This is a genomic window from Bacillus badius NBRC 15713, assembly GCF_001591605.1.
Lineage (GTDB): Bacteria > Bacillota > Bacilli > Bacillales > Domibacillaceae > Pseudobacillus > Pseudobacillus badius.
Genome location: NZ_BCVF01000024.1, coordinates 1 through 56,669, shown reverse-complemented (window position 1 = coordinate 56,669; position 56,669 = coordinate 1). Strand labels below are relative to the sequence as shown.

Below are 56,669 nucleotides of genomic sequence, written 5' to 3'. Positions count from 1 at the left end.
CTTTTATAATCGTTCTGATAAAGTTCGATGAATTGTGTTCCAAATTGCTACCAGCCTTTCTATTTTTCCTATAGTTATTTCTCATTATAGTGAAATCAACCACATAAATCCATAATGAAAAGACGGGAGGGACCGCAGTAACATGTTATAATTGGGAAAAAGAATGAAGGAAGTGTAAGGATGCTCCAACAAGCGCGGCAATTATTACAATCATACTTTGGCTATTCTGCTTTTCGCAGCGGGCAGGAGCAGGCAATTAGCCAGGTGCTTGAAGGGGAGAATACCATTTGTGTCATGCCGACGGGCGGCGGAAAATCCATTTGTTATCAAATTCCGGCTCTTGTTCTCCCGGGGATGACCGTCGTTATTTCGCCATTGATTTCTCTTATGAAGGATCAAGTCGATACGCTGCTGGAAGCGGGCGTGCCGGCTGCTTATATTAATAGCTCACTTAGTGCTGTGGAAGTGCGAGAGACGATGGAAGCAGCGCGCCAGGGCGAATATAAGCTGCTTTATATTGCTCCTGAGCGGCTGGAGTCATCTGCTTTTATAGAAGAGCTGAAAGAAATGCCAATCCCGCTTGTAGCAGTAGATGAAGCGCACTGTATCTCGCAGTGGGGCCATGATTTTCGGCCAAGCTACCGGCAAATCCAGCGGTTTACAGAAAATCTGCCGCAGCACCCTGTTGTACTCGCTTTAACTGCTACGGCTACTCCGAAAGTGCGTGAAGATATTTGCCGGCTTCTAAAGATTGATGAATCGAATACAGTCATTACCGGATTTGAACGGGAAAATTTGTCTTTCTCTGTTGTTCAAGGACAAGACCGCTTCGCTTTTATTAAAGAGTATCTGGCGAAAAACGGAAAGGAAGCAGGGATTATTTATGCGGCGACAAGAAAAGCGGTGGACCAGCTATATGATAAGCTGAAGAGGAGCAATATGGCCGTTTCCCGGTATCATGCAGGCATGAGCGATGAAGAACGGGCCAGCGAGCAGGAGCGCTTTTTAACGGACCAATCGGCAGTGATGATCGCGACGAACGCTTTCGGGATGGGAATTGATAAGTCCAATATCCGCTATGTCGTTCACTATCAGCTTCCTAAAAATATGGAAAGCTATTATCAGGAAGCAGGAAGAGCGGGCAGGGACGGCTTAGCGAGCGAATGTATTCTTCTTTATTCGCCGCAGGATGTTCAGACACAGCGCTTTTTAATTGATCAGTCTCTTGAAAGAGAACGGATTCCCAGGGAGCTTGAAAAGCTGCAGCTGATGATTGACTACTGCCACACAGAAAGCTGTTTGCAAAGCTATATCATTAAATACTTCGGTGACGAGGCATTGGAACCATGCGGCCGCTGCAGCAATTGCACTGACTCCCGCGCTGTAGTGGATGTAACAAAGGAAGCGCAAATGGTGTTGTCATGCGTTATCCGAATGGGTCAGCGCTATGGAAAGTCGATTACTGCCCAGGTATTAACAGGGTCCAAAAATAAAAAGATTGCTGAGTTTGACTTTCATACGCTTTCAACCTATGGAATTATGAAGGAAAAAAGTGCGAAGGATGTGACGAACTTTATTGATTTTTTAATTTCACAGGAGCTGATTGGCGTTGGGCATGGCACATATCCGACCATTTTTGTGACGAGTAAAGGCAAAGAAGTATTGCTCGGGGAACAGCAGGTCGCCAGAAAAGAAGCGGTGCAAACAAAACAGATTGCTGCCGATGATCCGCTGTTTGAAGAGCTGCGCAGCTTAAGAAAAACCCTTGCGGATGAAGCTGGTGTTCCGCCGTTTGTGATTTTTTCAGACCGGACGCTGAAGGATATGTGCTTAAGGCTGCCGCAGACAGAGGAAGAGTTTCTTGCTGTGAGCGGTGTCGGAAGAAATAAGTTTGAGAAGTATGGAACAGCTTTCATTGAAACGATTGCGGCCTTTTGTGAGGAGCACCCGGAAAGGGAAAGAGACAGCATGACAGTGTTGGCTCCGGCGGTTCCAAAGAAAAAGGTGCTAGGGCAATCGCATTTAGAAACATACGAGCTGCATCAGCAGCAGTTAACTACTTTTGAGATCGCTGAAAAGCGGGAGCTTGCCGTTAGTACCATTGAAAATCATTTATTGCAGTGTGCTGAGGAAGGCAAAGACATAGAGCTGTCTTTAATTGTGCCTGAAAGCGATTGGCCGCTCTTGGAGGAAGCAATAGAAGAGGAAGGCAGAGAGCAGTTAAAGCCAATTAAAGAGCGGGTGCCAGAAAAGATTACGTACGGCATGATTAAGGCTTTCTTGACGATAGGCCTTCCGGAAAATGCCGGTGCTAAAGAGAAATAAGGAAAAGAACTGATGCGGAAAGCAGCTGTGCGGCTTCTCCTGCATCAGTTTTTTATTGCAGCTGACCGGCTAATAGTATAGGCATCTTAAAATCAAGATTGGTTAAAGGATAGGGGGATTGTTCTCCTGCTTTTGCTGCAGGAGAACGCTTTCCTCAGGAGCCGCTGCTCTTCACTGCGATTCAGACGTACACACAAAATTATAACAGTGCTTAAAATAATACAAAAAAAGGAATAATTGTTGCTGGTTTGGGAAACGTGTAAGTATAATCAGCGTTTAACTGGGAAAGGAGGAGAGAGAGTGAGCAGGCATCTGACCGCACTACTCATAAAATTTGCAGCGATCACAGCGATCCTGTATGTTGCTCTGGGAGTCATAATGGACACATCAGTAACGGAAATACTCTTGATGGGGGCCATATTAACGATCGTCTCGTATGTTCTTGGAGATTTGATGGTTTTACCGGCTGCTGGAAATTCAATTGCTGTTTTTAGTGATATCGTTCTGGCCGCTTTGCTGCTGTGGATCATGGGCAATGCAATGGACAACAGCGCGGGGACTTTTGTGAATGCCCTGGCAGTTTCAGTCTTTTTGGCAATCGGTGAATGGTTTTTTCACATTTACATGCGGGAGAGAGTACTGGATACATGGAGAAAAGATCCTGAAAATGTGTAAGACCACCAAAAGGGGGAGTGAGAGGTATTCCAACCCTTTTTTGAGGATTTCTGCTTTTTATGCATGGCGCTAGATCAGGACACATCGCACAAATATGTTTAGGTGATGTGTACTCTTCAAACAAGCATCATTGAACGGCTGTCTTCCCTTTGTGAATTCTGCTGATTAAAATGGAAGGCGCGAAGACTCCTGTGGAAAGCGAAGCGCCTGGCATGGACATCAAACAGCCTCCATCCGCAAGCAAACTAAAAAGGACGGCTGTTTTTTATTCAGCAGCTGTACGGCGGCATGATGATACCCTTTTCATTGAGCTGGTCTCAAGTTTGAACTTGTCCAATTTAAGACAAGCTGTTTTTCTGTTAAAGCAGTAAAATAACCTTAGTTTTTTATTCAAAGAAGAGGTTGACTAGTTTTGATATGTGTGATAATATTATAAATTCACTGGTTAAGTAACTTATGACGTTTATATAAATAAAATTGGCGTTCTGCTATGTTTAACAAGTAATACTTATTCACACTGGAGCGGCTTCGGAGCCGCAAGGACTTAAGAGAAGGCAGGGCTTAGGTCGTTTAGGTTTGCCATAAACGACGATGTAGAATATAACCGCGGCGGTTCATTTGGTGAAAAAAGCTTTCATCAGAAGCGTTGTGAGTTACGAATAGATGATTGGTAAGAGAAGAGGGTGACCCAACAGGCCGTAAAAAGCGGCTTTTGAGTCACCCTCTTTTTCTAAAACTGAAGAGCAGGCTGGTTATTTCTCTTTCGTGTTTTCAAAAAAAAGCCGCCCTGATAAGAGAGCGGCTTGCAGGGCGTTATGCATGTTCTGTTTGTCTTTTTCTTTTAGGAACAGGCAGTTTCAGCTTCACATTTTCATCTACAAGCTGATACATGGCTGTTCCAAGCTGTTTCATGGATTGCGGCGTTTTCTTGGCAGCCTCTACTGTAAACAGCATGGCCTCCTTTTTCTGGTCGATATCTTGTTTGATGTTTTCTTGTGTTGACTTGAGTTTGTCGGTTTCTGATTGAATGACCTGCTGTGTTGCTTTTAGCCGTTCAGATACTGCCTGTAAATGATCGATTTTCGGCTTCATTGATTTATACGTGCTAAATCCGGAAACGCCCAGGTAAATGAGTGCCCCGACAACGATCGCCAGGCTGGCCCATCCGATAATTGCCATCTATGTTCCTCCTTTTTATGCTGAGTATGTATGATAGACTCTACCCTTTATTGTAAACGATCTAACCGAAAAAAATCGGTAAAAAAGTTTAAAATATTTATTTTCCGCTGATTTTAAATGGTTTTGCTGAAGTATTTATTTAAGCCGTTATCAACGGCGATGCTGTCCTTTAATAGAGTTTTTGGGCAGCCTCCAAAAAACAACCTTCTTGAGTGTTGTTTTTTTCTCATATGCAGGGGGAAACTGAACATAGATAAGTAAAGGGAAAGAGAGGAGTTCATATGGAACAAAAATCACCATTTATGCCAGTAGACAAGTCTTTTTTTCAACAGCCGACATTGCAGCTGGCCGAGGCGCTGTTAGGCTGTTTATTAGTAAAGGAAACCGAGGAAGGAACAGCCGCAGGGTTTATTGTTGAAACAGAAGCTTACAGAGGACCGATGGACCGGGCCGCTCATAGCTTTAATAACCGCAGAACAAAGCGGACGGAAATTATGTTTCATGAGGCAGGGCGCGTCTATACATATGTCATGCATACCCACTGTCTTGTCAATGTCGTATCCGCCGAAATCGGCATTCCAGAAGCGGTGCTCATTCGAGCCGTCGAACCATACGAAGGCGTTGATTTGATGATCGAGAGAAGGGGAGGGACTTCTCTGAAAAACTTGACGAGCGGACCGGGGAAACTGACAAAAGCGCTTGGCATCACGATGGAGGATTACGGCCGCTGCTTTGACGAGCCGCCCCTTTATATTGTAAGAGGGTTCACGCCTAAAGATATTTCGGCCGGCCCGCGCATTGGCATAGATAATTCAGGAGAAGCAAAGGAATACCCATGGAGGTTCTGGGTAACCGGCAATGCTTTTGTATCGAGGTAGAAGGAACAAGCATGCTTGTTCCTTCTACCTTTGCTGAAGCTTTCGCCGCCGGCGGAGAATCAATTCTTCCATTGAGCCTGAACCAAGCAGTACGCCTGGAACAATGAAAAGCAAACCAATGAAATGAGCCGGCAAAAGCGCTTCTCCGAGAAACAATGCGGCGCCGATTAAGGAGAAGAAAGTATTTAAATTTAAAAAGATAGCTGTTTCCGCTGCTCCGATTTGTCCAATGGACCGATTGTAAAGCATGTGGCCAAGCGCTGTTGCCAGGACAGCGGAAAACAGGAAAGCCGCCCAAATAGCGGGTGTTCCGCCCGTTAAGCTTGCCAGCCCTCCCGGCTCCTTCTGCAGGCTGATAAGAAAGAGAAGAAGGGAGCCAATCAGCAGCATATAGCCTGTTAACAGCTTGGGGTCCAGCGATTCTGCTGCTTTTTTGATAATAATAAAACTTAATGCTTGAGACAAAATCGATAGAAAAACTTCGATATCTCCAATAGAGCCGTGATGGATGCCCCCGCTTCCTGCAAGAACGGTAAAGCTTACCCCAAAAGCGCCTAATAAAAAGCCGAGCAGCCGGGCTTTCGTCGGCCGCTGTTTTAATAAAACCATGGAAAAGATAGCCGTGAGCAGCGGACCAAGGCCAAGGATTAATCCTCCATTTGCCGCTGTTGTTTTGGACAGCCCTTCGGATAAATAATAATGGTGGCCGACTACACTCAAAAGCGCTCCGCCAATGATATAGAGCCATTCCTTGCCGCGGGGCATCCGTACTTTCCCTAGCAGTCCGAGCGTCAAGAAAACGGTGATTGCTGCTGTGAAAATTCTTAAAGCCGTAATGGTCACTGGCATGAAATGGCCAACCAGCAATTTAATAACGGATACGTTGATCCCCCAAATGAGCATAATCACTGTTAACGAAAGATAGATCCTTGGGCTGTTCATGGAAGGCCCCCTTTCCTGTCTGCACGTTTTAGTAGCTATTATAACAGGAAAAAAGGTAAATCCGCCGATAGGCCAGCGGATTTACCCAGGGAATTTTTCTTCGCTTGATGAATTATCTTTTGTGGCATGCTTATCTTTTTCTTCTTCTTGTTCCATTCGCAAGTCTTCTAATGGAAGCGAATCTACGGTTTGTTCGCTTTTAAATTTATCGTATAAGCTTTCTTTGTCTGTTTTCATTTGCTCAGGGTTGTCCATTCTCCCCTTCTGCAGCCGTTCTTTTTTTTCCTCAGCCATCCAATCACCTCCACTTGTGATTTATTGAATAATTACCCGCCTGTGAAGAAGAACTAAACATGCAAATAATTTTGCAAATAATTTTGTTTAGGTTTTAGTGAACGGGGAAAACAGGAGATGAACAATGAAAAACAAAGGAGCGGATACAATGATGAACCGTAGCGATGAAAAGAAAATTGTCGGAGTATATGATGATCATACTGAAGCGGTAGAAGCGATTGAAGAGCTTAAGCGTCAAGGGTACCGTTCAGATGAAATTTCCGTTATCAGCAAAGAGCGCGATGATATCGAATATGTGGAAGAAACTACAGATACAAAAGCCGAAGAGGGAGCAGCGACAGGAGCGGCGACAGGAGGCATACTAGGCGGATTAGCCGGAGTAGCTGCTGGTGCTGGAGCACTTGCCATTCCTGGGATTGGGCCGATCGTGGCTGCCGGACCAATCGTGGCAGGGTTAACTGGAGCGGCCGCTGGAGCCGGTGCTGGCGGATTAACAGGCGCATTGATCGGTCTCGGTATTCCTGAGGAAGATGCAGACCGTTATAACGAATATGTAAAAGAAGGCAAAATGCTTGTGTTAGTTGACCGCGACGCTGGGGTAATAGATCGCAGCCTTGACCGGAATAGAGGTTTGTAAAAGCACAAGGAAAAGACAAAGGGGGCTCGGAATAGCTTGATTCCGAGCCCCCTTTGGGTTGTTATGGAGTGCGGAGAACTTAAGAGAGCCTAACTCGTGATTGAAGCTGTTTTCTGAAGCGAAGGGGAAGGCTCGTCTTGGGAAAAACGAAGCGATGGGCATGGAAATCAACGATTCCGATTTGCACTGGAAATAAAAGGGGATGCATGCAAACTTTCATTTTCATCCAGTTTGTCTGCAGTTTAAAAGGACAAGCCGGTTAATCGGCTTGTCCTTTTATTAATTTCTTGATCGGTTTTCCATCCGTAAAGGCAGGAATTTCAAGTCCTGTCAGTTTGTAAACAGTCGGCGCGATATCAACAGTAGAGAGTGAAGTGTGTATTTTGCCGGAACGAATATCTTTTCCGTAAGCATAAAACACGGGAGCCAGTTCTTTTCTGGCAGGATCGCCTCCGTGGCTGCCGAGCTCTTCTGACGGTTCGATGGACTGTTCAGCGTCTTTGCCCATCAAGTAACCAGGAGCGGCGGCAACAACAACGTCCCCTGCATTGGGATGGTGAGTGCTTGCTGTTTGTTTGCGGTCCAATGCTTTTATTTCTTCGTAAGGATTTTCTTCTTTGGCTCGTAGTACTGCCAGGAAGCTTCCAGCTGTTTCTTTTGTTTCCGTCCACCCGTGGCTGCCGGCATACCACTCTTTCCAGTGGTGCTTTAGCAGCTCTCGCCGTGAAGCAAGCTTTCGTTCGTCTTTTATTTCTTGGAATGCGCGGATAATCTCGTCCTGGACGTTTTCATATTCTTTTGGATTCACAATCCCGTTCTTTTCCCTGCCTTTTAAATTAATATAGATATGAGCAATCGATCCGCTGGCCACCGCATATGCCCGTGACCGAGAAAGATCGACTGCTCCTTTTTCGTTTAATTGCAAAAGCCCGGCTTTTTTTAATTCATAATTTGGCGACAGCCGGGAATGAATCGGCTCCATTCCATGATCCGACACGATAAATAAGCGATCATTTGCAGACATGGCAGCCATTGTTTGTCCAATCACCTCATCGGCCTGCTTATACGCCGATCGAATGTAAGAGGCATATGTTTTTGACGTTTTCTGGTTATAACCGGGCTGCCGGGGGTCTGTTAGCAAAAAGGCGTGTTCTTCCAAATCAATATGAGGTTCATAAAACATAAGCAAATCTGGTTTATGCGCCTGTTGAATGAATAAAGAAGTTTTCAGCATCCAGTCAGAAAAATTCTTATTCATCTCTTCGTACTCCTTGCGTGAAATCCAGCCTTTTTGAAAGGCGGGCAAATCATCCTGATCAGGAAAGAAGCCGAAACGCTGAATGATTTCTTCTTTAAAGCCGTCCGGCCCTTTAATCAATCCGGTGGTAACGGCTGTTCGGTACAATTTGGCGGACTTCAGCGTTTTTCCGCTGTTTTTCACTTTAAAGATAAATCCAGCCGTATCAGCTCCGTTTATTTGCAAGGGCATTTTCCCCCACTGATTCAAGCCGGCGGCAGCTGGGGTATTGCTGAATGCCGGATTGTCAGATATGTAAAAGCGATCATAATCTTTTTTGTGATTATTTGAAGAGTCCACGGCTACAATATGTAAAACAGTATCTTTCTTTCCTTTTAACTTCAACTTGAGCTGTGCTTCCTGCGGTCTAGAAAAACTTTCAGGCATCGGCTGCCGCTGGGTGGCAGGCTGAAAATGCAAGGGCACATACGCGCTTTCAGCTAGAACATCACCGTAATAAATAGAATAGTCGGCTTCGTTTTCCTGTTCAGGATTAGAGCCGGGGAATCCGACAGCGGCTGTTGTTTTCCCTTGACGCTTCATTTCTTTCCATAAGGGAGGAACCTTGATTGTGGCACTGAAGGCATCCTTGGTATCCGTCAGCTTCCGGCCGCGATAATGAAATTCATTGCTGACAAAACCTGTTTTTTCAGGCTTGGCTCCTGTGGCAATCGAGGCATGGGAAGCGGCTGTCAAAGAAGGGGAGACGGTTGTGATATCCTCCGCATAAGCGCCTTTCTTTTTAAGCTTTTTTAAATGGCGCATAGTGCCGTCTTCTATATATTTTTCGGCAAAGTCATGTCGCATGCCATCAAAGGAGAGAATGATCATTGTGCCATTATCGGAAGAGGCGGCTGCATTTTGCGGAAACAGTGCAGCTGCTGTAAGCAGCAAGCCGGCCATGATTTTCCCGGGATGGCGAAGAGAGGTGAATACAGATGTTCGTTTGCAGTTCATTGTTTGTCTCCTTTAGCTGATAATCAAAAAAATGCTCTAACATTTCATTCCACTTTTTTTATCGTTCAAAACCTTGGGAAGGGATTGCGAAAACGGTGAAAGTTTTCCATAATGAAAGAACAATGATGCCGTCAGGAACGGCAGAAAACAAAGAGGAGTTTATATGACAACAAAATTTTCCGTTTTACATACAATGAAGCCATCTTTACAGGAAGCATGGGAGAAAGCCGGTTTTCAATCTCCAACACCGATTCAGGAAAAAGCAGTGCCGATCCTTCTAGAAGGAAAGGACTTAATCGCCGAATCCCCAACTGGAACAGGGAAAACCCTTGCCTATTTGCTGCCGTTGCTTGAAAAAGTCGACCCTGCCAAGAAAGCGGTGCAGGCGGTGATATTAGCTTCGTCCAGAGAGCTGGTTATGCAAATTTCCGAGGAAGTGCGCCAATGGGGAGGCGGCATAACAAGTGCGGCTTTTATTGGAGGAGCTAATCTGAAGCGACAGCTCGAAAAGCTTAAAAAACAGCCGCAGGTAGTGGCCGGCACCCCTGGGAAAATTCAGGAGCTTATTCAAATGAAAAAGCTGAAAATGCATGAGGTAAAGCTGATCATTCTTGATGAGGGAGACCAGCTTCTCGTTTCTGAGCATCTAAAAGGGCTGGAGGCGATTATTAAATCAACGATGAGGGATCGCCAGCTGGCGGTATTTTCTGCAACAATGCCTGATCAAACAGCAGCGCTTGCCAGAGAGTGGATGAAAGAACCGGCGGTGATCAAAGTGAGCAAGGAGGACCTGCCTGAATCACAGGTGGAGCATTTCTACTTTGTGTGTGACGGCCGTGAGAAAAACGTGATGGTTGAGCGGATTATGCGCGGATTTACACCCGAGCGGATGCTGGCTTTCGTAAAGGATATTGGAGAGGTGAATGTCTTTTCAGAAAAGCTGAATTACAAAGGGTTTGCTAACGGCATCCTTCATAGCGAGCTCAGTAAGCAGGAACGGGCAAACGCCCTTAAGAAGTTTCGGACAGGGGCCTTTCCTTTGCTGTTTGCAACGGATATTGCGGCCAGAGGACTCGACATTAAAGGATTAGGCCATGTGCTCCAGTTCGATTTGCCAAAAGATGCAACGCAGTATACACATAGAGCAGGGCGGACGGGCCGTTCCGGCCAAGCGGGCACCGTGATTACGCTTGTTACTCCAAGAGAGGAGCGGGACTTAAAGAGAATCGCGAGAGCATTAGGTATTAAACTTGAAAAGAAAGAATTTTTTAAAGGGCAGCCGGTCGATGCGAAAGAAACCGGGAAAAAGAAAAACTGAAGCTGATAAGTGCCTGTCAGCTTCAGTGAGTACTGCTATCTAAAGTTTTTTAAAAATCAATAACGTCTGATCGTCAGTCACTGGCCGGCCGCTATGATTCATTGCTTGGAACAGCCTTTTTGAAAGCTCCCGGGCTGGAAGTGTCCGATCTGAATTCAATAGCAGGCGGCGAAGCGCTTGATTATCATCCGGGGCAGCGGAGGAGCGGTTTTCTGTCAAGCCATCCGTATAAAGCAGCAGCAGATCCCCTGATTCTATATGAATGTGCTTTGTTTCGTACAAGGCACATTCCATGACGCCGAGAATAGGGTTATTAGTCGTTAACTCAAGAAATTCTCCGGTGCGTTCTCTGAACAATAGAGCGGGTTCGTGACCGGCGTTGCTATATGAAAAGGTGGATGTACGGATATCGTAATTGCCAAAAAACATCGTGACAAATGAAGAATCACTCATATATTTAAAAGCGAAGCGATTTAAGCTTTCCAGAACATGATGCGGTTCCTCGCGCAAATGGTTAAACTGCTCCATTGAGTAAGTCATCATGGCCATTTCGATGGCGGCAGGCACTCCTTTTCCGCATATGTCTGCTACGCCAAAGACGAGCTGGCTTCCTTGAAAGACGGCTTTATAAAAGTCACCGCTCAATTTTCGATAGGGCACGCTGATCCCGCCAAGATCTACGCCAGGAGGAATATGATTGAACTTCGGCAGCAGAGACTGCTGGACAGAGGCGGCAAGCTCCAATTCTACATCCACTGCTTGCTTCTCCAGCTCAAGCTTCTGGAGTTTTCGCGCTTCAGTTAAGTCGATGAATGTGGTAACAGTGCCGATGATTTCATCATCCTGCAGCAATGCACGGGCGTCTAATTCAACTGGGAACCCGGTTCCGTCCTTGCGCCAAAAAAAAGATTCTTGTTTGCGGTTGATGCCATCCAGACTGGTTTGGCGTATGGGGCACTCTTTGGGCGAATAAGGAAAGCCATTTTCTTTTTTATAATGAATGAGGTAGTGGAGTTTTCGGCCCATTACCTCTTTTTCTGTATAGCCTAACATCCGCAAGGCTGACTTATTGATAAATATGGTCCGGCCATCGCTGTCGAGCCCGTAAATGCCCTCGCCTACACTATCGAGCAGCAGCTGGTTTCTTCTGCTGAATTCTTCCACTTGTTTAAAGGGATGCTCGATATTGACTTTAAAAATAATATTTACCAGAAAAAAGTATCCAAGCACTTTGAATAAATGCCCGCCAAAGCTAAGATAGTCATATGGAGACTGATAAAGCGTCATTAGCCAGGAAGAAAAAATTAAAGAATAGGAAGACAGAATAATTAAAAGAAGCTCTATCTTTTTTTGTTTTCTATACACAATGGCGGACTTTACTAGCATGAGCAAGTGAATGGCGATGAAAAGATATTCTGCAGCATTTTTTACTTTTGTCGGATGCCCATATTGAACAAGGGCTGGCCAGCTGCCGGAATAGAGAATCACCATAATTGAAATTAAAACCGCAAGCAGCAGGGAACAGCCGTAAGTCAGCCAGCGCGTAGATCGCGGCGCTGTTCCTCTGTCAGTGGAAAACACAATGAAGGCGAGGGAAGCTGACTGAGCCAGCCGTCCCAATACCCAGAACCATATTGTCAAGGAACTTGCATCTGTTTCTATAAAGGTGACTGCTCCAGAAAATGTGAGAATATGCATGAGATCGAAAAAGGCAACAGCTACAAATGCACTGGAGAACAGCAGCCGGTTCATAGCTAAAGTATGGGTGAATGCCACCCAGCCGTTGCTTGCAATAATGGCTGAAACGGCAATACTGACGAACTCTAATACAAAATGAATCAGGGTAAAATTGTTTTTCAAGGGTCCATATGCTGAAGAAAACAGGCCGGAAAAGCTTATCAATGAAAGAAATACAGCAAAGGAAGACAACATATAAAGGTGCGCTTTTTTTTCGGTCTGCTGTATACGTTTTGGCATTAACGAACCCCCTTTTTCAATTGATTCATTAAATGAGCGGATGAATTTCTAGCCGCTGGCTGCTATCCTGTGAAAGGATTTGTCCGTATGTGAATCGCACAGGGTACTGAAAAAGGGGCCCGTCCCAAACAAACGTATGAAATTCGCCGTTTTCGCCAAGCGGACAAACCGTTTGTTGTTGAATGGCTTCTAAAAAATTCTGATCTAATTCTTTTCCAAGCCAAGAGTCATCCAGTACATCCTTGCGTATGCGGATAACAGCCGCTTTGTATCCTAATTCAATAAAAGCAGTTAACAATTTCACACTATCCTCAGGGCGGCACCAAAGAGGATAGAGAGCTTCTAAGCCAGCCGCAGCGGCAACCTCTTCCCCCCATTGCCGATGCCCTTCTAAATAAATGTCTCCGAAGGCTATGCCATCCAAGCCGTAACGGCTTTTAAGCTGGACTAAATCTTCGATGAATGTCTCAGTGTAAGCATTCAATGAACAACGAATAAAGTGGACAGGTATCGACAAAGAGTCACTTTGCTGTTCAATCATTTCTGTTTTTTCTCCATGAGCGAATGTCCGGTTTAATTCTTGAGGGACAGTGGTGACAAGGAGGGCCACTTCGTAGCCGGCAGCAACTAACCGTTCGAGAGCCATGCAGCTGTCTTTGCCTCCGCTCCAAGATAAAGCAATTCGTTTGGCCATTTTGGTACGCTCCTATATAAATAAGTTGTTTTTCTGATTTGCCGCATTTTTCTACTTATTGTACTGAAAGATGACAGCGAATACTGTCGAATCTTAGGATGGACAGGAAAATAAGCGTTTAGACACAGCTTTTTCAGCTGTAAAAAGCAACAGCGCCTCTGCCTCTGCTCTGGCGGAGACGCACAAGATTTAAAGGTATACAGACCACTTTTCTATGTTCAATTGACCGTTTTAAAACACCTTTGTCGTCCATGATTCACAGTTCCATACTTCTGTTGCCACTTGCTGGTAGAACTCTGGCTCATGGGAGATGAGTAAAATGCTTCCTTTGTACGCCTTCAAGGCGCGCAGCAATTCCGCTTTAGCATCTACATCCAAATGGTTAGTCGGTTCATCAAGAACAAGCAGATTGGTTTCTTTATTGATCAATTTACAAAGCCGTACTTTTGCTTTTTCACCGCCGCTTAAGACACTGACTTTGCTTTCTATATGTTTTGTTGTTAATCCGCACTTTGCTAAAGAGGCGCGAACTTCATACTGAGTGAAGGCTGGAAACTCACTCCATAATTCCTCGATGCAAGTCCGGTTGTTGTCAGATTTGATTTCTTGCTCGAAATAGCCGATTTGCAGGGACTCTCCTCGTTCCACTGTGCCCGATAGCGGTTGGATTTCACCAAGGATGCTGCGGAGCAGAGTGGTTTTCCCGATGCCGTTTGCTCCAGTTAAAGCGACCTTTTGACCTCGTTCCATGCGCAAGTTCAGCGGCTTGGACAGCGGTTCATTGTAACCGATAACGAGGTTGCTGGTTTCGAAGATTAACTTCCCGGATGTCCGGCCTTCTTTAAAATGGAACTCAGGTTTAGGGCGTTCTTGGGCCAGCTCGATAACCTCCATTTTGTCGAGTTTTTTCTGTCTCGACATCGCCATATTTCTTGTCGATACCCGTGCTTTGTTGCGGGCCACGAAGTCTTTCAGATCAGCAATTTCCTGCTGCTGCTTTTTATAGGCGGCTTCAAGCTGCTGTTTTTTCATTTCATATACTTTCATGAACTCATCGTAGGAGCCTGCATAACGATTTAATCCTTGATTTTCCATGTGATAGATTAAATTAATGACACTATTTAAAAAGGGAATGTCATGAGAAATAAGAATAAAGGCATTTTCGTATTCCTGCAGGTAGCGCTTCAGCCATTCAATATGCTGTTCATCCAAATAGTTTGTCGGCTCATCAAGAAGCAAGATATCCGGCTTTTCTAAAAGCAGCTTAGCCAGCAATATTTTCGTCCGCTGCCCGCCGCTTAAGTCGTGAACGTCACGATCAAGGCCGATCTCATCGAGTCCAAGTCCGCGCGCAATTTCTTCTACTTTAGCATCGATTACATAAAAGTCATTGTTCGTCAACAAATCTTGAATGGTTCCGGTTTCATCGAGAAGCTTCTCCAATTCTTCTGGAGAGGCTTCGCCCATTTTCGCGAACAAGTCATTCATTTCTGTTTCTAAATCAAACAAATATTGAAAAGCTGTTTTTAAAACATCACGAATCGTCATCCCGCGTTCAAGAATGGCATGCTGATCTAAATAGCCGACGCGAACATGCTTCGCCCAGGATATTTTGCCTTCGTCCGGCTGAAGCTGTCCGGTGATGATATTCATGAAGGTGGACTTGCCTTCTCCGTTCGCGCCGATCAGCCCGATATGTTCACCCTTCAGAAGACGGAAAGATACATTATCAAAAATGGCCCGGTCTCCGAAACCGTGGCTTAAATGCTCAACTGTTAAAATGCTCATGTTCAAAACCTCTCATCATAAAGTAACGTGCCTTTCTTCATTTTACTATGGGGACTTTAAAATGGAAACTGCCCCTTATTTTTATTAAAATGAAGGAGAGAGCGCTGTTTTCTGCGTATAGGTTCGTAAAAATGGTAAAAGAATAAAGGAAATGGAAACTGCTGGCCATTCTCTACATACGATTCTTTTTGTTACGAATGATTTCTAATGGGGTAAAAGGGAATTATAAACTTGCACGGGAGGTGAAAGAGGAAAGCCAAGAAAGGAATGGGGACCCGTTATCATCTTTCATTCTTTGCTTTCCTTGCCGTCTTTGATTATCGTCAATTTTTTGCTCATTGCCATATTAATTGGCTTCTCAGGCTTTTTCGTGTCTTCTGAGTTTGCTATTGTAAAGGTCAGAATGTCGCGGATCAATCAATTGATTGCTGAGGGAAATAAAAAGGCGACCGTTGCCAAAAAGGTCGTTACGAACATGGATGAATATTTATCAGCTTGCCAGCTCGGCATTACTATTACGTCCCTTGGACTTGGCTGGCTAGGGGAGCCGACAGTTGAGCACTTGCTGCATCCGCTCTTTGAAAAGCTGGATTTAGCCCCGTCTATAACGGGAGTGCTGTCCTTTGTCATTGCTTTTGCCTTTATCACTTTTCTTCATGTGGTGATTGGAGAATTAGCGCCAAAGACGCTGGCTATTCAAAAGGCGGAGTGGTTAACTTTAGCTTTTTCGCCAGCGCTTGTATTGTTTTACCGGGTGATGTACCCGTTTATTTGGGTATTGAACAGTTCAGCCCGCTTTTTCACCGGCCTGTTTGGACTGGAGCCGGCTTCTGAGCATGAGGTTGCCCATTCGGAAGAGGAGCTGCGCATTATTTTGTCAGAAAGCTATAAAAGCGGGGAAATTAATCAATCGGAATATAAGTATGTGGATAACATTTTTGAATTTGATGAAAGAATTGCCAAAGAGATTATGGTACCGCGCACAGAGATGGTGACGTTAAGTAAAGATTTAACATGGGCGGAAATCACCGATATCTTAAAAAGCGAGAAATACACACGTTATCCAGTAGACGATGGGGATAAAGATAATATCCTTGGCATGGTAAATATTAAAGAAATATTTTCTTATTTCTTAAGCAAGGACAATTACGATGAGCAGCCGCTGGAATGGTTTGTGAAACCAGTTATCAGCGTAATTGAAACGATACCGATTCACGACCTGCTGCTAAAAATGCAAAAAGAGCGGATTCATATGGCGATACTATTGGATGAATACGGCGGAACATCGGGTCTAGTGACAGTAGAAGATATTTTAGAGGAAATTGTCGGTGAAATTCGTGATGAATTTGATTCAGATGAGAAGCCGGAAATCCAAAAAATCGCCGCCGGGCAGTATATGCTGAGTGCGCGGGTATTAATTACAGAAGTGAATGACCTTCTTGGCATTCATTTAGAGGAAGAAGATGTAGATACGCTTGGCGGATGGTTTCTGACTCAAAAAATTGATGTGGCTCTCGGCGATGCGCTGGAACAGGACGGCTATCAATTTATTATCCGCGATGTGGACGGCCATCATATTCACATGATTGAGGCAAGAAAAGTAAAGAAAGAGAAAACAGCTTAGCTGTAAATGAACAGAAAACCCCGGCTCTCTCCATGAGCCGGGGTTTCTAATGGTTTATTATTGAGCAATGCGCTTAGAGCCTAGGTATCTTTTCTTATAATAGGAGTTGCTTACTTTATCAATGCGAACCCCTTTGGAGGCTGAGTGGATAAATTCGTTATCTCCTAAGTAAATGCCTACATGGGAAGCGCCTTTGCTATATGTACTGAAGAAAATTAAATCGCCTGGTTCCATGTCGCTTTTCTTGACAGCTGTGCCTTTTTGATACATTTGTGCAGCTGTTCTTGGCAAGGACAGGCCGACTTGCTTATGTGTGTATTGAATAAATCCGGAGCAATCAAACCCTTTTGGAGTCGTGCCGCCCCATTTATACGGTGTACCAATATGTTTTTTCGCTTCAGCAATGACAGAGTCTGCAGAATAAGCTGCGTCTGCTGAATGTAAAGGCATTAATAAACTGACACTTAAAATCAACGAACTTACTATTGCAGTTAACCATTTTTTCATCCGATTCACCCTGTTACCCTTCCGCTTCTAAATTGGATTTTTTGTAGCAATATGTTTATCTGAGGCTAATATACCAGAAAAATGAAGGGTGTGATGTTACACTTTATCGTGTAATATTACAATTGCATTACAAAAGCCGGATATTTCCCGGCTTTTGTAGGATGAATTTCTTTTAAATTGACAAAAATATCATGCTATTGCTCTTTGTTTCTACGTACCAATGTTTCTAAAATTGCATCTCCATTTTCAGCTACGCGGACAAGAGCAATGTTTTTCTCTTCCCAGTCTGCTCCAGTATTCTCAGGGATAAAGAAATGCTCAATGCCCAAGTTGAGATTGCCATAGCGGCTTTTCCCCCGAATAGTGACGGCTTTCTCATGAACAAGCGCCGGCTGTTCTTTCTCTGTAAAACGAACAGGCTGGTAAATCGCTATATCCGTTCCGTGATAAGGAACGCTTTCCGTCGTTTTCTGTAACTCGACGTAGAGCTTTCCTTCTGGAAGCTCCCGCCGTTGCTGCTCTTCTTGGTAAGCGCTGTGAATGGCGTAGTTCAGCTGAACATAATCACCTTGAAGCAGCGAACGAGGGTCCAGCGGCTCCAATTGAAGAGCGACAAGTTCTCCGTTTTGCAGCAGCTGCTCTTTTTGCCAGGAGACAATCCCAATAAAGGCCAGCTGGGCGGTTAAAAGAATGGCAATCGGCTTCCAGCTCCACTGCCTAATATTCCGCGCTGTCTCTGTATGTTTTCTGCCCCACCAGTAAAAGAGAAGGAAAAACAGAGCGCTGACAATGAAAAATGCGAGCGACTTGTGCAGCAATTTCCAAATAAACTCATAATATTTCCAGACAAGAAAAGCGGAAACAGCTATCCAGGTTGCCCATTTATAGAGCCTGGATTGGCTTTGGGGATATGCTAAATGGAAGTAAGCATACCCGGCAAAGATAAGATGAAACAAGATAGAGAGTACAACTAATTGCCCGTCTTCAGCTGTCAGTGAAAAGAAATAATAAAGGGACAGCAGATAGGCAAGCAAGCCGAGGCGCTGCCCAGGCCGTTTGGCAAAAAGAACAGCATTGAAGATCCCCAATAACAGAAACGCCAGCTTCATCCATTCTTCAGAAAGGCCCAGATCTGATAGAGAAGCTAGAGCAGCGCTGCTAAGTGCGCCATTAGCGGCTAAGTAATAGAGCAGCACATCCCGCAAGGAAGAAAATAAAATGCTCATGGCGAGGAAAAGCACGGCCATCAGCCAGAAAAACCAGGTTTCCCCCTGCCAGTAAGCAAAGAGAAACAAAAAGGCGATGCCGGTGACCTGTAAAGTAAGGCGCACAACGACCCATTCTTTTTTTGAGATAAAGAATCCGGAGACAGCCAAGGCGGCACCAAGGAAGAGAAAGCTATATTTTAATCCTTCCCCATCACTAAAGAGCAGGAATGCAAAGGAGCTAGTGGATAATATAGCGATAATCGTCCCTAAAAAAGAAAGAACGGCAACAAAGAACTTATATGTGTAACGGCTCCATTTTTTATCTTGTTCCTTCGCCGTTTTTGCCAGCTTTTGCAAAACATAGACACTGAATCCAAAGACAGCAATTAGGAGAAGAAAGCCAGTGAAAAAAACGGTTTCTCCGAACATCATAATGTAAATAAGAAAGGCATTATATACTACATAAAGCCCAAAGAAAAGCAAATGCACAGCCATAATAAACGGGTGGCTTTTCCGGTCGTTCATAAAGCTTTTCCAGAAGCGCACGATTAAAAAAATATACACTCCATGAAGAGCCAGGTATGCAACGGACGAAGGTTCAAAGTCGGAAAAAAGATGATAAAGAGAGTGCTTGACTAGTAAAAAAACAGAACAATACTGCGTCACAATAAGCGCGAGAAATCCGATTTTTTCAAGACGGGCTTTTTTCAGCAAATAAAAGAAAAGCAAATGAAGTACAATGAGCGCTCCATACAGAAAAGCTTCTTCGGCATCTGAATAATCGACCCACACGCCAACAGGATAAATTTTCAGCCAAATCGTCAGCTCCAGCAGCAGAAACGACAGCCAGAAAAAAGGCTGATAGTTGGTCAGCACGGCAAGCAAAATAACAGGTATAAGCCAAATCAAGAATAATACATACGAATCTGCATGGGAATTATACATTTGCCCAACGAGGGCGACACCTGCACCAAAGGCAATAGCTGAGGCCAGAAGCCACCAATTGCTTAGATAAGCAAAAGTAGCGCTCCTCTTATACATGAGTGAAATGATAAAGCAGGCAGCAATCATCAGCATACTCAGTCCGATTTTTACAGGACGATCGAGCAGCGGCCAGTTAGACGCGAAAAAGTAAATGACACCGGCAAGCAAAAAAACTAGTCCGAGAATGTAAGGGATGTCGCCGCGTTTTTGCAATAGCATAACGAACACTCCTTTCTGAGTAATAGATAAATATGCTAAAATACAATGTTTTTACCAAATATAAACGAAAAAAAGAAGGAAGTCACGAGCTTACTGAAAACAAGCAGCTGGTTTTATGCAAATTTGGCCGTGGCGGCCCAGTAGCTGGAATACGCCTGGAGTTAGAAACAGAGTGGCAGGGGAACGCCATTTATCGGAACAAATGATATAATAGGAGCAGTGTAAAAATGAAAGGATGTTACTATGAGCAAAACAGTCGTGTTAGCTGAGAAGCCGTCCGTTGCCCGCGATATTGCCCGCGTGTTGAAATGCGGCAAAAAAGGGAACGGCTTTTTGGAAGGAGACCGCTATATTGTGACATGGGCGCTTGGGCACTTAGTGACTCATGCTGACCCTGAGGCGTATGGCAATCAATACAAGACATGGAATCTGGCTGATTTGCCGCTTATGCCGGACCATTTAAAAACGGTTGTCATCAAGAAAACCGGCAAGCAATTTCAAGCCGTAAAAACGCAATTGAATCGTAAAGATGTAAAGGACATTGTGATTGCTACAGATGCCGGGCGCGAGGGGGAACTCGTTGGGCGCTGGATTATTGATAAAGCACATGTGAAAAAGCCGGTAAGGCGTTTATGGATTTCATCTGTTACGGACAAAGCGATTCGTGAAGGGTTTAAAAACCTAAAAGACGGCCGGGAGTATGAAAATTTGTACCGTTCCGCTGTAGCCCGTGCAGAAGCCGACTGGCTTGTCGGAATTAATGCTACCCGGGCTTTAACTACAAAGTTTAATGCCCAGCTTTCCTGCGGCCGTGTGCAGACTCCTACGTTGGCGATCATTGCAAGAAGGGAAGAAGAAATTAAGCAATTCAAGCCCAAAAGCTATTATGGCATTGCTGCCGTCTCCGGAGACATTAAGCTGACCTGGAAAGACGCAAAGTCAAATGACACGAAAACCTTTTCAGAAGAAAAGCGGGATCAACTTTTAAAGGCGATTCGCGGCCAGAAAGCGGTGGTTGCCAGTGTGAAAAAGGCGGCCAAAAAGTCTTATGCTCCCGAGCTGTACGATTTAACGGAGCTTCAGCGCGATGCCCACAAAATTTTTGGCTATTCGGCAAAAGAAACACTGTCGATTATGCAAAAGCTGTATGAACAGCATAAGCTTGTTACTTATCCGCGTACCGATTCCCGCTATTTATCAAGCGATATGGTGGATACGCTGAGAGAGAGAGTAGAGGCTGTCGAAATTACTCCTTATACGAAATATGCAGCTAAGGTAAAGAAAAACGGAATCAAGCCAAACAAGTCTTTTGTCAACGATGCCAAGGTATCGGATCATCATGCCATTGTACCGACGGAGCAAACTGCTATTTTAAATGATTTAAGCGACAAAGAGCGTAAGATTTACGATTTAATTGTTAAGCGCTTTTTAGCTGTATTGCTGCCGCCGTTTGAGTACGAGCAAACGACAGTGGAAGCAAAGATTGGATCAGAGGCATTTACAGCTAAAGGAAAAGTCATTACTTCTCTTGGCTGGAAAGAAGTGTACGGGAAAGAGGAAGACGATGAAGCTTCCCTGCCTCCTGTTAAACAAGGAGCAGAGCTTGAAGTAACGGCGTTAACGCCTACCCGGGGAGAAACGAGCCCGCCGGCCCGTTTTAACGAAGGAACCCTTTTGTCAGCAATGGAAAACCCGGCAAAGTACATGGAAGAGGAAAACAAACAGCTCAAACAAACGCTCAGCCAGACAGGCGGACTTGGAACAGTGGCGACCCGGGCAGATATTATCGAAAAGCTGTTTAATACCTTTTTAATCGAGAAGAAAGGCAAAGATATCATTCTTACCTCCAAAGGCAAGCAATTGCTCGAACTGGTGCCAAGCGAATTAAAGTCGCCAGCTTTAACAGGAGAGTGGGAGCAAAAGCTTGAGGCCATTGCGAAGGGCAAACTGAAGCCGCAAGCTTTTATGAAAGAAATTGGCAGTTATACCAAAGCAGTAACCAATGAAATTAAAAACAGCGACAAAAAGTTCAAGCATGATAATATAACGGGCAGCCAATGTCCGGATTGCGGGAAATTATTGCTGGAAGTGAACGGAAAAAAAGGGAAGATGCTTGTATGCCAGGACCGAGAGTGCGGCTACCGCAAAAATGTAGCAAAATTGACGAATGCCCGCTGTCCAAACTGCCATAAAAAACTTGAGCTTCGCGGGGAAGGGGAAGGACAGATCTTTGTCTGCAAATGCGGATACAGAGAAAAAATGTCGGCCTTCCAGAAGCGGCGGAAGCAGCAGTCCGGAAATAAAGCGACAAAGCAAGATGTAAATCAATATTTGAAAAAACAATCGAAGGATGAACCGATTAATACCGCTTTAGCTGATGCACTGGCTAAATTAAAATTGAAATAATCTATCTGCCTGCAAAGAAAAGCTCTTTTGCAGGCTTTTTTGTGCAGGTACAGCCCGAGGAGAAAAAACAGTTCTTGTATTTTACAAGAGGGGCTGTCTATAATAGTTTATTGAAAATTCAAAACCAAAAGGGGGTAGAAAGATGCCGATTAATATACCGCAGCAATTGCCGGCACGTGAGATTCTGGAGAAAGAGAATATTTTCGTGATGGACGTGGATCGGGCTCGCCGCCAGGATATCCGTCCGTTAAATATTTTAATTCTGAACCTAATGCCGGAAAAAGAGAAAACAGAAGCCCAGCTTCTGCGGCTGCTCGGCAACACACCACTTCAAGTAAACGTATCTTTTTTGTATACAGCTACATATGAATCGAGGAATGTCAGCAAATCCCACTTGCAGCAATTTTATACGACATTTGAGGAAGTCAAGGGCAGGCGCATTGACGGCATGATTATTACTGGAGCGCCTATCGAATTGATGGAATTTGAAGAGGTTAGTTACTGGGAAGAATTAACAGATATAATGGATTGGGCCAAGACAAATGTTACTTCTCTTCTCCATATTTGCTGGGGGGCCCAAGCAGCACTTTATCATTATTTCGGTATCGGCAAATTTGAATTGCCCAAGAAATGTTCCGGTGTGTTCAGTCATACAGTGAATGAACCTACGGTGAAGCTGATGCGCGGATTTGATGATCTTTTCTATGCGCCCCATTCTCGCTACACAGATGTTGAGATAGAAAAGATTAAAGGCCATAACGATTTGCAGCTTTTAGCTTACTCTGAGGAAGCAGGCGCATTTATTATCATGTCAAAAGATGAGCGCCATATTATGATTACTGGACATCTGGAGTACGAGGCGCATACACTTTCCGAAGAATATGCACGGGATTTAGCGAAGGGGCTCGATATCGACATGCCAAAAAACTATTTCCCGGACAATAATCCGACAAAAAAGCCAATAAACAAGTGGCGCTCGCATGCTCACTTATTGTTTTCTAACTGGCTAAACTATTACGTTTACCAGGAAACACCGTATGAGTGGGATTAAACAGGAGAGTAACCGTCCTTGTTATTCAGGCAGTTCGGCTGCCGTTAGATGAAAACCCGGGAAATTTCCCGGGTTTCTTCCTGTTCACTCATAAAATGCCGGGCGGCGGTCTTCGAAGATGGGGATGCGTTTTCTTATCTTCGCTACTTGCGAAAGATCTATTTCAGCCATGAGCATTTCCTCTTCCTCTCCTGCTTCGGCAACCACTTCTCCCCATGGGTCAACGATAATAGAATGGCCGGCGAATTTATTTTTAGGGTCTTCACCGCTGCGGTTGCAGCCTACAACATAGCTTTGGTTCTCTATGGCTCTGGCAATCAGCAATGTCCGCCAATGGTCCTTGCGGGCAAGCGGCCATTCAGCAGGGATAAATAAGACGTTCGCCCCTGCCAGTACATGTTTTCTTAGCCATTCAGGGAAGCGGATGTCATAGCAAATAAAAGCGGCCATCTGTTCGTTTTCAAGCATAAATAAGCCGTCCTCTTTTCCCGCTTTTAAAAATTTCTCTTCTTCCATTAACCGGAATAGGTGCAGTTTGCTGTATTTTTTCAGCAGTTCTCCCTCTTTATTAATAACAATTAGTGTATTTTCCACACCCTCTTGTGTTTCATTGGCTACGGAGCCGCCAATTAAGTGCATGCGATGTTTTTTAGCTTGTGCCGATAAGAATTGCACCGTCTTGGCTGCTTCCTTATCAGCGATCTCATCAAGCCTCGTTAAATCATAGCCAGTTGTCCACAATTCAGGCAGCACCGCCAGCTGGCAGCCTTGATCAGCTGCTTTTTGCAGCCACTTTTCTGCTCGCTTGTAATTTTCCTCTGGATCGCCAAAGGCGATATCCATTTGGATAACTGCAGTTTTTAATTTCATTTCAACCCCACTTTCCTTTCCGAAAATTCTTACTTTACTTTCTTTCCCTTTCGTTATACCATTATTAACTATAATTTGAAAGCGAGGGCTGCGTGAATGAAGACTTTTGAAACAGCTAATCGGCTTCAGGCCTTGCCGGAGCAATTCTTCGCCAAATTGGGCCAACAGATTAAGGAGGCCTCTGACAAGGGACAGGATATAATCAATTTGGCACAGGGGAGTCCCGACCAGCCAGCATTCTCCCATATCAAGGAGGCATTGAAGGCAGCAGCTGACAATCCCGCTAATGATAAATATCCGCCTTTCCAAGGCTTTAGCCATGTGAAAAAGGCTTGTGCTGATTTTTATAAAAGAGAGTATGGCGTCGAAGCAGACCCGGAAAAAGAAATAGCCCTTATTATTGGCGGCAAAGCTGGGTTAGTCGAGTTGCCGCAATGCTTGCTGAACCCGGGTGATATAGCGCTCGTGCCCGACCCGGGATATCCGGACTATTGGTCTGGTATCGCTCTTGCCGGCGCTGATATGCACATGCTGCCGCTTGAAGCAGAAAACGGTTTTTTGCCTCGCTATGAAAAGATTCCAAAAGAGGTAGCTGAAAAAGCAAAGCTCCTGTTTATCAATTATCCAAATAACCCGACAGGAGCAATGGCAGATGCCGCTTTTTTTGAAAAGACGATTCAATTTGCTGATGAACACGGGATTTGTATTGTTCATGACTTTGCTTACGGAGCTATTGGGTTTGATGGGAAAAGACCGATTAGTTATCTTCAAGCCAACGGGGCGAAGGAGCATGGCATTGAAATTTATACTATGTCAAAGACATATAATATGGCAGGCTGGAGAATCGGATTTGCAGTTGGCAATCCGAGCGTGATTGCTGCCTTGGAGTTAATGCAGGAGCATTTGCATTGCAGTTTGTACGGAGGCATTCAAGAGGCAGCCGCAGCTGCTTTGCTTGGTCCGCAGGAGCAGGTGCATCAGCAGCAGGAGATGTATGAGGCGCGCCGCAACTTGCTCATCAGCCGTTTACAAGAAATTGGCTGGGACGTCACCGCACCGGAGGGCTCTTTTTTTGCCTGGCTGAAAGTGCCGAAAGGGTATACATCTCAGCAGTTTAGCGAGCTGCTTCTCGAAAAGGCAGGCGTAGCTTTTGCACCGGGAATTGGTTTTGGCGAGCGCGGCGAGGGATATGTCCGTGCCGGCCTGGTCGCATCTGAAGAACAAATACAAGAAGCTGTTCGCCGCATTGCCCGGCTGAATATTTTTTAAAAGCAGGTTGACAGCCGAGTGTAATCGTGCAATAATTCGAATGAACTGAAAAGTGAATTTATTTAAAGTGCTAAATAGATGGCTTAACAATAGCTGAATGAATTAAATAACAATGAATATCTTATCAAGAGCAGGTGGAGGGACAAGCCCAATGAAGCCCGGCAACCGACCCCCGTATATGGGGGCACGGTGCTAATTCTTGCAGCGAAAGCTGGCAGATAAGAGAGCGGATTATTTGAAAACCTCTTCTTATCTGAAGAGGTTTTTCTTTTGTTTGGATTATTAAAAAAGGAGGAACGACATATGGCGGTAACAAATCGAAAAGGAGCAGCAAGTGACCAAGTGTTAGGATGGACGATTTCATCCGGCAGTTTTCTGCAAACAGCAAGTATCAAGCAGGAGGAGAATGTATTATGGATTGGAGACTCTTTGCCTCCCGCTATCATACATGCGAATAAAGCCAGGGTTGTTATGGCTTCTTCCGCTGTTTTCAACTCTGTGAAATCCGGATTTGATGTGGCAGCCTCCCAGTTAGGCATCCATTTCTTAGAGAATGGAGAAGAATGGCTGCGGCAGAGCTTTCATTTGTTGAATCCGGGCGGCCGCCTGGTGATTGATTTGGCTGAGCCTTCTGCACTGCAGCACTCGGAGGACGCAAAGTATATAGGCAGTCTGCCAGATTATTGGGATCTTTTGCGGGAAATCGGTTTTGAAGCCATCTTTGTTCAGCAGATCGCCGTTCATTCTTTTTTAGAGGCGATAGAGCAAGGATGGGCGGAGCTGACAGAAGAGGCTCCATTTCCGGCAGCAGTTAATCGCTTTGTTGCTTTGAAAGGCCGTTGAAGTAACGGGCGGTGAAATCAACAAGCGGACGAATAGGAATCAGCTTGCAAGCAGACTGGGCGAGAGAGCCTGTCGCAACCGGGATTTCTTGTTCGAAGGCTTGGCCGATTTCATTAAACCGCTCGGATGTTTCTTCAAGCTCCCAATAAACTCGCCAGACCCGTTCTCCGTTTTCCATCATTGCTGAGCCTTGCTTAAAAGCTTTGCGGCCATCGTTTGCCCGGTATTCACCAAGGTGCATAGCGGTACATGAGCGGTAGTCCGTGCCGATAAATAAAGCGGCCGCATCAAGCTCATATAATCGGGCAAGCGGTGACTGTTCTCCAAAGGCAAAGTCCACTGAATGATGGTCAGTGATGAAAGAAGCATGCTTTCCCCATGCTGTAAACGAACAAGAGGGGTGGCCGCTTCGCTTGACCTCTGGAAACGTCCGAAAGGCTTCAGCGATCCGTCCCATCCCTAACGTAGAGGTGATATCCGGCAAATAGGCAGGCATGAAGTAACGAATACTCGGCCACCACTCTTCTGGTACCGGCGGATTTTTCCAGTATTTTGGATCTGTGTTATCGCTGGTTTGTGCCGGCATGACAATGGTTCCGCTGCTGGAGACAGATTCCATAAGTGCTTGGATCACAGTGTCTTCGCCGCCAGCTACCCAGCCGATCGAACGCAGAGAAGAATGCACGATAAGAACATCTCCTTGTCTCACTCCAAGGGACTGAAGGTCTTTCATTAAGGTATCTGCTGTGCTTGCTGATTGAGCCTTCTGGATTGAAGTATGGTCTTCCATTGTTTCCCGCCGCCTTTTTTACTCGTTTTCTTCTATTATAAAAGATAGAGGCCGCAAACAGAAAAGCGACGGCAAAAAAATGCTGTTTCGATGCTTTTTTCTTTCCGGCTTGTCTAGTATGATGAAAAAGACTAAGACAAAAAAGGATGAAAACGAGTGAATGAACGACAAATAGGTTACCGGACGCTTCCTTACACTAAGGAAAAGTTTTTCTATCAATATAAATCTCTGACTAAAAGTAAAGCCCATCATGTGTTTCTTGAAAGCGGAAGAGGAGGGCGTTACAGCATAGCCGGGTTATCGCCGTCAGCAGTCGTGCTGTCTGACGGGGAAGGCATTCAAATTCAGACGGCAGGCAGTGAAGAAAAGCGCAAGGGAGCGCCGCTTGCTGAATTGGAGAGTTGGATGAAAGAATTCCAACTGCCTAAGCAAGAAGGGCTTCCTGATTTTCAAGGCGGGGCGATCGGCTATATCAGCTATGATTATGCCCGTTATATTGAAAAGCTGCCGGATTGTGCGGAGGAGGACCTTAGCCTGCCAGTTCTCTACTTTCAAGTTTTCGATGAATGGGCTGTCTTTGATCACCAAACAAGCACTCTTTGGCTGCTCGTTATTGGCGGAGAGAAAGCAGCAGAACAGAGGCTGCAGCAAGCGGAAGAGAAGTGGACCGCTGTATTCCATGAAGAAACCGAGGCAGCGGCAGATCCTGCTGCCGATGAGTTAAAGGTATCTTTTTCGGAAGAAGAGTTCCAAGCGGCAGTTGAAAAAACAAAACAATATATTGCTGCGGGAGACGTTTTCCAGGTTAATTTATCTGTCCGTCAGTCCAAGCCGCTTTCTGTTCCGGCGCTGGCTGTTTATGAGGAATTAAGAAGGCTGAATCCTTCTCCGTACATGACTTATATTCATACACCTGAATTTCAAATCGTATCCGGCTCCCCGGAGCTGTTGGTAAAGAAATCAGGAACCGAGTTAAGCACACGGCCAATTGCCGGTACCCGTTCACGCGGAAAAGACGATGCAGACGATTTACGCCTGGCTTCAGAATTGATTGAGAATGAAAAAGAGCGTGCTGAACATGTTATGCTCGTTGATTTGGAACGAAATGATTTAGGCCGGGTAAGTGAATACGGCTCTGTTGAAGTAGATGAATTTATGGTGATTGAAAAATATTCCCATGTCCAGCACATCGTTTCCAATGTGCGCGGCACACTTGCTGCCGGGAAAACGAATGCTGATGTGATTCATGCCGTTTTTCCGGGAGGAACGATTACTGGGGCGCCGAAAGTCCGGACGATGGAAATTATTGAGGAGCTGGAACCAGTAAGGCGCGGCCTGTACACCGGGTCCATTGGATGGATCGGCTTTAATGAAGATATGGAGCTGAATATTGTCATTCGGACAATGATTGTTGAAAACGGCATGTGTCATGTCCAGGCAGGGGCGGGGATCGTTATCGATTCCGATCCAAAGAGCGAGTACAAGGAGTCGCTGAAAAAAGCAAAGGCTGTCTGGAAAGCGAAGGAACTCGCGGAAAAAAGGCTGGCGTCTGTGCAATCAGGAGGAGAACACGCATGATTTTAATGATCGATAACTACGACTCTTTTACTTATAATCTTGTTCAGTACTTAGGAGAGCTTGGAGAAGAGCTGGTGGTGAAACGGAATGATGAGATGACTATCGAAGAAATCAGAAAGCTGAATCCGGACTTTTTAATGATCTCGCCAGGCCCATGCACACCAAATGAAGCCGGCATCAGCTTAGAAGCTATCCGCTCCTTTGCGGGTGAAATTCCGATATTCGGCGTGTGCTTGGGGCAGCAGTCTATCGCTCAAGCTTTTGGCGGAGAGGTTGTTCGAGCCAGCCGGCTCATGCATGGGAAGACATCTCCTATGTTTCATGATGGCCGGACGATTTTCAAAGGCTTGCCCGACCCATTTCCGGCGACGCGCTATCATTCATTAATTGTGCGCAAAGAGACGCTGCCAAGTTGTTTTGAAATCTCTGCTTGGACTAAGGAAGGAGAGATTATGGCCATCCGTCATAAAGAGCTTCCTATTGAAGGTGTGCAATTTCATCCGGAATCCATTATGACATATGGGGGAAAAGAAATGCTTGAAAGCTTTATCCGTTATTACCGAAGAGTGAAGACGGAGGTATAAAATGTTTATTTATTTAAATGGAGAGGTTGTTTCTCGTGAGCAGGCGGTCATTTCTCCGTTTGATCACGGGTTTTTATACGGGATGGGTGTATTTGAAACCTTTCGCGTATATAACGGGCATCCTTTTTTAATGGACGATCATTTAGACCGCTTAAACCGCAGCTTAAAGGCGCTGATGATTAACAGGCAATTCAGCCGCTCAGAAGCAGTGGAGATGTTGGAGGAGTTATCTGAAGCCAACGAATGGAAGCATTCGTATATCCGCTTCAATGTTTCGGCGGGCAATGGTGAAATTGGATTACAGACCGCAGCTTATGAGCAGCCGAATGTGATCGTTTTTCAAAAGCCGCTGCCGCCGCCTGGAGGGCTGCTGGAAAAAACGGGGCAATGGTTAACGATCAAGAGAAACTCCCCTGAAATGAATGAACGGCTGAAGTCCCATCATTATTTAAATAATATTGCCGGCAAGCGGGAAACAGGGATGGACGGGTCAGTCGAAGGCATTTTTTTGAATCAAGCAGGGGCAGTAGCTGAAGGGGTAGTTTCTAATATTTTTTGGGTGAAAGGAAACACTCTTTACACGCCGGCGATTGAAACAGGGATTCTAAACGGAATTACCCGGAAATATGTCATCCGTGTGGCAAAGGAAAAAGGAATGGCCATTGAAGAAGGGATATTTTTTCCTCAGGAGGTGGAGGAGGCGGAAGAAGTATTTTTTACTAATTCCATTCAAGAAATTACAGCCGTGAAGCAAATTGGCCGCCGGTTATTCCCAGGGAGCACCGGAAAGTGGGCAAATGAGCTGTTTTCCCGTTATGCTTCTGATCGCGAAGTGTTATGGAGCAGCGGACACTAGCCATGAGAGAGAATTTTTAAAGTGCGGGCAGAGCGAAAAGTAAATTTGCCGGCCGCCCGTGAGTAGTCATTAGCTGGATTTTGGACCTTCACCTGGACGTAAGACGTTCAAACAGGCAAAATAGCCCTTTCTTAAGAAAGGGCTATTTAAAATTTTCCTTCTATTATTAATAACGGTCGCGCCGGTCTAGGCGATCAGCAGAATTGTCACGGAGAAGGGGATCAGTTGTCTCTTCTTCTACTTCAATATCGCCTTCTTTGGCAATGTGGGCTTCTTCCCGTTTTATCGTATCGCTTACAGTTTCGGTATCTTGCACTTTGCGCTTGCCGATGACTAATTCTTCAGAAACAACTGGCCGCTTCGTTACTTCCACATGTTCCTCTGTAATCGGAATGCGGATCGTATGATCGTCGTCAACAATCGGCGAAGTGTCTCGAGCAGCAGCGACCTCATCTACCGCCCGGCGCTCCACGTACACCTCATCCCGTTCTACATTGACATCAACTGTGCGCGGCTCTTCCACAATATCCTTTTCTACATATACTTCACCTTTTTGAACACGTTCCTTGTCCACTTCTAGGCGTTCCTCACGGAGACGAATGCGCTGCTCGTCATTTAAATCATCAGATAGATTGGTTGTATCGAGCTCCGGTGCTCTATCTGCCTGGACGCCTTCTACATAGCCATCTGCCATGTGATCGCTTGCGCCTAGCGTATTGGCTCCAAGGTTAGGATCAGCCGCATCGGTGAGCGGACGGTTCTCATATAACCGGTCGAAATCTTTGTCGACATAGAGAAGTATTTTTCCGCCGTTAATATCATCATAGTAACGGTCCACTTCTGTATCGGCTAATCCCATATTGCGCAATCCGCCCCGGACTTCGTCTTCTCCTGATAAGAAAGCCATAAATTTATCCATCCAAGAACCGTCTGTTCCTGCTGATTCTACTTCGACTCCAGTTCGTCCTCTTACCATCGAAACATGCTCAGTATCCTTTGCTACTGCATAAATGTCTGCTTCTGTATAGCCTTCTGCCTTTAGTTGTTCGATTTTGCTGATCACTTCCGATTGAGTATTAAACACGCCAATAAATTTTTTATCATTATTCATTGATATAGCCTCCTTGTAAAAAGTTCTAATGACTTATGGTGTTTACATACCCTTTGTGATATAATTGAAACTTTTAAATGTTTTACAAGTAATCTCGGTAGAGTGCTTGCTGATCCGGGGGAAGAGTGGATTCCTCCAATGCTGCCGATTCAGTCTTTCTCTGTCCCTTCATCAGACGGCGCCTTTCTGCTTCTTCTCTATCAGGCAGAGGAGGATTAGCAATCCCGGCTGCTGTTTCTTCCGTTGCTTGAGTACTTTCTTTATCGGCTGCAAGCAAAATTAAATCTTCTTCTACGTTTTTGTAATAGGCTTCAGCATCTTCCGCAGATAGGCCAAACTCCAGTAAATATTCTTTCACAGGAGCCTCCTTTGAAAATACAGCTTTCATCTTATCCTTAATAGATGGTCCTGCCGAAATTACCTTTGCTCCAGAACGATTTTGAAGCATTAAATGAAAGTCCGCGTCTTTCGTTATGGCATACAATTGGCTGGCTGCAAACCCTTCTACCTTTAATTCTTCAATACGGCGGATGGCATCAATTTCACTGCTGCATAAACCAATTACTTTTTTGGTGGGCATTTTTTATCCTCCTAAAATCGTACAGGGTCATTCCTTTAACAAGTACCCGCTGGCATGAAACGAAAACATGCAAAAGCAGAAGGCAAACAGGAAAAAGGAGACAGGCGTCGAATGAAAACAATAACCAGGGGAAAAGGGGGAAGATATGATGATCGAAACAGATGTGAAAACAGCGGATTTATGTGATGATTTCGCAGAGAAATTGCAGGTATGTTATTTGGACTTCAAGTCCTATGGAGGGAGACAGCGCTTTTCAGGACCGATTTCTACGGTGAAAGTATTTGAGGATAATGTGCTGGTGAAAAGAGCGCTGCAAACGATTCCAGAGGGTCATGTATTAATAGTGGACGGGGGCGGTTCGAAGCGGTGTGCACTGCTCGGTGACCGTTTAGGCGAAATTGCGGAAGAGCGGAAATTGAGCGGGATTATTATTAACGGTTGTGTGCGCGATACGGCGGAGCTTGCAGAACTAAATATCGGTGTGCTTGCTTTAGGCAGCAATCCGCTGAAGAGCATTAAAAGGGGAGAAGGAGAAGAAAACATTCCTGTGGCATTTGGGGAGGTCAAATGGGTGCCCGGACAGTATGTGTATGCGGATGAAGATGGAGTCGTTGTGGCGGAGGCCCGTTTAAAAAAACAGTCATAAATTTATAAAAAGGGCAGGGCCGGGTTCCGCCCTCAGTTTGTTGGCAAAAGAGGTTCGGAATGAGATGATTCCGAACCTCTTTTGTGTTTTAGATGGTTTTTAAGTCATTGAAAAGAAAGATAGACTCTCTGAGGCGATGATTCGGGCCATTTTCCTGAGATTCATCAAAGCGAAAGTAAGCGTCTGCAAATGCACGCTCAAGCGTTTAGTCTATTTATTTTCAAGCAAGTTTTCTTATACGGCTGCCTTAGCGTTGTTCACTCTGTTGATTAGAATGGGAATCAACAGGTCCCATCCGCGAGCAAACCAAAAAAGACTGGAGATAAGCTTCCATTTTCATTGAGTTTGTCTCTAGTCTGAGAGCCTGCCCTTTTTAAGATTCACTCTTTTTTCTCTGACTGTGAAGGATAAACATATAGTAGTAAATGGCAGCACTTGCCAAAGAAAGCACGGCAACCAGTGAAAACGTCCAAGAATAGCCAATCCACATAGTCAAAGGAATGGCTGCGGGAGCAATCATGCGGCCGATCGTATAGCGCAGGCTGGCAGCAGCAAAGTACTGGCCGCGCATATGCTCAGGCGCAAGCACGGAAATAAAGCTTTGCTGGAGCCCGACAATTAATAATTCACCAAGAGTAAATACAGCCATTCCCACCACAAATCCCCAAAACCAGTCAGTCAGGGCAAACATCCACATCGAAGCTGCATACAAAATAGAGGATGCGGCAAAGACATTTTTTTCATGGAAGCGTGACACCCATTTGGAGATAGCGACTGTAAATAAGGCGACGAGCAGCCCGTTTTCTGAAACAAGCAGCCCGAAAGCTTTTTCCCCGCTAATAGAAACCACCCAATCACCAAGTGAAAAGATGGTTTGGATATCAATGGATTCCTTTGTATAAACAGGAATGAGCAAATCGAGCTGCATGAAGGTTTGGGAGCTCAAAATTCCTGCGATGATAAACAGCAGGAAAATTTTATCGCGCACAATTACCTGATAATCTTTGATTTGCCCAATAATCACGCTGTACCATTTGTTATTGTCGGCTGAGGATGCTTGTAAGGCCCCTGGGTTGGTTTCTTCTATCCATTTCCAAACGGTAAAAGCAAGCGAGAAGCAGGTAAGAGCAGCGAATAGCATCAATTCGAATCTGTAGGTGAAAAAGAAAATGCCGCCAAGGATAGGGCCAATGACGACCGCTATATTAATTGAGGTATAGAAAACAGCAAAGACATCGCTCCGGTCTTTTTCTTCCACTACATCAGCCACCATTGCCTGACTCGCCGGCCAATAAAGGGAACCGAACACGCTGGCAATAGAAAAGGCGAAAAAGCCAAGAAGCGCCGATTCATGCCATGGAGAATTGGCAAAAGCAAAAATAAGGAAAGCCAGCCCCTGTCCGAAAGCTGACAGCACCATCATCCGCTTCCTGCCGAAGCGGTCTGCACAATAGCCGCCAGCCAGATTAGCAATGACTGAAAATAGCTGGGAAAGGATGAGAAGCATTCCGGCTTTGCCCTTCCCAAACTCCTCGGCAAAGTAAATAGCAAGAAAAGGGAAGAACATCCAAAAGGTCACATTCATGATGCTTTCCCCGATTAAACGAACTTTTAAACTGCGATCCCACTCTCTTATCTTCATTAGGTTCTCCTCTAATCCGTAGCAATACTTCAACTATACACAGAAAATGGAAGATTATGAAGAGAAATCAAGAAGGGAGGGAAAAAATTTGTTTACTCTTTTATTATATAAACACTCCGCTTGCTTAAGGCTAAACGAATCTTCGGCACAGCAGCGAGAGACAAAGCGATCACTGCAAGGTCAAGCGGCAAGTAGGCAGCCATCCACGACCAGGCGACAGCATAACTGAATCCTTGCGGAGCCTCCGCCCACCATCTAAAGGCGGCATACATATAATGAGTGCCGATAACATAATTCAAAAGAATAACAACGGCACCTGTATATAAATAGGCCGCTTTTTTCGCAGGTTCTGAGAGCAGCTTGCCTGTCGCATAAGCTACTGCGATGAAAGAAAGCACGAACCCGAATGTGGGACTGAGAATGCTTGCCGGTCCTCCTTTAAATTGGGCAAACACGGGAGCGCCGGCAAGCCCGATACATACGTAAGCCATCATTGAGAAGGAGCCGAGCCGGCTTCCGAGCAATCCGCCGGCCAGGATAGCAAACATCAGCTGCAATGTAACCGGCACACCGCCGATTGTCAAAAAAGGGGACACATTGGCGCCAATAGCCATTAGGGCGGCAAAAAGCGCACAAACAACAATCTCGTAAGTTTTCATTTACTTTTTTCACTCCTTTAAAAAATAGGATTGTTTATCATTTTTTCATATGTTAACATTTTTGTAAATATGGTTTACTAATTTTGAAAAGGAGTGAATTTCATGCCTGGCCTTTTTATCACAGGTACAGATACGGATGCAGGAAAGACGGTTGCCACGGTTTTGCTTACTCACGGTTTGAGGGAAAGAGGAATAGAAGCTGTCCCGTATAAGCCTGTGCAAAGCGGAGCGGAATGGAAAAACGGTGAGTGGAGGGCGCCGGATGTTGATATGTATCAGTTGCTTCCGGAAATGAGAGGGGAAAAACTATATACATATTTGTTTAAAAAAGCCAGTTCTCCTCATTTAGCGGCTGAGGAAGAGCAAGCGATAATTGACGAAGAGGCGATTATTAAGGAAATTCGAAGGCGATCAGCGGGAAAGCAGCTTGTATTAGCAGAAGGAGCCGGAGGGGTACTTGTTCCGCTGAACAGGAAAGGAAGCAGCGTGATTGATGTGATGGCAGAAGCGGCTTTACCGGTCGTCATTGCAGCAAGGACAGGACTCGGGACCATTAATCATACGATGCTGACCATTGAAGCCCTCCAGAAAAGAAACTTGCCAATTGCCGGCCTTGTCTTTTCAAGCATGGTTCCAGGGGAAAAGCTCATGGAGCAGGATAATATGCGGGTGATTCAGGAATGGTCCGGTCTTCCTGTGATCGGGCATATTCCATTCATTGAAGATATTCAACAGGCTCTTCAGGAACGTGGACGACGTTCTGAAATCGTCAAGAATTGGGCATTTGACAGACTGATGGAGGGGATCGAAAGTGGACGCAACGCGTTTATATGAAATTAGCCAAAAGCATATGTGGCTGCCGTTTACACAAATGAAGGATTACGAGGAAGCCCCGCTGATTATCGAGAGCGGTGAAGGGATCGTGCTGCGGGATATTTATGGAAACGAATATTTAGATGGCTATTCTTCTTTATGGCTGAACGTGCATGGTCACCGCCGTCCGGAAATTAATCAGGCGATCAAAGAGCAGCTTGAAAAGATTGCCCACTCGACTTTGCTTGGAGCCGCCAATGTGCCGTCTATTCAATTAGCTGAAAAGCTGATCGAGATTTCACCGGATAACTTAACGCGTGTATTTTATTCAGACAGCGGAGCGGAGTCGGTAGAAATAGCGATCAAAATGGCTTATCAATATTGGCAAAACAAAGGAAAAGAGAAAAAAACAAAATTTGTTACACTTGCAAACGGGTATCATGGCGATACGGTTGGAGCGATCAGCGTAGGATCCATCGACATTTATCATCGCGTATACAGCGCATTAATGTTCGATTCGTTTGCCGTGCCGTTTCCATCGGCAAGCTGGCATCCTTCAGGGGACGGACAAACAGCGAAGGAGGAGTCGCTCGCGGCTATGCAGACGCTGTTTAAAGAAAGTCATAATGAGATTGCCGGGCTCGTTGTAGAGTCGATGGTCCAAGGGGCAGGCGGCATGCATATTATGCCTCCTGGCTATTTAAAGGAATTAGAGAGGCTTTGCCGAGCATTTAATATTCTTTTGATTGTTGATGAAGTGGCGACCGGATTCGGCCGTACGGGCAAGATGTTTGCGGTAGAGCATGAAGACGTAGCCCCGGACATTATGACAGTGGCCAAAGGGATTACGGGAGGGTACTTGCCGATTGCTGCTACGCTGACGACAGAAGAGGTTTATGCAGCGTTCTACGGAGATTATGCCGAGATGAAAACATTTTTCCATGGTCATTCTTATACAGGGAATCAGCTTGGCTGTGCGGCTGCTTTAGCAAACCTCGATATATTTGAGAAAGAAGAGGTAGTGAAGCAAGCTGCTGAGAAAGCGGAGTATATCGCTAAATTGTTAGCTGAAATCGCCGAACTGCCGCATGTGGGGGAAGTACGCCAGCTTGGCTTTATGTGCGGGATTGAAGTGGTAAAAGATCGAACAACGAAGGAGCCGTTTCCTTCTGAAGAGAGGGTGGCTTACCGGGCGACATTGCGGATGAGGGAGCTCGGGATGCTGACCCGGCCGCTTGGTGATGTGATAGTGTTCATGCCGCCGCTTGTCTCCAGCTATGAACAATTAACAAGAATGGCTGGAATTATGAAGCAAGCGATGCTTGAAATCGCCGATTCACCGGTGGTTGCTGAACAGTAATTACTCTTTCATTTAAGCCAAAAAATCCGCCCGCTTATCCGGATGGATTTTTTGGTTTATCAGATGTTTGGGAAAACATTTTTATTGTATTCTTGCGTTTCTTTAGCGGGGATTACAAATGGCGGTCATGCGCCTGATCACGATCGTTTAAATAAGGATCATCTTCAGGCATCTCGTCAATCCGGCTTGTATCAGAGGAATCGAAGGCTTGTCGAAGAAAGTACACCAAAATAAGAGCAATGGCAAGCAATAGAACAACCAGTCCAATTAAAGTGGCAAGATTCATTTTACCGCTCCTTCCTTTTTTATTATCCTATTCCACTTTCGGTTTTTCTAAAACATAAAGGTGAAGAATGATGAAAAAAATTAGTGCCAGCAAGCGAATAATGATTTTAAAATTGTATGAAAGTAAAGTTTTTTTTGTGTATAATATAGCTAAGCGGAAAACTACATAATTTGGACCAGGTAAAGCCGAATGATCCGGCTTTTTAAAAGGGCAAGCTGGTGAAAGTCCAGCGCGGTCCCGCCACTGTAAATGAAATGCAGCCATTTCATAAGCCAGAAAACCTGCCTGGTTTAGAGCACCGGTAACCTACGCGGATAGGGTGGTGTAAAAGCGGCCTGCTTATTGTTGCCGGGCGGTCCTTTTTCACTGCACCTCTCCACAGCGTAGAGGTGTTTTTTTATGGATATTTTTTAGAAGAATGAGGGAGAGAAAGTAATGAAGAAGTTATCGAAGTATACGTTGTCTTTTATGCTGGCTGCCGGTTTGCTGGCCGGCTGCGGAAGTGACAAAGCCGCCCCTGAAAAAGAAGAGAAAGCCAATCAGCCGAAAGAAAGCGAGCAAGCGGCTTTTCCTGTAACGGTTAAAGATGCCGATGGAAAAGAGGTTGTTATTGAGGAAAAACCGAAGCGGATTGTTTCTCTTATTCCAAGTAATACCGAAATTGCTTATGAGCTGGATCTGGACAAGGAAATTGTGGGGGTATCCGATAACGACAATTATCCAAAAGAAGTGAGCGCCAAGGAAAAAGTGGGCGGTATGGAATATAACATCGAAAAAATTATCGGGCTTGACGCGGATCTTGTATTGGCGCACGGCTCAAGCGCTCATAATTCCAAGGAAGGCTTTAAGCAGCTAGAAGAAGCGGGAATTGATGTGCTCGTCGTTAACGATGCTCAAAATTTTGACGAAGTGTACGATTCTATTAAAATGATCGGCAAAGCGACAGGCACAAGTGATAAAGCAGAAGACATTGTCACGGACATGAAAGAGGATTTAACTGAGATTTCCGAAAAAGCGGAAACAATTAAAAAAGAAGAGGAAAAGAACGTATTTATCGAAGTGTCGCCGGCTCCCGAGATTTATACGCCAGGAAAAAATACGTTCATGCAGGAAATGCTTGATCTGATTCATGCAAAAAATGCAGCAGCTGATCAAGATGGCTGGGGGCAAATGACAGAGGAAGCGATTATTAAGAAAAATCCGGATGTCATTATTACGACACATGGCTATTACACGCAAAAGCCAGTGGAAGAAGTACTTAGCCGCAAAGGCTGGGAAACGATAACTGCTGTTAAAAACAAAGACGTTCATGACGTTCATGCTGATCTCGTTAACCGTACGGGTCCGCGTCTTGTTGAAGGAGTAGAAGAACTTGCCGAAGCCATTTATCCAGATGTTTTCAAAAAATAAATTTTCGGCGTACTTGTTTGTCTTTATATTTTTTATTGTCTCAGTATTTGCAGGTATCTCGATCGGAACGGTTCAAGTTCCGGTTCGGGATATCATTTTCTTATTCTCCCATCACTTTTTCGGAACACCGCTCGATGGAGTGGATGCTTCCTTTGATAACATCGTCTGGAAAATCCGTTTTCCGCGAGTGTTGTTAGCTGGTCTTGTCGGCGCTTCTTTGGCTGTGGCAGGCGCCGCTTTTCAAGGGCTGCTGCGCAATCCGCTTGCTGATCCTTACACGCTGGGCGTATCATCTGGCGCCTCTGCAGGTGCGGTTATGGTGCTGTTTTTTAATATACAGCTTCCATGGCTATCCGGATTTACGCTGCCTGTTGTCAGCATTGCCGCTTCGATTGTGACCATTTTCATTGTTATATTGTTTGCCCAGGCCATTGAACGGTCGATGAAGGTGGAAACGATTATTTTAACAGGAATTATATTCAGCTCCTTTTTAGGAGCGATCATTTCTTTAATGATTGCTTTGACGGGCGAGGAGCTCCGGCAAATTATCGGCTGGCTGCTCGGCAGTGTGTCTATGCGAGGTTGGGATTATATTCAGCTTATCTTGCCGTTTTTTTTGGCAGGCACCTTCCTGCTGATGGTCCATGCGGCTGAATTAAATGCAATGTCGTTTGGTGAAGAAAAGGCCCAGTATCTAGGAGTGAATGTCCGCAGAAAGAAGCTGATTGTGCTGGTGGCCGGCTCCATTTTAACAGGAGCAGCCGTGGCTGTTTCGGGAACCATCGGCTTTGTTGGCTTGGTCGTCCCTCATTTTATTCGTCTGATTTGGGGACCGGACCATCGCCATTTGCTGCCTCTGTCCATGTTGGCCGGCGCTGGTTTTTTAATTTTGGCTGATTTGGTGGCCCGCACGGTCATTTCTCCCACCGAACTGCCGATTGGCGTGATTACATCGGTCATCGGTGCCCCGGTGTTCGCCATTATTTTGCTTCGCAAGCAAAGGAAAGGAAGAGGGACAGCATGATTGAGATAGAACAGCTAAGCGGCGGCTATGACAGCAAACTGATCGTACATGAACTATCATTTTCTGTTCAAAAAGGAGAAATTTTCGGCATATTAGGGCCCAATGGGAGCGGCAAAACCACGCTGTTAAAAATGATTAGCGGCATCGTTCCTGCCAGCCGCGGCTCTATAGCGGTAGATGGCCGGCAGATCAAGGAGTACACGCCAAAGGAGCTGGCGAAAAAGCTTGCCGTTCTTCCGCAGATGACCCCGCAAGCTTTTTCATACACTGTAAGAGAAACCGTTGCTCTTGGGCGTTATGCCCATCAAAACGGCATCTTTCCTGTATGGCGCAAGGAAGATGAGCAGGCTGTTATGAAAGCAATGAAGCAAACCGGCACCCTCCAATTTGCTGAATCCTCTATTGAACAATTGTCTGGCGGTGAGCGTCAGCGTGTCTTTCTTGCTCAGGCACTTGCGCAAGAACCAGAAATTTTGCTGCTGGATGAGCCGACCAACCACTTAGATTTATCTTTTCAAAAAGAACTGCTGGATTTGCTGAAGAAAACAGCAAATGACGCAGGGCTCACCGTTATTTCGATTTTTCATGATTTAAATCTTGCTTCTTTGTATTGTGACAGGCTATTGCTTATGGAAGAAGGGCGGATGTCGGGGCTCGGCCTGCCAAGTGAGGTTTTGAAAGAGGAATCCATCCAAAAAGTGTATAAAACAGCTATTCATCAGCGTCCTCATCCGGAAGTTCCGAAGCCGCAAATGAGTATTCTTCCTGAAAAGACGGCTCAGGAAGAAGCAGAAATCCGCATTGATGAAACATGTGTGCAACAGACAAGCGAATGGATTTCTCTTGAGTCGCCTATATTGCTCAAAACCCTATCAGCCGGAGTTATTGGAGCGGGCTGGGGCTGGCATCGAAGTTTTGTTAATCGTCATGTCGATAAAAATTATTGGCATGATGCTTATAAGGAAGATATGAAGGTGTTTTTAAAGCGCTATCATTTTGACGTAAATGAGACGGTTGGCATGATGACGGCGGTTCAACTGGACACAGCTGCCTGCCGGTTTGTAGAAGTAGAAGACGTCTCGGTGTTTGCGGTCGTTACCGCGGGTGTCGGCAATGCGGTGGATGTATCGCGGTCTATCGAACATAACCGGGCATTTTTGCCGGGAACGATCAATACATGGGTATTTGCCAACGGGCAATTATCCGAAGAAGCATTTGTTCAAGCGGTTATGACTGCTACAGAAGCGAAAGTGAAGGCTTTGCTTGATAAGCAGGTGAAAGATCCGCTGACGAACTCGCAGGCGACAGGGACCTCTACTGATAGTATTCTGATCGCAGCCACACAGAGGGGCGCACACCAGGCGTTTGCCGGCACAATTTCTCCCCTTGGCCAAGCGATTGGCAAGGCCGTTTATGAGTGTACAGTCGAGGCTCTGGAAAGCAACCAGAGAGGAGAGAAAAAAACATGATTTATCATCTTCTCGCTGCGACCATCGCTTTTTTTCTGGATCGCCTAATTGGCGATCCTCCCCATCTGCCGCATCCGGTCCGTTGGATTGGTTCACTGATTCATTTTCTTGAGCAACGGCTCAATAAAGGAACGGATAGACGGGAAAAAGGAGTGATCATGCTTTTTTTGGTTCTCTTTGTTACGGGAACGGCCAGTTTTTTGCTCGTTTTTGTCTTTTATCGTCTTCACCCCGCCGCTGGTGTGGCAGCTGAGGCGATTATCATTGCTTCAACGATTGCCTGCCGCAGCTTAAAGGAGGCAGGGCTGAGTGTCTACCAGCCGCTGAAAAGCGGCGATATGAAAGAGGCGCGCATCAAGCTTTCCTATATTGTCGGCCGGGATACAGAACGGCTGGATGAAGGGGAAATTACACGGGGAGCGATCGAGACAATTGCCGAAAACACCAGTGATGGCGTTACCGCTCCGCTGTTTTGGGCACTCATTGGCGGAGCTCCTGGAGCGATGCTGTATCGGGCGATTAATACGTGCGACTCTATGGTCGGCTATCAAAATGAACGCTACAAACAGTTTGGCTGGGCCTCTGCCCGTGTGGATGATCTGGTGAACTGGCTGCCGGCCCGCTTAACGAGCTTGCTGATGCTTTGCTCGTTTCCGGAAAGCCCGTATTCCAAAAAATGCGTGTGGCAAATTGTCAGCCGGGATGCCAAAAAGCATCTAAGCCCCAATAGCGGCTGGTGTGAGGCGGCGGTTGCCGGTCTGCTTGGCATCCAGCTTGGCGGAGTCAATACTTATAAAGGCCAGGTTTCCCATCGGGCTGAAATGGGTGAGCCGTTCAGGCAAAAAACAGCGGAGGATATCGTGCTTGCTAATCGGATTATGGAGAGATCTTCCTTCTTATTTTTATTGATGATGTGGATTGGAGGCATTGGCTATGAAGTGGCCCGCTCATGGTTCTAATCCGGCCCATCTTTATGAAAGTCTGCAGATGGATCAGCCGGAATGTATAACAGATTTCAGTGTGAATGTAAATCCATACGGCCCGCCGCCGAGTCTTCAAGCAAATTGGGAAAGCTGGCTGGCCTCCGTGTCTGATTATCCGGACCCGTACGGACAGACCGTTACAGGCCAGATTGCCGGTCTGAATGGAGTGACTGACCAGCAAGTGGTGCTCGGAAACGGTGCAGCAGAGCTGATTCAATTTCTCGGCCAACTCTGGCGCGGCCAAAAGGTGGTCATTGCTCAGCCGGCATTTTCAGAATATGAGGCGGCTTGCCGGGTGTATAGTTGCGAAATAGACAATGTTTTTTTGAATAAAGGGGGCTCCCTTCCAGTTTATGAGCTGGCGGCTAAAGCACATGGAGCGGCGGCCTTGTTTATTTGTACGCCGAATAATCCGAGCGGCCTTGCTTTTCCGATAGAAGAGATCGCCCAGCTGCTTGAATGCTTGTCTTCATCCGGCTGCAAAGTGGTGGTCGATGAGGCATTTTATGATTTTGCCGGCTCCTCCACCGTTGTTCCGCTCCTTCAAGACTATTCGAACCTCATCATCCTGCGGTCATTAACGAAAATGTATGCAATTGCCGGCTTGCGAATAGGCTATTTGCTGGCGGCTGAACCGCTTGCTTTGCAAATTGCCCGTTTCCGCCCTCACTGGAACGTAAATGCCATTGCTTTAAAGGCAGCAGAAACGGTATTGGCCGATCCATCCTTTGCTGAGCGGTCTCGAAAAAGAATTGCGGCTGAACGAGAGAGGATGTTTCAGTTTCTGGAAAAGCAAGGATTCCAGTTTACCCGCTCAGTCGTGAATTTTTATTTGCTTCGGGACCCTGCGTTGGAGGATCAAAAGCCGCTTTTTCTCTTTTTGCTGAAAAAAGGGATTGTCCTTCGCCATACGTATAATTATCCGGGGCTTGCCGGCCGGTGGCTGAGGGCCTCTGTCAAAACAGAATTGGAAAATAATCAGTTGAGAGAGGCGCTGCTAGAATGGAAAAAGCACAATTGACGATTGTTGTTGGCGGTGTACGCAGCGGAAAAAGCAAGGCAGCTGAAAGACAAGCTTTTTTAGAAGCGGAAAGATTGAGAGGCTGCCTTCACTATGTAGCCTGCGGCAAGGTGACAGACGAAGAAATGGCTGCCCGGGTCCGCGCTCATCAACGGGAACGGAAGGAGTCCGGGAGGCAGTGGACGACCTGGGAACAGCCTGTCGCTGTTGGCGATGCGGCCAAACACTTTAACAAACAGGATACAGTATTAATAGACTGCTTGACGACATGGTTAACAAACGAATGGTTTACCAGCAGCAGAGATGAACAGGACTGGGTGCAGCCAGCTTTCTATGAAAACATTCAAAGCAAGATTCAATCAGGCATTGATCAGATCAGAAAAGCGGCCGGTGCGGTTGTGGTCGTTTCCAATGAATTATCCTATGAACCGTTTGCTAGTCCGCTTGTGTTTCATTACGCAAAGGCATTAGGAGAGCTTCATCAATGGCTTGTAAAAGAGGCGGCGCTTGCCGTGCTGGTTGAGCATGGATATCCGCTTGCAAAAAAGAAGGGGGCAAACGCATGAAAGGAATTATGATTCAGGGAACGGCTTCTAATGTAGGGAAAAGCTTGATAGTGACCGCATTGTGCCGGCTGCTTCTGCAAAAGGGTTTTCAGCCGGCGCCCTTCAAATCACAAAACGTGACTAATTACTCTTACATAACGGAAGACGGCAAAGAGCTTGGCAAGGCACAAGTGTTGCAGGCCGAAGCTTGCCGGCTTGACCCGCTGCCTGAGATGAATCCGATTTTATTAAAACCGGTGCAGCCCGGCGGATCGGAAGTTGTGTGGCTGGGTGAACGGATAGAGGTGGTGTCAGGCATGGAATACCGTGAGCGATATTACCATCAGGCAGTAGAGACCATTCGGCACTCGCTGAAAAAACTTGCCGGGCTTTCCGATTTCGTGGTCATTGAAGGAGCCGGCAGCCCGGTAGAGATGAATCTCAAGGATCGGGAAGTTGTGAACATGAAAGTAGCCGAGCTGGCTGATGTACCGGTCATTCTGGTGGCAGACGTCCAGCGCGGCGGCTTGTTTGCCAGCGTCGTTGGCACCCTTGCTTTGCTTGATCCGCATGAACACAGCCGGGTGAAAGGGTTAATCGTAAATAAATTTCATGGGGAGCCGCTTTTGTTCGAGGAAGGAAAGCAGTGGCTTGAGAAGCAAACAGGGATTCCTGTTCTGGCGGTTCTTCCTTATTTAGCAGATCACCAGCTCGAAGAAGAAGATGCCTTGTCCGTTCCGTCTATCAAGCCTCAGCTGGAAGAACAAAAGCTGCTTAACAATAAAGAAGCAACATATAATCAACTGGCTGAGCATTTGCAAAAGTATTTTGATTGGGAACAGTTTCTTGCCATCGTTGAACAAGAGGAGAGGGCAGCAGGTCAATGAAGCCTTATTGGAACGGTTTTTTGCTGAACGTGCAATTTTTTTCTGCTGTTCCGGTCCGACGCGAGCTGCCGGTTGATGCCGTCCATTTGCGGGCTGCCTTGCGGATGTTTCCGCTTTTTGGCTTAACAAAAGGAATCATATATGGCGCCTTCTTTCTGCTGCTGATCGAGTGGTCGCCGCTCTCCCCGCTGGGCAGTGCGTTTCTTTTTTGGCTGCTGCCCATCCTCTGGACAGGAGGACTGCATTTGGATGGCTGGATCGATACAAGTGATGCTTTTTTTTCTTATCGGGACAGAAGCCGGCGGCTGGAAATATTAAAAGATCCTCGTGTCGGCGCATTTGGGGTTCTTTCGCTGATTGTGCTGCTGGCTGCCCGCTTTCTATTCATCTATGAAATTTTCCTGTTCGGAAATAGCCAGGTTGTTTATTTTATCATACTGATTCCTTTTTACAGCCAAATGATCACCGGGCTGCTGCTAAACGGAGTAGCACCGGCCAAACAGGAAGGAATTGCTTATTTTTTTCAGCAAGGAAAAGACAGCCGTCTTGCTGCTGGCTACGGCTTTTGGACAATTGTGATCGCGGTTCTCTTTTTTGTTTGGACTAAGAGCCTGTTGTCACTGCTATTATTGGCTTTCCTGGCTTATTTGTTTTTCTTGTTTGCCCGCAGAGGAGCGTTAAAGCACTTTGGCGGCATTACGGGGGACTTGCTTGGTGCCAGTTTGGAAGGAGCGGAAGGATGTTTATGGATGATCTTGTGGTTATTGGTCTCTATCGGCATGGCGTAACGACAGATAATGAAAAAAAAGCATTCAGCGGCTGGACAAATTCGCTATTGAGCGAAACGGGGAAGAAAGAGCTGGAGCATCTAAGGAATGGCATCCCGTTTTATGAAAAGGTCATCGCAAGTGACCTGCAGCGCTGTGTGGATACGGCCGCCTTCTTTTGGAGGGACACGTCAATCGACACATGGCCAGAGTTCCGTGAGATGAATTTCGGTTTTTTGGAAGGAAAAACCCACAAGGAATTAGAACATGTAGAAGAGTATAAAACCTGGCTGCAGGACCCTTTCTCTAGTCCGCTTCCGGGCGGGGAAACCTATGAACAGTTTGGCCGCCGTGTGATGGAAGGATGGAACAGGTGGCTGGAGCTTCTCGCTCAATTGAATCTGAAGCGTACAGCTATCATCACCCATGGAGGAGTCATCCGCCATTTACTGACAGCAGTGGCACCTGAGAAGAAGGGATTTTGGGAATGGAAAGTAGAGAATGGCCGCGGCTATGAATTGACCGGCTCGCTTTCTGCACTAAGGAGGGGTGAAAGATGCATCTCGTTACAGGCGGTGCCTTCAACGGAAAAAAGCAATGGGTGAAAGAGACTTACAGCCTTGGAGAAAAGCCGCATATCTGGCACTCATTCTACCATGCGGGCCAACTGGAAAAGTGGACAGAGCCGATTGTAGTAGTAGAAGGCATTGAACGGCATGTCCGCCGGCTTGTTGAAAAGGAAGAGGACGCCGAATCTGCCCGGCAAGTGTGGAATGAGCAATTAACTGGCTGGCTTGACTGGGAGAGCAAAGAAAAGAACAGGCAATTAGTTCTTATTGGCACAGATATGACAAAAGGAGTCGTGCCGGCTAATGCATTTGACCGGATGTGGCGGGATGCCGCCGGCTGGTGTTTTCAAGAGGCTGCAAAGCAGGCTTGCCAGGTGATCCAAATATGGTACGGGTTGCCGCAAATCATAAAAAATAAGGGGGAAGAACAATGAGACTATATACAAGAACAGGAGACAAAGGCGAAACGAGCATTATCGGCGGGCGTGTAGGAAAGGACCATTTACGCGTAGAAGCTTATGGAACGGTGGATGAAACGAATTGCTTTGTCGGCCAGGCCATGGCTGAGCTGCATTCCGATAAGGCAGCCTTCCAGGATATCCTTGCTGATTTGGAGACCATCCAGCACGAGCTGTTTGATTGCGGAGGCGATCTAGCCACGGTTTCCGGAAAGCGGGAGTGGAAGCTGCAGCCGGAGTCTGTCAGCGAGCTTGAGAGAAAAATTGATGAATACATTAAAGAGGCACCAGAGCTGGAACGGTTTATTTTGCCGGGAGGATCGAAAGCCGCTGCGGTCATTCATATCGCCCGGACGGTAACCCGCCGCGCCGAGCGCCTAGTCGTGGCTCTAATGCGCGAGGAGGAAGGGATTCATCCGGTCACACTCCAATACTTGAACCGGCTTTCTGATTATTTCTTCGCTATTGGCCGCGTGATTAATTTCCGCCTCGGTGTAAAAGATGTCGAGTATATCCGCAGCGCCAAAGTCTTTCGTGACGGAAAGAGGAAGGAAGATAAAAAGTGAGTGTAAAACATATTTCCTGGCTCGCTTTATTTACGGCTTTGTCGGTTGTCGGCGGGATGATTAAAGTACCGGCAGGCATTGTCACCAGCGTTGCGTTTGATTCTTTTCCGGCATTGCTGGCAGCCGGCCTGCTCGGTGCCGGGCCTGGGGCTCTTGTTGCTGCTTTTGGCCACTTAATTTCGGCGCTGACTGGCGGAATGCCCATGGGGCCGCTGCATTTGCTCATCGCTGCTGAAATGGCGGGGGCCGTTTGGCTGTTCGCTGCGCTGTATAGGGTGAATAAACGGGTGATAGCTGTCATTGTATTTATTTTGTTAAATGGACTCGTTCTCCCGCTTCCATTCATTTTCGTTATAGGCTGGGGATTTTATGCAGGTGTTGTTCCTTCGCTGCTGGTTGCCGCTCTGTTGAATGGGCTTCTTGCCTGGACGGCTCTGCCTCGCCTGAAAGAATTATTTAGAAAGCATTTTAGCGGTGTCCAAGCGTGAAGCGGGATGTCATTTATACAAATGGTCTCGTCCTTGCGGCGGATAACAGCGGTTCAGTTGGCGAAAAGCCGGGTGATACCGTAAAGGCAGACTACGAAACGGTTGGCTATTTCTCCGCGCGTGTTGCATTAATGGAATGTCTGGCTGCAGGGGGAGAGCCGTTTGCTGCCGTTCTGCAAAACTTTGCAGGTGAAGCGGCTTGGAAAAGCTTAATAAAAGGAATAGAGAGAGCGGCTGACCAAGCGGGCTGCCGGATTGAAATTACGGGCAGTACAGAAACGAATTTCACGATGAGTGAATCAGCGGTAAGCATTACGGTGATCGGACGCCATATTCGCAGAGCAGAACCGTTTGATAGAGAAGCTGTTTGCTATGCGGTGATCGGAAAACCGCTTGTCGGTCCGGAGGTGCTCGCTGAGCCGGACTATGTTGCTCCTTTGTCCTTATTTAGGCAAGTGCTCGAGGCAGAGGGAGTGAAAAGTGTTTGGCCTGTTGGCTCTAAAGGGATTATTCATGAAATGAGAAATGTAACTAATAATGAAGAGTTGCAAATAGAACATATTCAGTGCTCTTTGGATGCCAGCAAATCTGCCGGGCCGGCTACCTGCTTTTTACTAGCTGTAACCCTTGAAGAGGCACAAAGGCTGGAAGCGCTTTGCCGTCCGTTGTACACACCGGTGGGCGTACAGCTGTAAGCAGTACAGGAAAACAAAAAGGCGGCATCAATGCCAGTCATTTTAAATAAAAACGGCAGCCTGGATCCTAGTCAGGCTGCCGTTTTTATTTACGCATGTAATATTTTTTTTAAAGAGCAGTTTCTCTTTCATAACCGTCCACCACAAGATCTAATTTTCCAGTTTCCGGATCAATTACTAGTCCGTGTACCGGAATATCTTTCACCATGAGCGGATGCTGTTTAATCATGCCGACGCTATGTTTGACACTTTCCTGCACGCTGCTGAATCCTTCAAGCCAATGATCCACGTCGATGCCGGCATGGCGAAGGGTATCGATCGTGTCATCTTGCACGCCCCGCTCCTTCATTACCCCAAGAATAGTTTCACTTGATAAGGTGCTCATTCCGCAGTCATGATGGCCGACGACAAGCACTTCATCGGCCTGCAGCTGATAAACCGCTACAAGTAAGCTTCTCATAATACTTCCAAACGGATGATTAACAATCGCCCCGGCATTGCGGACAATTTTCACATCGCCATTTCGGAAATTCATTGCTTTCGTTACTAATTCGACAAGACGCGTATCCATGCAAGTCAAAATAACGACACGTTTATCGGGGAACTTATCGGTCGTAAATTCCTCGTACATTTTATCGCTGACAAATTTTTCGTTGTAGGTTAATACATCATTTAATAAAGTCATCTAATCAATCCCCTTTTTCATTAAGATTAGGATGTAATATCATCTTCTATATAAATTATAGCGTATTTTCTGTTTCTTCAAGTGAGATTTTTAGAGTAAATTGCCGCTTCATTTGCCGGCTGGGGTGAAGAAGGAAGGACGTAAGTCGCAATTTAGTGAAAGAGGGAAGCTATCCGCCGATACTAGCCATTTCCAGTTTTTGCGTGTCTGGCCAGCGGAAATTCGATAAAACATATATAACAACTACGATAACGACAGGAAAATTATCGTTAGATATTGATATGTCAGAAAATTTAATATTTTCATAAAAAAATCTTGTCATCCTCTATTTTTTAATATATTATTACGTTTAAAGAACGAAATGGAAGGGTTTTCAATAAAAATAGATGATATTTCCTCCATTAAAAGATAGAGAAAAAGTATAACAAAAAAAGAAAGCTGATTTCACTTCTGATATTACAACGAGTGGATCAGCTTTACTTTATAAAGAAAGAGCGGCTTTCCCTCCTATGCTTAACAAATGAAACTCGACTACTTTAGAACCAGGAGGAGTGCTGTAAGTTTGAAGGGAGAGAAGGAAATGAAGAAAAGGATGTTCGCACTTTTAACGGCTATGATGATGATGATTCTGGCTGCATGCGGAGGAGAGGATGCTGATTCTGCATCAGGGAGCGGAGGAGATTCAGGAGGAGAGATTAAAATCGGCAGCGTTATTGATGCTTCCGGAAGTGCTTCGCCGCTAGGCAAAGGCGAAGAAGAAACGATTAAAATGATTGTCGATGAGCTAAATGAAAAAGGCGGCATCGGCGGAAAGAAAATCAAGCTGATTTCGATTGATTCCAAGTCGGATCAAAACCAAGCGGTCCTTGCGACAAAGAAGTTGATTGAACAAGAGAAAGTCACGGCTATTATCGGCGGAACAATTAGCGGCAACAGCCTGGCGATGATTCCGCTTGTTGAAAAAGCAGGAATTCCTTATCTATCGTTGGCGGCAAGCAAGCAGGTAAACAATCCGGATGATAAATCACCGCGCAAATGGACATTCAAAACAGCCCAAGGAGACGACGTCGTCATTCCTAAATTAATTGAATATTTAGAAAAAGAAGGGCTGAAAAAAGTAGCTTGGCTGAACGTAGCTAATTCTTATGGAACAAGCGGTCACGAGGAATTTACAAAACTGGCTGACAAACATGGCATAAAAGCTGTGATTGAAGAAGAATTTGAGGCAACAGTAAATGATGCAAAGTCGACGTTAACCCGAGTCAAAAAAGCAAAGCCTGAAGCCATTATTATCTGGGGCACTGCCCAAGAATCGGCTGTTGTCACAAAAAATATTCGTGAGATTGGCATGGATGTCCCGGTCATTGAAAGCCATGGAATCGGCACCAAGCAATTTATTGAATTAGCCGGCGATGCCGCGAACGGAGTAGTTTTCCCAGCAGGAAAATTGCTGGTGCTGGATGAACTGGACGACAAAGATCCTCAAAAGGAGAAGCTTGTTGCTTTTAAAGAGGCTTACGAAAGCAAATACAAAAATACAGCAAGCACGTTCGGGGGCCATGCGTATGACGCAATTCATATTTTAGCAGAAGCTATTGAAAAAGGCGGAGCTGATAAAGAGAAGATTAGAGAAGCAATTGAGCAGACAGATGGCTTTGTCGGTATTTCAGGAACGTTTAAGATGTCGGCAGACGATCATAACGGACTGACGTCCGATAGTCTGGTCATGGTGAAAATTGACGAAAACGGAGAATGGAAGTTAGGGGAATAACTATCGGCAACATGGAGAGAAGCGGGGGAGGAACATGCTTCCCTGCTTTCCTGCTAAGAGGGGGGATTGAAAGTGGAGTTAACGAGTCAATTTATCCAACTGATTTTTTCTGGTTTAACCATTGGCAGCATTTATGCATTAGTCGCTATCGGCTTTGTTATTACTTATAACATTACAGGGGTTTTGAATTTTGCCCAAGGGGATTTTGCTATGCTTGGGGCAATGCTTGCGATCACATTTGTGTCGATGGATATGCCGATGGGGTTAGGAATTATTCTAAGCATTGGAATTGTCGTGCTAGTCGGGGGCATTTTTGAGCGGACGGCCATTTATCCGGCACGCAACGCATCGTTGCCGACATTGATCATTATTACGCTTGGTGTAGCAATTGCCATTCGGGGATTTGCCATTTTGATTTGGGGCACGCAGCCAAGATCATTGCCGCCATTTACTGAAAACAACCCAATTAATGTTTTGAATGCGGTCTTGCTGCCGCAAAGCATTTGGGCTGTCGGTATTTCATTAGTTAGCTTGATTGCAATGCATTACTTTTTCAATAAAACGTTTATCGGCAAAGCTGTTACTGCCTGTGTCGTCAATCGTTCGGCTGCTCGGTTAATGGGGATTAAACCGGAATGGATGTCCTTTATCTCAATAGCTGTAAGTGCAGGGCTGGGAGCGATTGCCGGAATTATTATTGCCCCGATTTCGGGAGCTACTTACGAAATGGGATTAATGATTGGCATGAAAGCTTTCGTTGCCGCTGTCATTGGAGGGCTGACCAACGCGCCGGCCGCTATTATTGGCGCTTTCATGATTGGGATTTTAGAGTCGTTTACAGAAGGTTTGTGGACCTCGGGGTACAAAGATGCAATCAGCTTTGCCTTGCTTCTGATCGTATTGTTCTTCATGCCGAATGGGCTGTTTGCTAAAGCGAGCGGAAAGCGGGTGTAAGAGATGAATCATTCGAAAGTAAGTGAACTATATAACAGGCATTATGGCGGTCTTTTCCTATTTATTGCCGCTCTTGTGATTGTTCCTTTTGTTGCTAACTCTTTTCTTTTAAGCGTTCTGATTCTAGTCGGGCTTTATGGGATCGTCACGACAGGTTTAACGATGCTGATGGGCTATGCCGGACAAATATCGCTCGGCCATGCGGCTTTTTATGGAATAGGTGCTTATGCCTCAGCTGTTATGACTGGAACTTACGGGATGCCGGGAATTGTCGGTATTCTGGTTGGAGTCGCCTTTGCTGGTACGGTTGCGGTTTTGATTGGCATTCCAACATTAAAGCTGAAGGAAAACTATCTAGCGCTGGCAACGCTCGGATTCGGTATTATTATCTTTACCTTTTTCAAAGAACTAAAAGAGATAACAGGCGGATTAAATGGATTTTTTGGGATTCCATCCTTTAATCTATTCGGTTTTGCCTTTGATACAGATTTGAAATTCTACTTTTTAATTTGGGCGTTGTTGATCGTTGGCATTCTTTTTTCAAAGAATATTATCGATTCACGGGTTGGTCGGGCGCTGCGCTCCATTCACGGCAGTGATGTGGCCGCCAATTCAATTGGGGTAAACATCCAGCAATATAAATTAAAAGTGTTTGTGCTAAGTGCTGTCTATGCTTCTGTAGCCGGCAGCCTTTATGCTCATTATGTCACCTTTATCAATCCTAATTTATTTACGGCTATGGAATCCATCACCTTTTTAATTATGGTTGTGATCGGCGGATCAGCGAATATTTGGGGAGGAATGATCGGCGCTATTGTTTATGTGCTCCTGAATGAGCTGCTAAAAGAGGTTGTGCCGATGTTTTTCCCAAACGTAGGAGGCGAGTTTCAAATTGTCTTCTTCGGAATCCTGCTGGTCGCTATTTTAATTTATATGCCGCAAGGACTTGCGCCGACACTTGGAAAAGTGTGGAGGCGTCTGGCGGGGCGGAAAAATAAAAAAGCGGCCGTCACCGGACCGCCGAATGCTGATGCAACAGTGGGAGGGAGCAAGTCATGAGTAAACCGCTGCTGGAAGTGAAAGGGCTGACGAAAGCGTTTGGTGGAGTCATCGCTGTCAGCGAAGTGGATTTCCATTTAAATGAAGGAGAGATTGTGGCAGTGATCGGGCCGAACGGTGCCGGAAAAACCACTCTTTTTAATATGATTACGGGTGTTTTGCCGCCTACATCAGGGCAAGTGTTTTTTGACGGGAAAGAAGTGACAGGCAACCAGCCTTATCAAATTGCCAAGGCGGGAATTACCCGCACATTTCAAAACTTGCAAGTGTTTGAAAATATGAGTGTCATTGAGAATGTGATGACGGGTGTTCACTGTCGCTTGAAGACTGGCTTTCTGCAAGCAGGTTTGCGGTTAATGGGAGTCAAGCGAGAAGAGCAACAAGCCTTTGATGTCGCTATGAGCTGTTTGGAGAAGGTTGGGATTGCCGATCTGGCGTTTGAAGCAGCAGAAGTTCTTCCTTATGGGAACCAGCGTCTGCTTGAAATTGCCAGAGCCTCTGCTTCCTCACCAAAGCTTATTCTTCTTGATGAACCGATGGCAGGCTTAAATCCGCAAGAATCAAGACAGCTTGTTGATATTATTAAGAAGAAAAGAGAGGAAGGCATGTCCTTTCTTTTCGTAGAACATGACATGGAGACGGTGATGGGGATTTCTGACCGTATTGTTGTGATTGATTACGGCAAAAAAATTGCAGAGGGCACACCAGCTGAAATTTATGAAAACGAGAAAGTGATTGCCGCTTATCTTGGAACAGAAGAGGAGGAGGAGGCGATTTGATGCTTCAAGTAAAGGATATTCATACGTATCATGGCTTTCTCCATGTCCTGAAAGGCATTTCCTTCGAATTAAATAAAGGAGAAATCTTTGCCATCGTCGGGTCAAACGGAGCTGGCAAAAGCACGCTGCTGGGCACAATTGCCGGCATTTATCAACAGCGCCAGGGAAAGATTCTTTATGAAGGAAATGATCTTGGCAAACAAAAAGTTGAAGAGGTTGTCAAAAAAGGGATTTGTCTTGTGCCTGAACGCCGGCAGATTTTTGATGCCTTATCAGTCAAAGACAACATGATGCTTGGCGCTTACCACCGTTATCGGCAAAGCAAGAAAACTCTTCAACAAGATATAGACCGCTGTTACGAATTATTTCCGAAGCTAAAAACGATGGAAGACCGTCCGGGCGGCTTGTTAAGCGGCGGTGAACAGCAAATGCTGGCCATTGCGCGCGGTTTAATGTCCAATCCTAAATTAATGATGCTTGACGAACCATCGTTGGGATTAGCGCCTTTGATCGTTAAAGACATCATGAATATTCTTGATCAGCTGCGTACAGAATTTGGCACAACCATTATTTTAGTAGAACAAAACGTAAAAGCTGCTTTAAAAGTGGCGGATCGCGCTTGCGTTATGGAACGAGGAGAAATTGCCATTGAAGGAGAAGCGAAGTCATTGATGAAAGATCCGCGGGTGCGTGATGCGTATCTTGGCGGGAAGGGTCGTACAGTTCCGGTCTAGCCAGCCGACAGAGGCCCATGTAACTTTATCAAGGATGCTGCGGGAAGTCAGCATCCTTTTTTGTGATCTCACAAATATTGCAACGACAGCTTTATTTCTTCTTCCAATTCATCCATTAAAATAAAGCGGGCTTTTCGGAACATCTCTTTTCCATGGATGAAAAAGAGAACAGCCGGCACGGAGAAGACCGTGTATTGGCCGGAAATTTCCGGCGCTTCTGCTATATTTGCTTGAACGGCATACACATCAGGAAACTGCTCTAGCAGCTGTTCTACACGCGGCTGAATAGCATGGCAAACAGAGCAGTTGGGACCTGAGAAAAAGGCAAGCACAGCGCCATGCTGCTCGGCAGCTTCCTGCAGTTCAGAAAGAGAGGAAATGGTATGCAAAAAAATCACTCCTTTTGCTCATTGTAAATCTTTTTTGATTATCTCGGCAAGCGCGCTTATAATGGAAGAGAATTTCAACAGGGAGGTAGCTTCTGATGGCGGGAAGAAACGAAGAAGAATTAAAGCAAGACATTTCACTTTTAGGCAATCAAGGAACGAAGTATACATTTGCATACGATCCTTCAATTTTAGAATCATTTGATAATAAGCATCCGAATCGGGATTATTTTGTAAAGTTCAACTGTCCGGAGTTTACCAGTCTATGCCCGGTAACCGGCCAGCCGGATTTTGCCACCATTTACATCAGCTATATTCCTGATATTAAAATGGTGGAAAGCAAGTCATTAAAGCTATATTTATTCAGCTTCCGCAATCATGGCGATTTCCACGAAGACTGCGTAAACATTATCATGAATGACTTGATCGAACTAATGAATCCCCGTTACATTGAAGTCTGGGGCAAATTCACGCCAAGAGGCGGCATCTCTATCGATCCGTACTGCAATTGGGGGCGCCCAGGCACAAAGTTTGAAGAAATGGCGAACTACCGCCTGATGAATCATGATATGTATCCGGAGACCGTAGATAACCGTTAAAAAGCAATAAAAATCATTAGTCGTCATAAAGAGACTGTGTTATACTGAGTCTACCATTTACTATTACTTGTTTCGATATTCCCTATTCATTTATGAGTAGGGAATTTTTATGTGATTAAAATAAAAAACAGACTCTGCAATGAGAGCCTGTTTATATGTGTGGTTTTAATTATGCTTTTTGAACGTTAGTTGCTTGCAATCCGCGCTGACCTTGTTCAATATCGAATGTTACAGCTTGACCTTCGTCTAAAGATTTATAGCCGTCGCTTTGGATAGCTGAGAAGTGAACGAATACATCGTCTCCATCTTCGCGTTCGATAAATCCAAAACCTTTTTCTGCATTAAACCATTTCACTTTACCTTGTTCCATGTGTATTTCCTCCTCGTATGCAGTGCATACATTGTGTTACTATCCTTGCTCCAAATCTTCCAGACGAAAGTATATATATCACTTATCAATCCTTAACGAACAAAAATAATTCCTCTTAAACGTAACATGAAAAGCTCCAATGAGCAAGTGAAAATAAGAGATAGGCTTTAAAAATGTAAAAAAAGCCGAAACTACTTATAAAAGTGATGGGTATTTATCCAATCAATTATTGTTGCGCTCAGGGGGATGAGGACAGCTTATTTCTATAAGAGGACTGCAGCAGAGCTTCTGCTTTATGCTATGACGAGGAGGCACAGGCGCAAAGTTTGAAGAAATAAAATATGGCGAATGAAAAAGGTTGATCATCAATAAGAAGCAGGAGAATGAGCAACTGCTTCATTAATAAGGACGTCCTTTTCTCAAGAGTCAATCAGGGAAGGACCTTCTGAGTGAGCCGGGAGTCGGAATGATAAGCATAGATATATTATTAAACTGAAGCGTAGGTTTCTTTATTATTTTAGGGCAAATAGATCATCTTTCTCTTTAGTAAAAAGGTGAAAAAGCATGATCAGCTCGTCATTTGCCTTGTTTATTGTTCCATTTATTTTCAATAGCTAAGAAAAGGGCGAAAATAGGCTTTTTTTATCAATAATTGCCTGATTTTATAGATAAAATAACAAGATCCGACAAAGAAAATTAATATGTTTTTCCTAATTTCCAATATTTTTCTGTTTGAGGAAAAAATTTCGAGTTGAATCTTTATGCCTACATTGATTGATAGATACCTTGTGCAGTATTGAGTTTAGCGGATAAGCAGCATACTGGTGAATTAGAAAAATAGACTCATACTAAACTACTGATTTAGTCATTTAGATACATATATTATGAAAATGTAATTATTTTAACGAATTTGTTGTTTTTTCAGTTTGGGTGTAATATTGCCTATTGTGGAGAATATTGATATAGACATAGAAAGTCTAATATTCTCTTGCTTGAAAAAAGGATATATGGGGAGATGAGTATGGAACACGAGAGAATGGGAACTCGCCAAGAAAGGATTGCTAAGCTGAAGAAAGCAAGGGCCTATGAGAGAAATTCTAAATGGATTGGTGCAACCTTAGCTGTTTCACTAACTGCTGCATCGATGTTTGTCCAGCCAGAAGAAGCAAAGGCTTGTGATTGCGCCGCTCCTTATACGGTGAAAAAAGGGGATACAATTTATTCGCTCGCCAAAAGGTTTCAGGTATCAGTAGAACAGCTAAAAAGCAAAAATGGTTTTAGCTCCGATGCTTTGTTCGTTGGACAACAAATAATCGTTCCCGCTCTTGACGAACATGGCAAGCCGCTTCATTTAACAGTGACGGAAGAGAACGAAGATTTGTCAGAAGACATGAATACAAGCGAAAAGACTGAACAATCAGTTAAAACGGAAGGAACTGAAACTAGTTCAACATCATCTCAGGCAACAGGAAAGCAACCGACTGAAAAAACAGCTGTCACAGCTGCTGCAGGAAAGCAAAATAAGCCGGTTGAGCAAGTCCTTCTTCAACAAGCAAAGAAAAATGGATCAGCCACTCATATCGTTCAAACAGGCGATAACTTA

At 45.4% G+C, this 56,669-nt stretch carries 56 protein-coding genes and 2 riboswitches (1 of these 58 running past the window's edge); of the genes, 36 read left to right on the top strand and 20 right to left on the bottom strand.

Annotation, left to right across the window (positions count from 1 at the left end):
* Positions 1-43 carry the 5' portion of a glutamine--tRNA ligase/YqeY domain fusion protein gene (locus BBA02S_RS12755; RefSeq protein WP_041101463.1) on the bottom strand. 1,619 nt of this gene lie to the left of the window's left edge, so only the first 43 of its 1,662 coding nucleotides appear in the window; the start codon lies at positions 41-43; the stop codon falls past the left edge of the window.
* A 137-nt stretch (positions 44-180) separates the two neighbouring features.
* Between BBA02S_RS12755 and recQ the strand changes: the two genes are divergently transcribed.
* Positions 181-2,325: a DNA helicase RecQ gene (gene recQ, locus BBA02S_RS12750; protein ID WP_041114352.1), complete on the top strand. Its 2,145-nt coding sequence runs from the start codon at positions 181-183 to the stop codon at positions 2,323-2,325.
* 300 nt (positions 2,326-2,625) lie between these two features.
* Positions 2,626-3,000: a DUF2512 family protein gene (locus BBA02S_RS12745; protein WP_052475337.1), complete on the top strand. Its 375-nt coding sequence runs from the start codon at positions 2,626-2,628 to the stop codon at positions 2,998-3,000.
* Between the two features lie 813 nt (positions 3,001-3,813).
* Here BBA02S_RS12745 and BBA02S_RS12735 read toward each other — a convergent pair.
* Positions 3,814-4,179: a septum formation initiator family protein gene (locus BBA02S_RS12735; protein ID WP_041101467.1), complete on the bottom strand. Its 366-nt coding sequence runs from the start codon at positions 4,177-4,179 to the stop codon at positions 3,814-3,816.
* Positions 4,180-4,481: 302 nt separating this feature from the next.
* On the opposite strand from BBA02S_RS12735, the gene BBA02S_RS12730 reads away from it, so the two are divergent.
* Complete coding sequence (locus tag BBA02S_RS12730; RefSeq protein WP_370670957.1) at positions 4,482-5,057, top strand: DNA-3-methyladenine glycosylase; 576 nt, start codon at positions 4,482-4,484, stop codon at positions 5,055-5,057.
* A gap of 24 nt (positions 5,058-5,081) precedes the next feature.
* Here BBA02S_RS12730 and BBA02S_RS12725 read toward each other — a convergent pair whose 3' ends face one another.
* Together BBA02S_RS12725 and BBA02S_RS12720 are read right to left on the bottom strand one after the other, a co-directional pair.
* Positions 5,082-5,999: a DMT family transporter gene (locus tag BBA02S_RS12725; protein ID WP_041101471.1), complete on the bottom strand. Its 918-nt coding sequence runs from the start codon at positions 5,997-5,999 to the stop codon at positions 5,082-5,084.
* 81 nt (positions 6,000-6,080) lie between these two features.
* On the bottom strand, positions 6,081-6,293 hold the full coding sequence (locus BBA02S_RS12720; RefSeq protein ID WP_041101473.1) for a hypothetical protein: 213 nt from the start codon (positions 6,291-6,293) through the stop codon (positions 6,081-6,083).
* A 124-nt stretch (positions 6,294-6,417) separates the two neighbouring features.
* On the opposite strand from BBA02S_RS12720, the gene BBA02S_RS12715 reads away from it, so the two are divergent.
* Entirely contained in the window at positions 6,418-6,930 is a 513-nt protein-coding gene (locus tag BBA02S_RS12715; protein ID WP_231557219.1) for a general stress protein, read from the top strand.
* A gap of 259 nt (positions 6,931-7,189) precedes the next feature.
* Here the strand turns inward: BBA02S_RS12715 and BBA02S_RS12710 are convergent, their stop codons facing one another.
* Positions 7,190-9,184, bottom strand: coding sequence for an alkaline phosphatase family protein (locus tag BBA02S_RS12710; RefSeq protein ID WP_041114354.1), 1,995 nt, complete (start codon positions 9,182-9,184; stop codon positions 7,190-7,192).
* Positions 9,185-9,347: 163 nt separating this feature from the next.
* Between BBA02S_RS12710 and BBA02S_RS12705 the strand changes: the two genes are divergently transcribed.
* Positions 9,348-10,502: a DEAD/DEAH box helicase gene (locus BBA02S_RS12705; protein WP_041114355.1), complete on the top strand. Its 1,155-nt coding sequence runs from the start codon at positions 9,348-9,350 to the stop codon at positions 10,500-10,502.
* A gap of 39 nt (positions 10,503-10,541) precedes the next feature.
* Here BBA02S_RS12705 and BBA02S_RS12700 read toward each other — a convergent pair whose 3' ends face one another.
* The 3 genes from BBA02S_RS12700 to BBA02S_RS12690 form a co-directional block, all read right to left on the bottom strand.
* Positions 10,542-12,479 (bottom strand): SpoIIE family protein phosphatase, encoded by a 1,938-nt coding sequence (locus BBA02S_RS12700; protein ID WP_041114356.1) that lies wholly within the window; start codon positions 12,477-12,479, stop codon positions 10,542-10,544.
* A 28-nt stretch (positions 12,480-12,507) separates the two neighbouring features.
* Positions 12,508-13,173, bottom strand: coding sequence for a Dph6-related ATP pyrophosphatase (locus tag BBA02S_RS12695; protein ID WP_041101481.1), 666 nt, complete (start codon positions 13,171-13,173; stop codon positions 12,508-12,510).
* 231 nt (positions 13,174-13,404) lie between these two features.
* On the bottom strand, positions 13,405-14,961 hold the full coding sequence (locus BBA02S_RS12690; RefSeq protein WP_041114357.1) for an ABC-F family ATP-binding cassette domain-containing protein: 1,557 nt from the start codon (positions 14,959-14,961) through the stop codon (positions 13,405-13,407).
* Between the two features lie 313 nt (positions 14,962-15,274).
* On the opposite strand from BBA02S_RS12690, the gene BBA02S_RS12685 reads away from it, so the two are divergent.
* Complete coding sequence (locus BBA02S_RS12685; RefSeq protein WP_041101666.1) at positions 15,275-16,585, top strand: hemolysin family protein; 1,311 nt, start codon at positions 15,275-15,277, stop codon at positions 16,583-16,585.
* A 57-nt stretch (positions 16,586-16,642) separates the two neighbouring features.
* On the opposite strand, the gene BBA02S_RS12680 is transcribed toward BBA02S_RS12685, so the two are convergent.
* Entirely contained in the window at positions 16,643-17,092 is a 450-nt protein-coding gene (locus BBA02S_RS12680; RefSeq protein ID WP_041101485.1) for a C40 family peptidase, read from the bottom strand.
* A 194-nt stretch (positions 17,093-17,286) separates the two neighbouring features.
* On the bottom strand, positions 17,287-19,503 hold the full coding sequence (locus tag BBA02S_RS12675; protein WP_041114358.1) for a GDYXXLXY domain-containing protein: 2,217 nt from the start codon (positions 19,501-19,503) through the stop codon (positions 17,287-17,289).
* 243 nt (positions 19,504-19,746) lie between these two features.
* Here BBA02S_RS12675 and BBA02S_RS12670 point away from each other — a divergent pair, with 243 nt between their 5' ends.
* Both BBA02S_RS12670 and metA read left to right on the top strand, forming a co-directional pair.
* Positions 19,747-21,909, top strand: coding sequence for a DNA topoisomerase III (locus tag BBA02S_RS12670; protein ID WP_041114359.1), 2,163 nt, complete (start codon positions 19,747-19,749; stop codon positions 21,907-21,909).
* Positions 21,910-22,051: 142 nt separating this feature from the next.
* Positions 22,052-22,960, top strand: a complete 909-nt coding sequence (gene metA, locus BBA02S_RS12665; RefSeq protein ID WP_041101491.1) for a homoserine O-acetyltransferase MetA — start codon at positions 22,052-22,054, stop codon at positions 22,958-22,960.
* A gap of 84 nt (positions 22,961-23,044) precedes the next feature.
* Here the strand turns inward: metA and BBA02S_RS12660 are convergent, their stop codons facing one another.
* Positions 23,045-23,830 carry a carbon-nitrogen family hydrolase gene (locus BBA02S_RS12660; RefSeq protein WP_041101493.1) on the bottom strand — a complete coding sequence of 262 codons (786 nt, stop codon included), beginning with the start codon at positions 23,828-23,830 and terminating at the stop codon, positions 23,045-23,047.
* A 96-nt stretch (positions 23,831-23,926) separates the two neighbouring features.
* On the opposite strand from BBA02S_RS12660, the gene BBA02S_RS12655 reads away from it, so the two are divergent.
* Both BBA02S_RS12655 and BBA02S_RS12650 read left to right on the top strand, forming a co-directional pair.
* Positions 23,927-25,099: a pyridoxal phosphate-dependent aminotransferase gene (locus tag BBA02S_RS12655; protein WP_041101495.1), complete on the top strand. Its 1,173-nt coding sequence runs from the start codon at positions 23,927-23,929 to the stop codon at positions 25,097-25,099.
* Between the two features lie 118 nt (positions 25,100-25,217).
* Positions 25,218-25,324: riboswitch (SAM riboswitch) on the top strand.
* A gap of 78 nt (positions 25,325-25,402) precedes the next feature.
* Positions 25,403-25,942 (top strand): class I SAM-dependent methyltransferase, encoded by a 540-nt coding sequence (locus BBA02S_RS12650; RefSeq protein ID WP_041101497.1) that lies wholly within the window; start codon positions 25,403-25,405, stop codon positions 25,940-25,942.
* Here the strand turns inward: BBA02S_RS12650 and BBA02S_RS12645 are convergent.
* The gene (locus tag BBA02S_RS12645; RefSeq protein ID WP_041101499.1) at positions 25,911-26,732 is read right to left on the bottom strand and encodes an AAC(3) family N-acetyltransferase; all 822 of its coding nucleotides are present in this window, start codon (positions 26,730-26,732) and stop codon (positions 25,911-25,913) included. The genes BBA02S_RS12650 and BBA02S_RS12645 overlap by 32 nt on opposite strands.
* 156 nt (positions 26,733-26,888) lie before the next feature.
* Here BBA02S_RS12645 and pabB point away from each other — a divergent pair, with 156 nt between their 5' ends.
* From pabB to pabC, 3 genes are read left to right on the top strand one after another with little or no spacing between them, the layout of a single operon-like run.
* Entirely contained in the window at positions 26,889-28,310 is a 1,422-nt protein-coding gene (gene pabB, locus BBA02S_RS12640) for an aminodeoxychorismate synthase, component I (RefSeq protein WP_041114360.1), read from the top strand.
* Complete coding sequence (pabA, locus tag BBA02S_RS12635; RefSeq protein WP_041114361.1) at positions 28,307-28,894, top strand: aminodeoxychorismate/anthranilate synthase component II; 588 nt, start codon at positions 28,307-28,309, stop codon at positions 28,892-28,894. Before pabB ends, pabA begins: the two co-directional genes overlap by 4 nt.
* Position 28,895: 1 nt before the next feature.
* Positions 28,896-29,750 (top strand): aminodeoxychorismate lyase, encoded by an 855-nt coding sequence (gene pabC, locus BBA02S_RS12630; protein WP_052477403.1) that lies wholly within the window; start codon positions 28,896-28,898, stop codon positions 29,748-29,750.
* Between the two features lie 166 nt (positions 29,751-29,916).
* Here pabC and BBA02S_RS12625 read toward each other — a convergent pair whose 3' ends face one another.
* On the bottom strand, positions 29,917-30,861 hold the full coding sequence (locus BBA02S_RS12625; protein WP_041114362.1) for a YsnF/AvaK domain-containing protein: 945 nt from the start codon (positions 30,859-30,861) through the stop codon (positions 29,917-29,919).
* 82 nt (positions 30,862-30,943) lie between these two features.
* Positions 30,944-31,441 carry a general stress protein gene (locus BBA02S_RS12620; RefSeq protein WP_041101507.1) on the bottom strand — a complete coding sequence of 166 codons (498 nt, stop codon included), beginning with the start codon at positions 31,439-31,441 and terminating at the stop codon, positions 30,944-30,946.
* Positions 31,442-31,586: 145 nt separating this feature from the next.
* Here BBA02S_RS12620 and rraA point away from each other — a divergent pair, with 145 nt between their 5' ends.
* Positions 31,587-32,087 carry a ribonuclease E activity regulator RraA gene (rraA, locus tag BBA02S_RS12615; RefSeq protein ID WP_231557220.1) on the top strand — a complete coding sequence of 167 codons (501 nt, stop codon included), beginning with the start codon at positions 31,587-31,589 and terminating at the stop codon, positions 32,085-32,087.
* 373 nt (positions 32,088-32,460) lie between these two features.
* On the opposite strand, the gene BBA02S_RS12610 is transcribed toward rraA, so the two are convergent.
* Both BBA02S_RS12610 and BBA02S_RS12605 read right to left on the bottom strand, forming a co-directional pair.
* The gene (locus BBA02S_RS12610) at positions 32,461-33,729 is read right to left on the bottom strand and encodes an MDR family MFS transporter (protein WP_041101511.1); all 1,269 of its coding nucleotides are present in this window, start codon (positions 33,727-33,729) and stop codon (positions 32,461-32,463) included.
* A 92-nt stretch (positions 33,730-33,821) separates the two neighbouring features.
* Positions 33,822-34,388, bottom strand: coding sequence for a biotin transporter BioY (locus tag BBA02S_RS12605; protein ID WP_041101513.1), 567 nt, complete (start codon positions 34,386-34,388; stop codon positions 33,822-33,824).
* 102 nt (positions 34,389-34,490) lie between these two features.
* Here BBA02S_RS12605 and bioD point away from each other — a divergent pair, with 102 nt between their 5' ends.
* Complete coding sequence (gene bioD, locus BBA02S_RS12600; protein ID WP_052477404.1) at positions 34,491-35,222, top strand: dethiobiotin synthase; 732 nt, start codon at positions 34,491-34,493, stop codon at positions 35,220-35,222.
* Positions 35,223-35,238: 16 nt separating this feature from the next.
* Positions 35,239-36,561 (top strand): adenosylmethionine--8-amino-7-oxononanoate transaminase, encoded by a 1,323-nt coding sequence (bioA, locus tag BBA02S_RS12595; RefSeq protein ID WP_052475344.1) that lies wholly within the window; start codon positions 35,239-35,241, stop codon positions 36,559-36,561.
* Between the two features lie 112 nt (positions 36,562-36,673).
* Here bioA and BBA02S_RS20715 read toward each other — a convergent pair whose 3' ends face one another.
* Complete coding sequence (locus BBA02S_RS20715) at positions 36,674-36,847, bottom strand: hypothetical protein (protein ID WP_156141516.1); 174 nt, start codon at positions 36,845-36,847, stop codon at positions 36,674-36,676.
* A 160-nt stretch (positions 36,848-37,007) separates the two neighbouring features.
* Positions 37,008-37,150: riboswitch (cobalamin riboswitch) on the top strand.
* 132 nt (positions 37,151-37,282) lie between these two features.
* On the opposite strand from BBA02S_RS20715, the gene BBA02S_RS12590 reads away from it, so the two are divergent.
* From BBA02S_RS12590 to BBA02S_RS12530, 13 genes are read left to right on the top strand one after another with little or no spacing between them, the layout of a single operon-like run.
* Positions 37,283-38,257: a helical backbone metal receptor gene (locus BBA02S_RS12590; RefSeq protein WP_041101517.1), complete on the top strand. Its 975-nt coding sequence runs from the start codon at positions 37,283-37,285 to the stop codon at positions 38,255-38,257.
* Complete coding sequence (locus BBA02S_RS12585; protein ID WP_041114364.1) at positions 38,220-39,281, top strand: FecCD family ABC transporter permease; 1,062 nt, start codon at positions 38,220-38,222, stop codon at positions 39,279-39,281. The genes BBA02S_RS12590 and BBA02S_RS12585 overlap by 38 nt, the downstream gene beginning before the upstream one ends.
* A complete protein-coding gene (locus BBA02S_RS12580; protein WP_041114365.1) occupies positions 39,278-40,750 on the top strand; it encodes an adenosylcobinamide amidohydrolase in 1,473 nt (490 codons plus the stop codon). The genes BBA02S_RS12585 and BBA02S_RS12580 overlap by 4 nt, the downstream gene beginning before the upstream one ends.
* Entirely contained in the window at positions 40,747-41,709 is a 963-nt protein-coding gene (gene cbiB, locus BBA02S_RS12575; RefSeq protein WP_041114366.1) for an adenosylcobinamide-phosphate synthase CbiB, read from the top strand. The genes BBA02S_RS12580 and cbiB overlap by 4 nt, the downstream gene beginning before the upstream one ends.
* Positions 41,684-42,754: a pyridoxal phosphate-dependent aminotransferase gene (locus BBA02S_RS12570; RefSeq protein ID WP_041101525.1), complete on the top strand. Its 1,071-nt coding sequence runs from the start codon at positions 41,684-41,686 to the stop codon at positions 42,752-42,754. The genes cbiB and BBA02S_RS12570 overlap by 26 nt, the downstream gene beginning before the upstream one ends.
* Positions 42,736-43,320, top strand: a complete 585-nt coding sequence (locus BBA02S_RS12565; RefSeq protein ID WP_041114367.1) for a bifunctional adenosylcobinamide kinase/adenosylcobinamide-phosphate guanylyltransferase — start codon at positions 42,736-42,738, stop codon at positions 43,318-43,320. The genes BBA02S_RS12570 and BBA02S_RS12565 overlap by 19 nt, the downstream gene beginning before the upstream one ends.
* Positions 43,317-44,186, top strand: a complete 870-nt coding sequence (locus tag BBA02S_RS12560) for a cobyric acid synthase (protein ID WP_052477405.1) — start codon at positions 43,317-43,319, stop codon at positions 44,184-44,186. The genes BBA02S_RS12565 and BBA02S_RS12560 overlap by 4 nt, the downstream gene beginning before the upstream one ends.
* Positions 44,183-44,974 carry an adenosylcobinamide-GDP ribazoletransferase gene (locus BBA02S_RS12555; RefSeq protein WP_041114368.1) on the top strand — a complete coding sequence of 264 codons (792 nt, stop codon included), beginning with the start codon at positions 44,183-44,185 and terminating at the stop codon, positions 44,972-44,974. The genes BBA02S_RS12560 and BBA02S_RS12555 overlap by 4 nt, the downstream gene beginning before the upstream one ends.
* Positions 44,926-45,558 carry a histidine phosphatase family protein gene (locus BBA02S_RS12550; RefSeq protein WP_052477407.1) on the top strand — a complete coding sequence of 211 codons (633 nt, stop codon included), beginning with the start codon at positions 44,926-44,928 and terminating at the stop codon, positions 45,556-45,558. Before BBA02S_RS12555 ends, BBA02S_RS12550 begins: the two co-directional genes overlap by 49 nt.
* Complete coding sequence (locus BBA02S_RS12545; RefSeq protein WP_041101531.1) at positions 45,510-45,956, top strand: bifunctional adenosylcobinamide kinase/adenosylcobinamide-phosphate guanylyltransferase; 447 nt, start codon at positions 45,510-45,512, stop codon at positions 45,954-45,956. The genes BBA02S_RS12550 and BBA02S_RS12545 overlap by 49 nt, the downstream gene beginning before the upstream one ends.
* Complete coding sequence (locus BBA02S_RS12540; RefSeq protein WP_041114369.1) at positions 45,953-46,546, top strand: cob(I)yrinic acid a,c-diamide adenosyltransferase; 594 nt, start codon at positions 45,953-45,955, stop codon at positions 46,544-46,546. The genes BBA02S_RS12545 and BBA02S_RS12540 overlap by 4 nt, the downstream gene beginning before the upstream one ends.
* Complete coding sequence (locus BBA02S_RS12535; RefSeq protein WP_041114370.1) at positions 46,543-47,034, top strand: ECF transporter S component; 492 nt, start codon at positions 46,543-46,545, stop codon at positions 47,032-47,034. Before BBA02S_RS12540 ends, BBA02S_RS12535 begins: the two co-directional genes overlap by 4 nt.
* A complete protein-coding gene (locus BBA02S_RS12530) occupies positions 47,031-47,729 on the top strand; it encodes an AIR synthase related protein (protein ID WP_041101537.1) in 699 nt (232 codons plus the stop codon). The genes BBA02S_RS12535 and BBA02S_RS12530 overlap by 4 nt, the downstream gene beginning before the upstream one ends.
* Positions 47,730-47,838: 109 nt before the next feature.
* Here the strand turns inward: BBA02S_RS12530 and BBA02S_RS12525 are convergent, their stop codons facing one another.
* Positions 47,839-48,414, bottom strand: coding sequence for a beta-class carbonic anhydrase (locus BBA02S_RS12525; RefSeq protein ID WP_041101539.1), 576 nt, complete (start codon positions 48,412-48,414; stop codon positions 47,839-47,841).
* Between the two features lie 580 nt (positions 48,415-48,994).
* On the opposite strand from BBA02S_RS12525, the gene BBA02S_RS12520 reads away from it, so the two are divergent.
* From BBA02S_RS12520 to BBA02S_RS12500, 5 genes are all read left to right on the top strand, one after another.
* A complete protein-coding gene (locus BBA02S_RS12520; RefSeq protein ID WP_041114393.1) occupies positions 48,995-50,185 on the top strand; it encodes an ABC transporter substrate-binding protein in 1,191 nt (396 codons plus the stop codon).
* A gap of 72 nt (positions 50,186-50,257) precedes the next feature.
* Positions 50,258-51,139: a branched-chain amino acid ABC transporter permease gene (locus tag BBA02S_RS12515; protein ID WP_041101541.1), complete on the top strand. Its 882-nt coding sequence runs from the start codon at positions 50,258-50,260 to the stop codon at positions 51,137-51,139.
* Positions 51,140-51,142: 3 nt separating this feature from the next.
* Complete coding sequence (locus tag BBA02S_RS12510) at positions 51,143-52,198, top strand: branched-chain amino acid ABC transporter permease (protein ID WP_041101543.1); 1,056 nt, start codon at positions 51,143-51,145, stop codon at positions 52,196-52,198.
* Entirely contained in the window at positions 52,195-52,977 is a 783-nt protein-coding gene (locus BBA02S_RS12505; RefSeq protein WP_041114371.1) for an ABC transporter ATP-binding protein, read from the top strand. Before BBA02S_RS12510 ends, BBA02S_RS12505 begins: the two co-directional genes overlap by 4 nt.
* A complete protein-coding gene (locus BBA02S_RS12500; RefSeq protein ID WP_041101546.1) occupies positions 52,977-53,711 on the top strand; it encodes an ABC transporter ATP-binding protein in 735 nt (244 codons plus the stop codon). Before BBA02S_RS12505 ends, BBA02S_RS12500 begins: the two co-directional genes overlap by 1 nt.
* 68 nt (positions 53,712-53,779) lie before the next feature.
* Here BBA02S_RS12500 and BBA02S_RS12495 read toward each other — a convergent pair whose 3' ends face one another.
* A complete protein-coding gene (locus tag BBA02S_RS12495) occupies positions 53,780-54,100 on the bottom strand; it encodes a thioredoxin family protein (protein WP_041114372.1) in 321 nt (106 codons plus the stop codon).
* Positions 54,101-54,195: 95 nt separating this feature from the next.
* On the opposite strand from BBA02S_RS12495, the gene queF reads away from it, so the two are divergent.
* Positions 54,196-54,696, top strand: a complete 501-nt coding sequence (gene queF, locus BBA02S_RS12490) for a preQ(1) synthase (RefSeq protein WP_041101550.1) — start codon at positions 54,196-54,198, stop codon at positions 54,694-54,696.
* Between the two features lie 169 nt (positions 54,697-54,865).
* Here queF and BBA02S_RS12485 read toward each other — a convergent pair whose 3' ends face one another.
* A complete protein-coding gene (locus BBA02S_RS12485; RefSeq protein WP_041101552.1) occupies positions 54,866-55,066 on the bottom strand; it encodes a cold-shock protein in 201 nt (66 codons plus the stop codon).
* Positions 55,067-56,087: 1,021 nt separating this feature from the next.
* Between BBA02S_RS12485 and BBA02S_RS12480 the strand changes: the two genes are divergently transcribed.
* Positions 56,088-56,669: LysM peptidoglycan-binding domain-containing protein (locus BBA02S_RS12480; RefSeq protein ID WP_169799362.1), on the top strand; the 582-nt coding region annotated here is incomplete at its 3' end.

Bases quoted from the DNA above. Each gene is read 5' to 3' on its own strand.
- recQ (WP_041114352.1), top strand. From the start codon at position 181: ATGCTCCAACAAGCGCGGCAATTATTACAATCATACTTTGGCTATTCT.
- BBA02S_RS12735 (WP_041101467.1), bottom strand. From the start codon at position 4,179: ATGGCAATTATCGGATGGGCCAGCCTGGCGATCGTTGTCGGGGCACTC.
- BBA02S_RS12730 (WP_370670957.1), top strand. From the start codon at position 4,482: ATGCCAGTAGACAAGTCTTTTTTTCAACAGCCGACATTGCAGCTGGCC.
- BBA02S_RS12725 (WP_041101471.1), bottom strand. From the start codon at position 5,999: ATGAACAGCCCAAGGATCTATCTTTCGTTAACAGTGATTATGCTCATT.
- BBA02S_RS12720 (WP_041101473.1), bottom strand. From the start codon at position 6,293: ATGGCTGAGGAAAAAAAAGAACGGCTGCAGAAGGGGAGAATGGACAAC.
- BBA02S_RS12715 (WP_231557219.1), top strand. From the start codon at position 6,418: ATGAAAAACAAAGGAGCGGATACAATGATGAACCGTAGCGATGAAAAG.
- BBA02S_RS12710 (WP_041114354.1), bottom strand. From the start codon at position 9,184: ATGAACTGCAAACGAACATCTGTATTCACCTCTCTTCGCCATCCCGGG.
- BBA02S_RS12705 (WP_041114355.1), top strand. From the start codon at position 9,348: ATGACAACAAAATTTTCCGTTTTACATACAATGAAGCCATCTTTACAG.
- BBA02S_RS12700 (WP_041114356.1), bottom strand. From the start codon at position 12,479: ATGCCAAAACGTATACAGCAGACCGAAAAAAAAGCGCACCTTTATATG.
- BBA02S_RS12695 (WP_041101481.1), bottom strand. From the start codon at position 13,173: ATGGCCAAACGAATTGCTTTATCTTGGAGCGGAGGCAAAGACAGCTGC.
- BBA02S_RS12690 (WP_041114357.1), bottom strand. From the start codon at position 14,961: ATGAGCATTTTAACAGTTGAGCATTTAAGCCACGGTTTCGGAGACCGG.
- BBA02S_RS12680 (WP_041101485.1), bottom strand. From the start codon at position 17,092: ATGAAAAAATGGTTAACTGCAATAGTAAGTTCGTTGATTTTAAGTGTC.
- BBA02S_RS12675 (WP_041114358.1), bottom strand. From the start codon at position 19,503: ATGCTATTGCAAAAACGCGGCGACATCCCTTACATTCTCGGACTAGTT.
- BBA02S_RS12670 (WP_041114359.1), top strand. From the start codon at position 19,747: ATGAGCAAAACAGTCGTGTTAGCTGAGAAGCCGTCCGTTGCCCGCGAT.
- metA (WP_041101491.1), top strand. From the start codon at position 22,052: ATGCCGATTAATATACCGCAGCAATTGCCGGCACGTGAGATTCTGGAG.
- BBA02S_RS12660 (WP_041101493.1), bottom strand. From the start codon at position 23,830: ATGAAATTAAAAACTGCAGTTATCCAAATGGATATCGCCTTTGGCGAT.
- BBA02S_RS12655 (WP_041101495.1), top strand. From the start codon at position 23,927: ATGAAGACTTTTGAAACAGCTAATCGGCTTCAGGCCTTGCCGGAGCAA.
- BBA02S_RS12650 (WP_041101497.1), top strand. From the start codon at position 25,403: ATGGCGGTAACAAATCGAAAAGGAGCAGCAAGTGACCAAGTGTTAGGA.
- BBA02S_RS12645 (WP_041101499.1), bottom strand. From the start codon at position 26,732: ATGGAAGACCATACTTCAATCCAGAAGGCTCAATCAGCAAGCACAGCA.
- pabA (WP_041114361.1), top strand. From the start codon at position 28,307: ATGATTTTAATGATCGATAACTACGACTCTTTTACTTATAATCTTGTT.
- pabC (WP_052477403.1), top strand. From the start codon at position 28,896: ATGTTTATTTATTTAAATGGAGAGGTTGTTTCTCGTGAGCAGGCGGTC.
- BBA02S_RS12625 (WP_041114362.1), bottom strand. From the start codon at position 30,861: ATGAATAATGATAAAAAATTTATTGGCGTGTTTAATACTCAATCGGAA.
- BBA02S_RS12620 (WP_041101507.1), bottom strand. From the start codon at position 31,441: ATGCCCACCAAAAAAGTAATTGGTTTATGCAGCAGTGAAATTGATGCC.
- rraA (WP_231557220.1), top strand. From the start codon at position 31,587: ATGATGATCGAAACAGATGTGAAAACAGCGGATTTATGTGATGATTTC.
- BBA02S_RS12610 (WP_041101511.1), bottom strand. From the start codon at position 33,729: ATGAAGATAAGAGAGTGGGATCGCAGTTTAAAAGTTCGTTTAATCGGG.
- BBA02S_RS12605 (WP_041101513.1), bottom strand. From the start codon at position 34,388: ATGAAAACTTACGAGATTGTTGTTTGTGCGCTTTTTGCCGCCCTAATG.
- bioD (WP_052477404.1), top strand. From the start codon at position 34,491: ATGCCTGGCCTTTTTATCACAGGTACAGATACGGATGCAGGAAAGACG.
- bioA (WP_052475344.1), top strand. From the start codon at position 35,239: ATGTGGCTGCCGTTTACACAAATGAAGGATTACGAGGAAGCCCCGCTG.
- BBA02S_RS20715 (WP_156141516.1), bottom strand. From the start codon at position 36,847: ATGAATCTTGCCACTTTAATTGGACTGGTTGTTCTATTGCTTGCCATT.
- BBA02S_RS12590 (WP_041101517.1), top strand. From the start codon at position 37,283: ATGAAGAAGTTATCGAAGTATACGTTGTCTTTTATGCTGGCTGCCGGT.
- BBA02S_RS12580 (WP_041114365.1), top strand. From the start codon at position 39,278: ATGATTGAGATAGAACAGCTAAGCGGCGGCTATGACAGCAAACTGATC.
- cbiB (WP_041114366.1), top strand. From the start codon at position 40,747: ATGATTTATCATCTTCTCGCTGCGACCATCGCTTTTTTTCTGGATCGC.
- BBA02S_RS12570 (WP_041101525.1), top strand. From the start codon at position 41,684: ATGAAGTGGCCCGCTCATGGTTCTAATCCGGCCCATCTTTATGAAAGT.
- BBA02S_RS12565 (WP_041114367.1), top strand. From the start codon at position 42,736: ATGGAAAAAGCACAATTGACGATTGTTGTTGGCGGTGTACGCAGCGGA.
- BBA02S_RS12560 (WP_052477405.1), top strand. From the start codon at position 43,317: ATGAAAGGAATTATGATTCAGGGAACGGCTTCTAATGTAGGGAAAAGC.
- BBA02S_RS12555 (WP_041114368.1), top strand. From the start codon at position 44,183: ATGAAGCCTTATTGGAACGGTTTTTTGCTGAACGTGCAATTTTTTTCT.
- BBA02S_RS12550 (WP_052477407.1), top strand. From the start codon at position 44,926: ATGTTTATGGATGATCTTGTGGTTATTGGTCTCTATCGGCATGGCGTA.
- BBA02S_RS12545 (WP_041101531.1), top strand. From the start codon at position 45,510: ATGCATCTCGTTACAGGCGGTGCCTTCAACGGAAAAAAGCAATGGGTG.
- BBA02S_RS12540 (WP_041114369.1), top strand. From the start codon at position 45,953: ATGAGACTATATACAAGAACAGGAGACAAAGGCGAAACGAGCATTATC.
- BBA02S_RS12525 (WP_041101539.1), bottom strand. From the start codon at position 48,414: ATGACTTTATTAAATGATGTATTAACCTACAACGAAAAATTTGTCAGC.
- BBA02S_RS12520 (WP_041114393.1), top strand. From the start codon at position 48,995: ATGAAGAAAAGGATGTTCGCACTTTTAACGGCTATGATGATGATGATT.
- BBA02S_RS12510 (WP_041101543.1), top strand. From the start codon at position 51,143: ATGAATCATTCGAAAGTAAGTGAACTATATAACAGGCATTATGGCGGT.
- BBA02S_RS12505 (WP_041114371.1), top strand. From the start codon at position 52,195: ATGAGTAAACCGCTGCTGGAAGTGAAAGGGCTGACGAAAGCGTTTGGT.
- BBA02S_RS12500 (WP_041101546.1), top strand. From the start codon at position 52,977: ATGCTTCAAGTAAAGGATATTCATACGTATCATGGCTTTCTCCATGTC.
- queF (WP_041101550.1), top strand. From the start codon at position 54,196: ATGGCGGGAAGAAACGAAGAAGAATTAAAGCAAGACATTTCACTTTTA.
- BBA02S_RS12485 (WP_041101552.1), bottom strand. From the start codon at position 55,066: ATGGAACAAGGTAAAGTGAAATGGTTTAATGCAGAAAAAGGTTTTGGA.